Source organism: Methylobacterium aquaticum, assembly GCF_016804325.1.
In the GTDB taxonomy this organism is placed as follows: Bacteria; Pseudomonadota; Alphaproteobacteria; order Rhizobiales; family Beijerinckiaceae; genus Methylobacterium; species Methylobacterium aquaticum_C.
In genome coordinates this window covers 4855001-4912671 of record NZ_CP043627.1, presented here as the reverse complement: position 1 = coordinate 4912671, position 57671 = coordinate 4855001, and the positions used below count along the sequence as shown (strand labels likewise).

Annotated in this window: 46 protein-coding genes and 2 pseudogenes (2 of these 48 running past the window's edge); 22 read left to right on the top strand and 26 right to left on the bottom strand. The window is 71.4% G+C overall.

Annotated features, from left to right (window positions below):
* Together ilvD and F1D61_RS22365 are read right to left on the bottom strand one after the other, a co-directional pair.
* Positions 1–991: the 5' portion of a dihydroxy-acid dehydratase gene (gene ilvD / locus F1D61_RS22370; protein WP_203154309.1), read on the bottom strand. Its footprint begins 743 nt before the window's first position; the window shows 991 of its 1734 coding nt (coding positions 1–991); its start codon is at positions 989–991; its stop codon lies beyond the left edge, outside the window.
* Positions 992–1674: 683 nt separating this feature from the next.
* Entirely contained in the window at positions 1675–2835 is a 1161-nt protein-coding gene (locus F1D61_RS22365) for a zinc-binding metallopeptidase family protein (protein WP_203154308.1), read from the bottom strand.
* A 310-nt stretch (positions 2836–3145) separates the two neighbouring features.
* Between F1D61_RS22365 and F1D61_RS22360 the strand changes: the two genes are divergently transcribed.
* The 4 genes and pseudogenes from F1D61_RS22360 (at position 3146) to F1D61_RS22345 (ending at position 10475) form a co-directional block, all read left to right on the top strand.
* On the top strand, positions 3146–6391 hold the full coding sequence (locus tag F1D61_RS22360; RefSeq protein WP_203154307.1) for a DUF2126 domain-containing protein: 3246 nt from the start codon (positions 3146–3148) through the stop codon (positions 6389–6391).
* Positions 6388–8958 carry a circularly permuted type 2 ATP-grasp protein gene (locus F1D61_RS22355; RefSeq protein ID WP_203154306.1) on the top strand — a complete coding sequence of 857 codons (2571 nt, stop codon included), beginning with the start codon at positions 6388–6390 and terminating at the stop codon, positions 8956–8958. Before F1D61_RS22360 ends, F1D61_RS22355 begins: the two co-directional genes overlap by 4 nt.
* Before the next feature lie 27 nt (positions 8959–8985).
* Positions 8986–9878, top strand: a pseudogene (locus F1D61_RS22350) (transglutaminase family protein).
* A 336-nt stretch (positions 9879–10214) separates the two neighbouring features.
* Positions 10215–10475, top strand: coding sequence for a hypothetical protein (locus tag F1D61_RS22345; protein WP_203154305.1), 261 nt, complete (start codon positions 10215–10217; stop codon positions 10473–10475).
* On the opposite strand, the gene F1D61_RS22340 is transcribed toward F1D61_RS22345, so the two are convergent.
* Positions 10453–10710 carry a DUF6894 family protein gene (locus F1D61_RS22340; protein ID WP_203154304.1) on the bottom strand — a complete coding sequence of 86 codons (258 nt, stop codon included), beginning with the start codon at positions 10708–10710 and terminating at the stop codon, positions 10453–10455. The two genes, F1D61_RS22345 and F1D61_RS22340, sit on opposite strands and share 23 nt — an antisense overlap.
* Positions 10710–11423, bottom strand: coding sequence for a Crp/Fnr family transcriptional regulator (locus tag F1D61_RS22335; RefSeq protein WP_203154303.1), 714 nt, complete (start codon positions 11421–11423; stop codon positions 10710–10712). Before F1D61_RS22335 ends, F1D61_RS22340 begins: the two co-directional genes overlap by 1 nt.
* A gap of 311 nt (positions 11424–11734) precedes the next feature.
* Here F1D61_RS22335 and F1D61_RS22330 point away from each other — a divergent pair, with 311 nt between their 5' ends.
* Positions 11735–12127 (top strand): response regulator, encoded by a 393-nt coding sequence (locus F1D61_RS22330; protein WP_203154302.1) that lies wholly within the window; start codon positions 11735–11737, stop codon positions 12125–12127.
* Positions 12124–12915, top strand: a complete 792-nt coding sequence (locus tag F1D61_RS22325; RefSeq protein WP_246775473.1) for a Crp/Fnr family transcriptional regulator — start codon at positions 12124–12126, stop codon at positions 12913–12915. The genes F1D61_RS22330 and F1D61_RS22325 overlap by 4 nt, the downstream gene beginning before the upstream one ends.
* Here F1D61_RS22325 and xth read toward each other — a convergent pair whose 3' ends face one another.
* Positions 12916–13707, bottom strand: coding sequence for an exodeoxyribonuclease III (xth, locus tag F1D61_RS22320; protein ID WP_203154301.1), 792 nt, complete (start codon positions 13705–13707; stop codon positions 12916–12918). It lies immediately after the preceding gene.
* Between the two features lie 103 nt (positions 13708–13810).
* On the opposite strand from xth, the gene F1D61_RS22315 reads away from it, so the two are divergent.
* From F1D61_RS22315 to F1D61_RS22295, 5 genes are all read left to right on the top strand, one after another.
* Positions 13811–14476: a hypothetical protein gene (locus tag F1D61_RS22315; RefSeq protein WP_203154300.1), complete on the top strand. Its 666-nt coding sequence runs from the start codon at positions 13811–13813 to the stop codon at positions 14474–14476.
* A 124-nt stretch (positions 14477–14600) separates the two neighbouring features.
* Positions 14601–15923, top strand: a complete 1323-nt coding sequence (locus F1D61_RS22310; protein WP_203154299.1) for a homoserine dehydrogenase — start codon at positions 14601–14603, stop codon at positions 15921–15923.
* A 192-nt stretch (positions 15924–16115) separates the two neighbouring features.
* Complete coding sequence (glpX, locus tag F1D61_RS22305) at positions 16116–17114, top strand: class II fructose-bisphosphatase (protein WP_203154298.1); 999 nt, start codon at positions 16116–16118, stop codon at positions 17112–17114.
* Positions 17115–17219: 105 nt separating this feature from the next.
* Entirely contained in the window at positions 17220–17669 is a 450-nt protein-coding gene (locus tag F1D61_RS22300) for a GNAT family N-acetyltransferase (RefSeq protein ID WP_203154297.1), read from the top strand.
* A gap of 334 nt (positions 17670–18003) precedes the next feature.
* Positions 18004–19065 carry a threonine aldolase family protein gene (locus tag F1D61_RS22295; RefSeq protein WP_203154296.1) on the top strand — a complete coding sequence of 354 codons (1062 nt, stop codon included), beginning with the start codon at positions 18004–18006 and terminating at the stop codon, positions 19063–19065.
* Positions 19066–19195: 130 nt separating this feature from the next.
* On the opposite strand, the gene F1D61_RS22290 is transcribed toward F1D61_RS22295, so the two are convergent.
* Complete coding sequence (locus F1D61_RS22290; RefSeq protein WP_246775472.1) at positions 19196–20563, bottom strand: SGNH/GDSL hydrolase family protein; 1368 nt, start codon at positions 20561–20563, stop codon at positions 19196–19198.
* A gap of 282 nt (positions 20564–20845) precedes the next feature.
* Between F1D61_RS22290 and F1D61_RS22285 the strand changes: the two genes are divergently transcribed.
* Positions 20846–21127, top strand: a complete 282-nt coding sequence (locus tag F1D61_RS22285) for a hypothetical protein (protein WP_203154294.1) — start codon at positions 20846–20848, stop codon at positions 21125–21127.
* Here F1D61_RS22285 and F1D61_RS22280 read toward each other — a convergent pair.
* Both F1D61_RS22280 and F1D61_RS22275 read right to left on the bottom strand, forming a co-directional pair.
* Positions 21111–21755 carry a transglutaminase-like cysteine peptidase gene (locus tag F1D61_RS22280; protein WP_203154293.1) on the bottom strand — a complete coding sequence of 215 codons (645 nt, stop codon included), beginning with the start codon at positions 21753–21755 and terminating at the stop codon, positions 21111–21113. The genes F1D61_RS22285 and F1D61_RS22280 overlap by 17 nt on opposite strands.
* A 167-nt stretch (positions 21756–21922) precedes the next feature.
* On the bottom strand, positions 21923–23134 hold the full coding sequence (locus F1D61_RS22275) for a multidrug effflux MFS transporter (RefSeq protein WP_203159215.1): 1212 nt from the start codon (positions 23132–23134) through the stop codon (positions 21923–21925).
* A 277-nt stretch (positions 23135–23411) separates the two neighbouring features.
* Here F1D61_RS22275 and F1D61_RS22270 point away from each other — a divergent pair, with 277 nt between their 5' ends.
* Together F1D61_RS22270 and F1D61_RS22265 are read left to right on the top strand one after the other, a co-directional pair.
* Positions 23412–23687, top strand: a complete 276-nt coding sequence (locus F1D61_RS22270) for a hypothetical protein (RefSeq protein ID WP_203154292.1) — start codon at positions 23412–23414, stop codon at positions 23685–23687.
* Positions 23688–23891: 204 nt separating this feature from the next.
* Positions 23892–24239 carry a hypothetical protein gene (locus F1D61_RS22265; RefSeq protein WP_203154291.1) on the top strand — a complete coding sequence of 116 codons (348 nt, stop codon included), beginning with the start codon at positions 23892–23894 and terminating at the stop codon, positions 24237–24239.
* Between the two features lie 39 nt (positions 24240–24278).
* On the opposite strand, the gene F1D61_RS22260 is transcribed toward F1D61_RS22265, so the two are convergent.
* The 3 genes from F1D61_RS22260 to F1D61_RS22250 form a co-directional block, all read right to left on the bottom strand.
* Complete coding sequence (locus F1D61_RS22260) at positions 24279–25307, bottom strand: helix-turn-helix domain-containing protein (protein WP_203154290.1); 1029 nt, start codon at positions 25305–25307, stop codon at positions 24279–24281.
* Positions 25308–25896: 589 nt separating this feature from the next.
* Positions 25897–26403, bottom strand: coding sequence for a CC0125/CC1285 family lipoprotein (locus F1D61_RS22255; protein ID WP_203154289.1), 507 nt, complete (start codon positions 26401–26403; stop codon positions 25897–25899).
* 14 nt (positions 26404–26417) lie between these two features.
* Positions 26418–26840: a translation initiation factor 2 gene (locus F1D61_RS22250; protein WP_203159214.1), complete on the bottom strand. Its 423-nt coding sequence runs from the start codon at positions 26838–26840 to the stop codon at positions 26418–26420.
* Positions 26841–27253: 413 nt separating this feature from the next.
* Here F1D61_RS22250 and F1D61_RS22245 point away from each other — a divergent pair, with 413 nt between their 5' ends.
* Positions 27254–27394 (top strand): hypothetical protein, encoded by a 141-nt coding sequence (locus F1D61_RS22245; protein WP_203154288.1) that lies wholly within the window; start codon positions 27254–27256, stop codon positions 27392–27394.
* Between the two features lie 36 nt (positions 27395–27430).
* Here the strand turns inward: F1D61_RS22245 and F1D61_RS22240 are convergent, their stop codons facing one another.
* From F1D61_RS22240 to F1D61_RS22215, 6 genes are all read right to left on the bottom strand, one after another.
* A complete protein-coding gene (locus tag F1D61_RS22240) occupies positions 27431–29827 on the bottom strand; it encodes a DUF3772 domain-containing protein (RefSeq protein WP_203154287.1) in 2397 nt (798 codons plus the stop codon).
* Positions 29828–30020: 193 nt separating this feature from the next.
* Positions 30021–30704, bottom strand: a complete 684-nt coding sequence (locus tag F1D61_RS22235) for a spermidine synthase (RefSeq protein ID WP_432443319.1) — start codon at positions 30702–30704, stop codon at positions 30021–30023.
* A 152-nt stretch (positions 30705–30856) separates the two neighbouring features.
* Positions 30857–31858, bottom strand: a complete 1002-nt coding sequence (locus F1D61_RS22230; protein ID WP_203159213.1) for a chemotaxis protein CheB — start codon at positions 31856–31858, stop codon at positions 30857–30859.
* Between the two features lie 474 nt (positions 31859–32332).
* A complete protein-coding gene (locus F1D61_RS22225; RefSeq protein WP_203154285.1) occupies positions 32333–33955 on the bottom strand; it encodes a flavin-containing monooxygenase in 1623 nt (540 codons plus the stop codon).
* A 317-nt stretch (positions 33956–34272) separates the two neighbouring features.
* On the bottom strand, positions 34273–35193 hold the full coding sequence (locus F1D61_RS22220; protein ID WP_203154284.1) for a hydroxymethylglutaryl-CoA lyase: 921 nt from the start codon (positions 35191–35193) through the stop codon (positions 34273–34275).
* Complete coding sequence (locus tag F1D61_RS22215) at positions 35190–36383, bottom strand: CaiB/BaiF CoA transferase family protein (protein ID WP_203154283.1); 1194 nt, start codon at positions 36381–36383, stop codon at positions 35190–35192. The genes F1D61_RS22220 and F1D61_RS22215 overlap by 4 nt, the downstream gene beginning before the upstream one ends.
* 549 nt (positions 36384–36932) lie before the next feature.
* On the opposite strand from F1D61_RS22215, the pseudogene F1D61_RS35430 reads away from it, so the two are divergent.
* The 6 genes and pseudogenes from F1D61_RS35430 to F1D61_RS22185 all read left to right on the top strand — a co-directional run bounded on the left by F1D61_RS35430 (position 36933) and on the right by F1D61_RS22185 (position 47040).
* A pseudogene (locus F1D61_RS35430) lies at positions 36933–39187 on the top strand (ATP-binding protein).
* A 9-nt stretch (positions 39188–39196) separates the two neighbouring features.
* Complete coding sequence (locus F1D61_RS22205) at positions 39197–39658, top strand: response regulator (RefSeq protein ID WP_203154282.1); 462 nt, start codon at positions 39197–39199, stop codon at positions 39656–39658.
* Positions 39651–41414, top strand: a complete 1764-nt coding sequence (locus tag F1D61_RS22200; RefSeq protein WP_246775470.1) for a response regulator — start codon at positions 39651–39653, stop codon at positions 41412–41414. Before F1D61_RS22205 ends, F1D61_RS22200 begins: the two co-directional genes overlap by 8 nt.
* A 313-nt stretch (positions 41415–41727) precedes the next feature.
* Positions 41728–44043: a xanthine dehydrogenase family protein molybdopterin-binding subunit gene (locus F1D61_RS22195; protein WP_203154281.1), complete on the top strand. Its 2316-nt coding sequence runs from the start codon at positions 41728–41730 to the stop codon at positions 44041–44043.
* Between the two features lie 575 nt (positions 44044–44618).
* Positions 44619–46055 carry a diguanylate cyclase domain-containing protein gene (locus F1D61_RS22190; RefSeq protein ID WP_203154280.1) on the top strand — a complete coding sequence of 479 codons (1437 nt, stop codon included), beginning with the start codon at positions 44619–44621 and terminating at the stop codon, positions 46053–46055.
* 91 nt (positions 46056–46146) lie between these two features.
* Positions 46147–47040 carry an amino acid ABC transporter substrate-binding protein gene (locus F1D61_RS22185; protein WP_203154279.1) on the top strand — a complete coding sequence of 298 codons (894 nt, stop codon included), beginning with the start codon at positions 46147–46149 and terminating at the stop codon, positions 47038–47040.
* A 767-nt stretch (positions 47041–47807) separates the two neighbouring features.
* On the opposite strand, the gene F1D61_RS22180 is transcribed toward F1D61_RS22185, so the two are convergent.
* The 9 genes from F1D61_RS22180 to F1D61_RS22140 all read right to left on the bottom strand — a co-directional run bounded on the left by F1D61_RS22180 (position 47808) and on the right by F1D61_RS22140 (position 56748).
* The gene (locus F1D61_RS22180) at positions 47808–48791 is read right to left on the bottom strand and encodes an ABC transporter ATP-binding protein (RefSeq protein WP_203154278.1); all 984 of its coding nucleotides are present in this window, start codon (positions 48789–48791) and stop codon (positions 47808–47810) included.
* A gap of 10 nt (positions 48792–48801) precedes the next feature.
* Positions 48802–49776 (bottom strand): ABC transporter ATP-binding protein, encoded by a 975-nt coding sequence (locus F1D61_RS22175; protein ID WP_203154277.1) that lies wholly within the window; start codon positions 49774–49776, stop codon positions 48802–48804.
* An 11-nt stretch (positions 49777–49787) separates the two neighbouring features.
* Positions 49788–50642, bottom strand: coding sequence for an ABC transporter permease (locus tag F1D61_RS22170; RefSeq protein WP_203154276.1), 855 nt, complete (start codon positions 50640–50642; stop codon positions 49788–49790).
* On the bottom strand, positions 50639–51580 hold the full coding sequence (locus F1D61_RS22165) for an ABC transporter permease (RefSeq protein ID WP_203154275.1): 942 nt from the start codon (positions 51578–51580) through the stop codon (positions 50639–50641). The genes F1D61_RS22170 and F1D61_RS22165 overlap by 4 nt, the downstream gene beginning before the upstream one ends.
* 145 nt (positions 51581–51725) lie before the next feature.
* Complete coding sequence (locus tag F1D61_RS22160) at positions 51726–53273, bottom strand: ABC transporter substrate-binding protein (protein ID WP_203154273.1); 1548 nt, start codon at positions 53271–53273, stop codon at positions 51726–51728.
* A 29-nt stretch (positions 53274–53302) separates the two neighbouring features.
* The gene (locus tag F1D61_RS22155) at positions 53303–54451 is read right to left on the bottom strand and encodes an NAD(P)/FAD-dependent oxidoreductase (RefSeq protein WP_246775469.1); all 1149 of its coding nucleotides are present in this window, start codon (positions 54449–54451) and stop codon (positions 53303–53305) included.
* Positions 54451–55827: an NAD(P)/FAD-dependent oxidoreductase gene (locus tag F1D61_RS22150; protein ID WP_246775468.1), complete on the bottom strand. Its 1377-nt coding sequence runs from the start codon at positions 55825–55827 to the stop codon at positions 54451–54453. Before F1D61_RS22150 ends, F1D61_RS22155 begins: the two co-directional genes overlap by 1 nt.
* A 7-nt stretch (positions 55828–55834) precedes the next feature.
* Entirely contained in the window at positions 55835–56125 is a 291-nt protein-coding gene (locus tag F1D61_RS22145) for a (2Fe-2S)-binding protein (protein WP_246775467.1), read from the bottom strand.
* Positions 56122–56748, bottom strand: a complete 627-nt coding sequence (locus F1D61_RS22140; protein ID WP_246775466.1) for an SDR family NAD(P)-dependent oxidoreductase — start codon at positions 56746–56748, stop codon at positions 56122–56124. The genes F1D61_RS22145 and F1D61_RS22140 overlap by 4 nt, the downstream gene beginning before the upstream one ends.
* A gap of 218 nt (positions 56749–56966) precedes the next feature.
* Between F1D61_RS22140 and F1D61_RS22135 the strand changes: the two genes are divergently transcribed.
* Positions 56967–57671 carry the 5' portion of an IclR family transcriptional regulator gene (locus F1D61_RS22135; protein WP_203154269.1) on the top strand. Its footprint extends 123 nt past the window's final position, so 705 of the gene's 828 nt are visible here — the first part of the coding sequence; its start codon is at positions 56967–56969; its stop codon lies beyond the right edge, outside the window.

The following is a 57671-nucleotide window of genomic DNA, read 5'->3' as shown; positions in this document are numbered from 1 at the left end:
TGCCGCCGACCTCGAACAGGTCCTTGGCGACGTAGCGCCCGCCGGGCTTCAGGTCGGCGATGTAGGGGGTGCGCTTGAAGATCTCGGCGACGTCGAAGAGATCGAACTCGATGCCGCATTCATGGGCGATCGCCGGGAGATGCAAAGCCGCATTGGTCGAGCCGCCGGAGGCCGCCACCACGGTCGCGGCGTTCTCGAGCGCCTTGCGGGTGACGATGTCGCGCGGGCGGATGTTCTTGGCGAGGAGCTCCATCACCATCTCGCCGGCGGTGGCGCAGAACCGGTCGCGGATCTCGTAGGGCGCGGGGGCGCCGGCCGAGTAGGGGAGCGCCAGGCCGATTGCCTCGGACACGGTCGCCATGGTGTTGGCGGTGAACTGCGCGCCGCAGGCGCCGGCCGACGGGCAGGCGACCTGCTCCAGCTCCTCGAGGTCGTCGTCGCTCATCGCGCCGACCGAGTGCTTGCCGACCGCCTCGAACAGGTCCTGGATGGTGACCGGCTGGCCGCGGAAGGTGCCGGGCAGGATCGAGCCGCCATAGATGAAGACGGAAGGCACGTTGAGGCGCACCATCGCCATCATCATGCCGGGCAGGGACTTGTCGCAGCCGGCAAGGCCCACCAGCGCGTCGTAGGCGTGGCCGCGCATGGTGAGTTCCACCGAATCGGCGATCACCTCGCGGGACGGCAGCGAGGCGCGCATGCCGCGATGCCCCATGGCGATGCCGTCGGTGACCGTGATGGTGCAGAATTCCCGCGGCGTGCCGCCGGCCGCCGCCACGCCCTTCTTCACGGCCTGGGCCTGGCGCATCAGCGAGATGTTGCAGGGCGCCGCCTCGTTCCAGCACGAGGCCACGCCGATCAGCGGCTGGTGGATCTGCTCGCGGGTCAGGCCCATGGCGTAGAGGTACGACCGGTGCGGCGCGCGCTCGGGACCCTCGGTCACGTAGCGGCTGGGCAGCTTCGATTTGTCGGTGGTGTGACGCGCGTCCATGGCCCTGTCCCGTACCCGTAGTTTCTTGAAAGGCCGGTGTTTCCCCGGTCCCGCTCCCTGCACCGCCCTGGGACGGCTCACGCGAAACGAACCCGTTGCCGGTTCAATCCGCCAGCGCCGCCCGCGATCCCCGGGAACCCGGGACGACCACGATAAATCACTGTAGGGACAGTCGTTTAACGTGACGGTTGAGGTGCCGCCGGTTTATGGCGGGAACGCGGCGGTGCGGGGGGCGGTCTGGGGCAAAGCTGGGATGCTTTCGCGGTGTGGCGGCCTCGCCACAGCTAAGCTTGCGGGGAGGCTCTGACAGGCGAGGCGGTCGGTCGTCGGCATGGGTGGAGAGTGCCGGTTGTTTGTGCCCGGCGTGAGGCGCGACCCGTTCGGGAATGTGGCTTGTGGAGGGACTGCGTGAGGCGATCGGCCGACGACGGGCGCGACGCGCCACATCGGTCCGGAGAGCCTGATTTTCAGCAACAGTCCCGACCCACAGGGTCATCCCGGGGCCGCGCAGCGGAACCCGGGATCCATAACCGCTGACGAAGTAGGACGAAGCGGGCCGCGTTCCGCTTCATTCTGAACGATCAGCGGTTATGGATCCCGGGTTCTCGTCTTCGACGAGCCCCGGGATGACATCGAGGATGTCGGAAACGTCCTTTCGGAACCTGCGGGCCGTACCTTCACCCTCACACCGACCGCGGCGCCGCCACCCGTTGGCGCAACCCCGCGATCACCGCCCGGAGCGTTCCGGCCTCGGCCTCCGCCGCATCGGTTCGGGCGTAGATGCGGTCATGCACGAAGGACAGCTTGCCGATCGTCGCCGGCGTCATCCGGAACGGGTACAGGTCGGGCTGGCCCATGCTGCGGTTGAGCGAGTTCATCGCGAAGGTCAGCGGCAGCCAGGCCTCGATCAGCCGGCCGAAATCCGGGCTGCGATAGGGGTCGAAATCGACCTTCGCGGCGAGCGTGATCGGTGTGTGGAGCGCCGGGCCGGCCTGGAGCTTGGGCTGGACCCTGACGCCGAACTGGCTCGCGGTCTCCAGCGTGTCGACGATGTGCATGTAATGGGCCCAGGTCTCGGCGAAATCCTCCCAGGGGTGGGAGGTGGCGTAGGCCGACACGAAGGTCTCCTGCCAGCCTTCGGCCGGGCCGTGGGCGTAGTGGCGCTGGAGCGCGGCGCCGTAATCGGCCCGCTCGTCGCCGAACGCCGTCCGGAACGCGTCGAGGCAGGGATCGGCCCGCACCAGCACGTTCCAGAAATAATGCCCGATCTCGTGGCGGAAGTGCCCGAGCAATGTGCGGTAGTGCTCGCCGAACTGGGTGCGCCGCCGCTCTCTCTCGACGTCGTCGGCCTCCGCGATGTTGAGGGTGATGAGGCCGTTATCGTGCCCGGTCAGCACCGGCGGGCCGGTGAGGTAGGCTTCCGCCGGATCGACCAGGAAGTCGAAGGCGAGGCCGGTCGGGTCCTCGCGACGGGAGGCGAGCGGCAGGCGCAGGCGCAGCATGGCGTAGAACAGCCGGCGCTTGGCCGCCTCGACCTCGCGCCAGCGGGTCTGGTTCCAGGGAATCGACAGGTCCGGCACCACCCGGTTGTGCCGGCAGGCGAGGCAGTAGGTCTCGCCCGAGCCCGCGGGAACGAGCCAGTTGCAGCCGCCCGACGCCCGGTTGGCGCAAGGACGGTACTTCCGGCGCGGATCGGCGAGGCCGCGCCAGCGCGAGCCGGCCCGCAGCATCGCCGTCATGTCGGTCAGTTCGGGATCGTAGCCGAGCCGGCATTCGCAGCTCTCGCAGGCATCGGCCTCGAAATGGGCCGGCTGCGCGCAGGCCTGGCACTGGAAGATCTTCATCGCGGCGTCCGGACGGGCCCCGCGGGACGAAGGGGGGAAACCCGACGGGGCCAATCGTCAAGGGCTTTCCCGCCCGGAGGTTCCGTGCAGGACGGCACGGGACTTGCCTCAATTTTTCGCCATGCCGCCCGGGGCCGGTGCCGCGATGACGCAGAGAGACGTGAGGATGGTGCAAGGAAGCCGACCATCTCGCGATCCGGCGGCTGACGCGGGCCCGGCCACGGTGTAGAAGCCCAAGCTTGGAAGCCGCGGAACGCGCGAACAGGCCGGCGGGCTCATCCCTCACGAGAGCAGAAGGTTCGGAGTCGTCGTGTCGATCAAGGCCGCCTTGCACCACGTCACGTCCTACACCTACGATCGGCCGATCTCCCTCGGCCCGCAGGTGATCCGCCTGCGGCCGGCGCCGCATACGCGCTCGCGGATCGAGAGCTACGCCCTCAAGGTCACGCCGGCCAACCACTTCGTGAACTGGCAGCAGGACCCGAGCGGCAACTGGCTCGCCCGCCTCGTCTTCCCCGAGAAGACGACGCAGTTCCGGATCGAGGTCGACCTCGTCGCCGACATGTCGGTGATCAATCCGTTCGACTTCTTCGTCGAGGATTACGCCCAGACCCGGCCCTTCGCCTATCCGGACGAGCTGAAGGCCGAGCTCGGCCCCTATCTCGCCGTCGAGGCGGGAGGCCCCGAGATCGACGCCCTGATGGCGCGGCTGCCCGCCGAGCCCAACACCGTGCTGTTCCTGGTGGCGCTGAACGCGCTCGTGCGCGATTCGGTCAAGTACGTCGTGCGGATGGAGCCGGGGGTGCAGACCCCGGCCGAGACCTTGCAGAAGGGCAGCGGCTCGTGCCGCGATTCGGCCTGGCTGCTGGTGCAGGTGCTGCGCCGCCTCGGGATGGCCGCCCGCTTCGTCTCCGGCTACCTGCTCCAGCTCGTGCCCGACACCACCGCGGTCGACGGGCCGGCCGGCACGACCACCGACTTCACCGATCTCCACGCCTGGGCCGAGGTTTACGTGCCGGGCGCCGGCTGGATCGGGCTCGACGCGACCTCGGGGCTTCTCTGCGGCGAGGGCCACATCCCGCTCGCGGCGACCCCGCATTACCGCTCGGCGGCGCCGATCGCCGGCCTTGCCGACCACGCCGAGGTCACGTTCGACTTCGAGATGACGGTGACCCGGGTCGCCGAGGCGCCCCGCGTCACCAAGCCGTTCTCGGACGAGGCCTGGAGCGCGCTCGACGCGCTCGGCGAGCGGATCGACCGCGACCTCGCCGACCAGGACGTGCGCCTGACCATGGGCGGCGAGCCGACCTTCGTGTCGGTCGACGATTTCGAGGCGCCCGAATGGAACGCCGCGGCCGTCGGGCCGACGAAGAGGGGGCTGGCCGACCAGCTGATCCGGCGCCTGCGCGACCGCTTCGGCCCCGGCGGCTTCCTGCATTACGGCCAGGGCAAGTGGTATCCGGGCGAGAGCCTGCCGCGCTGGGCCTTCGGCCTGTACTGGCGCAAGGACGGCGAGCCGGTCTGGCGCGACGACAGCCTCATCGCCTCCGAGACCGGCAAGCGGGATGCCGGGATCAAGGAGGCCGAGGCGCTGATCCACGGGCTTGCCCGGCGGCTCGGCCTCGATCCCTACATCCAGCCGGTCTTCGAGGATCCGGAATACTGGGACCGCAAGGTCGCCGACCTGCCGGTCAACGTCACGCCCCTCGACCCGAAGGTCGGCGACGAGGAAGCGCAGCGCCGGATGGTCCGGGTCTATACCCGCGGGATCGAGAACGCGGTCGGCTTCGTGCTGCCGATCGCCAACGTCGCGGTCGGGCCCGAGCGGATGTGGGTCTCGGAGGCCTGGCAGCTCAAACGCGGCGCGATCTACCTGGTGCCGGGCGATTCCCCGGCGGGGTTCCGCCTGCCGCTCGCCTCGCTGCCCTACGTGCCGCCGGGGGAATACCCGTACTACGTGCCGCAGGATCCCCTGGAACAGCGCGGCCCGCTCGCCACCGGCACCGCGCCCCGGCGCCATCCCGCCCCGGTCGGCGTCGCGGTTCGCACCGCGCTCGCGGTCGAGCCGCGGGACGGCATCCTGTGCGTGTTCATGCCGCCGGTCGAGCGGGTGGACGAGTACCTCAACCTGATCGCCGTCCTGGAGGAGGCCGCCGCCGAGATCGGCCAGCCGCTCCACGTCGAGGGCTACGAGCCGCCCTACGATCCGCGCCTGTCGGTGGTGAAGGTCACGCCCGATCCCGGCGTGATCGAGGTCAACGTCCAGCCGGCCAAGACCTGGCGCGAGGCGGTGGAGATCACCACCGGCCTCTACCAGGATGCCCGCCAGACCCGGCTCGGCGCGCAGAAGTTCATGACCGACGGGCGCCATACCGGGACGGGGGGCGGCAACCACGTCGTGCTCGGCGGCGCGACCCCGGCCGATTCGCCGTTCCTGCGCCGGCCCGACCTCCTGAAGAGCCTGGTGCTGTACTGGCAGCGCCACCCGTCGCTGTCCTACCTGTTCTCGGGCCTCTATGTCGGCCCGACCAGCCAGGCGCCGCGGATGGACGAGGCGCGCCATGACGGGCTCTACGAACTCGAGATCGCGCTCGCCCAGGTGCCGCCCCCGGGCGGGCCCGACCTGCCGCTTTGGCTCGTCGACCGCTTGTTCCGTAACATCCTCACCGACGTGACCGGCAACACCCACCGGTCCGAGATCTGCATCGACAAGCTCTACTCGCCCGACGGCCCGACCGGGCGGCTCGGCCTCCTGGAGTTCCGCTCCTTCGAGATGCCGCCCGAGGCGCGGATGAGCCTCGCCCAGCAGGTGCTCCTGCGCGCCCTCGTCGCCTGGCTGTGGCGCGAGCCGCAGGAGGGGAGCTTCGTGCGCTGGGGCACGACGCTCCACGACCGCTTCATGCTGCCCCACTTCCTGTGGGAGGATTTTTCCTCGGTGCTGGGCGACCTCAACCGCGCCGGCTACGCCTTCGATCCGGCCTGGTACGAGGCGCAGGCCGAGTTCCGCTTCCCCCGCTACGGCGAGGTCGAGCGCGGCGGGGTCAAGCTCGAGCTGCGCCAGGCGCTCGAGCCCTGGCACGTGCTCGGCGAGGAGGGCGCGATCGGCGGGACCGTGCGCTACGTCGATTCGTCGGTGGAGCGGCTGCAGGTCAAGGTGTCGGGCTACGTGCCGAGCCGGCACGTCGTCACCTGCAACGGACGGCGCCTGCCGATGACCGATACCGGCCGCTCCGGCGAGGCGGTGGCGGGCCTGCGCTTCAAGGCCTGGCAGCCGGCCTCGTCCCTGCACCCGACGATCCCCGTCCACGCGCCGCTCACCTTCGACGTGCTCGACACCTGGAGCGGGCGGTCGCTGGGCGGCTGCGTCTACCACGTCGCCCATCCGGGCGGGCGCAACTACGAGACCTTCCCGATCAACACCTACGAGGCGGAAGGGCGCCGTCTCGCCCGCTTCCAGGAGAACGGCCACACCCCGGGCCGGGTGAGCGTGCCGCCGGAGGAATCCCGGCGGGAATTCCCCCTGACCCTCGACCTGCGCACGCCAGCGACCCGATGAGCGAGGCGCTGGCGAAGGTGGAGATTCCGGCGCCGGCCCCTCCCACGGATGGGCCGCGCGGGGAGGGCGCTCGCGAGGAGAGGCCGCGCGAGGACGGGCCCGAGGAACGGCTGGCCCGCTGGATTGCGGGCTACGCCGCCCTGCCGGGCCTGCCCGACGAGCTTGTCTCGGAGGACGGCACCTTGCGCCCGGCCTGGGACAGGTTCCTGCGCCACCTCGCCGACCTGCCCGAATGCGAGATCGCCGCCCGCCTCGCTGCGGCCGGGCGGCACATCCACGATACCGGCATCGCCTACCGGGCCTACGGTGAGGCGACCGAGCGCGACTGGCCGATCGGTGCCCTGCCGCTCCTGATCGAGGGGGCGGAGTGGCAGGCGATCGCCGCCGGGGTGGCGCAGCGCGCCGAGTTGCTGGAAGCGGTGCTGACCGACCTCTACGGCGACGGGGCGCTGGCCCGGGCCGGCCTGCTGCCGGCCGCCGCCGCCGCGGGCGATCCGGAATTCCTCCGCCCCCTCGTCGGCGTCGCCCCGCCCGGCGGACGCCACCTGCATTTCTACGCCGCCGACCTCGCCCGCGGGCCCGACGGCGCCTGGCGGGTTCTCGCCGACCGCACCCAGGCCCCGTCCGGCGCCGGCTACGCCCTCGAGAACCGCCTCGTCATGGCCCGGGCCCTGCCGGAGGTCTACGGCGCGCTCGAGGTCGAGCGCGTCGCCTCGTTCTTCCAGGCCTTTCGCGACGGCCTCGCGGCGGCGGCGACCCGGGCCGAGCCGCGCATCGGCCTGATGACCTCGGGCCCCTACAGCGATACTTACGTCGAGCAGGCGGTGCTCGCCCGCTATCTCGGCTTCTCCCTCGTCGAGGGCGACGACCTGCTGGTGCGCGACGGGATGGTGTCGATCCGCACGGTCGCCGGCCTGAAGCGGGTCGACGTGCTGTGGCGGCGCATCGACGGCGACTTCGTCGATCCCCTCGAACTCAACCCGGCCTCCCGCCTCGGCGCGCCTGGCCTGGTCGAGGCCCTGCGCGCCGGCGCCGTGGCGATGGGCAACATGCCGGGCACCGGCCTCGTCGAGAGCGCCTGGCTCGCCGCCTCCCTGCCGGCCCTGTGCGAGCGGCTGCTCGGCGAGACGTTGCGCCTGCCCGGCCTGCCGACCTGGTGGTGCGGCGACCCCGGGCAGCGCGACGCCGTGCTGGCGCGGTTCGACGACCTCGCCTTCCGGCCGGCGGCCGCGGCGGCGCAGGGCGCGTTCACCAGCCGGGCCTTCGGCGAGGGGCGCGACGCGGCCGAGACCGCGCGCCTGCGCGCCGTCCTGCGCGACCGGCCCGGCGACCTCGTCGCCCACGAGCCTGTGCGGCTCTCCACCGCCCCGGTCTGGGACGGGACCCGGCTCGTGCCCCGGCCCTTCGTGCTCCGGGTCTTCGCCGCCGCGACCCCCGAGGGCTGGCGGGTGATGCCCGGCGGCTTCTGCCGCATCTCCGAGACGCCGGACGTGCGCCCGGTGGCGATGGGCGTCGGCGTCCGCGCCGCCGACGTCTGGGTGCTGTCCTCCGATTCCACCGCCACCCAGGCGAGCCTGCTGCCGCCGACCGACAGGGTCGCGGTGCGCCGGGTGCCCGGCCTCCTGCCGAGCCGCGCCGCCGACAATCTGTTCTGGCTCGGCCGCCACCTGGAGCGGACCGAGGCGGTGATCCGCCTCACCGCCTGCCTGCTCGACGGGGCCGGCAGCATCTCGACGGATGCCGAGGACCGCGCGACCTCGGCCCGCATCCGCGCCCTGCTGCATGCCTGGGGCGCCGTGCCCTCGGCCGAGGGGCCGGCGATGCTGCTCGCCCACCACGCCCTCTCCGACGGGAAGCAATGGGGCTCGGGGCTGTCCCACGCCCTCTCGGCAAGGCGCAACGCCGCCTCCCTGCGCGAGCGGCTGTCCGGCGAGACCTGGCGCGCGCTCTCGGCCCTGCGCGCCGCCCTGGAGGCGCCGGCCGAGACCCCGGATTCGGAAGCCGCCCTCCTCGACCGGTCCGAGCGCGCGCTCTCCCTCACCGCCTCGCTCGCCGGCCTCGCCCAGGAGAACATGAACCGGGCCGGGGGCTTCGCCTTCGTCGACATGGGCCGGCGGGTCGAGCGGGCGGTCAATGCCTGCCGCTTCGCCCTCGAATTCGGCGCGGCGGGGGCCAGCACCGACGATCTCGGCGTGCTGCTCGAACTGGTCGATTCGCGCATCTCGTACGGCGCCCGCTACATCCTCGGGGTGGCGCTGGAGCCGGTGCGCGACATGGTGCTGCTCGATCCCTACAACCCGCGCTCGCTGGCCTTCCAGGTCGCGTGCCTGGCCGAGCGCCTGGCCGGCTTGCCGTCCTTGCGCCAGGACGGGGTGGCGGAACTGCCGGTGCGGCTCGTGGCCGGGCTGTCGGGCGAGATCGCCGCGGCGGAAGCCGCCACCCTGCCGCTCGACACCGTGGCGGCCTGGGAGAGACGGCTGTGGGAGATCGCCGAGGCGATCGGCGCGCGCTACTTCCCCGGCGGGTCGGATGCCGCCCGGCCCGAACCCCTCACCACCCTGGCGTGAGCCGACGGCACCGATCTTCACGGGACAATGCTCTACCGCCTCCGCCATCTCACGGCCTATGCCTACCGCAACCCGGTGGGCTTCGCCCGCTGCACCCTGCGCCTCGCCCCGGCGACGGGGGACGGTCAGGTGCCGCTCTCGCACGAGGTGGTGGTCGAGCCCGCCCCCCAGACCGCGACCGAGCGCGCCGACTTCTTCGGCAACCGCACGGTCTCGCTCACCGTGGAGACGCCGCATCGGGACTTCCGGATCGATGCGCGCTCGCGCATCCAGGTCGAGCGGCCGCCGCTGCCCGACCCCGAGACCGGTCCGGCCTGGGAGGAGGTGCGGGAGCGGGTGCTGACCTGGCCCGGCCTCGGCCCCGAGGCCGCGCTGCATTTCGCGGCGCCGAGCCGCCGGGTGCCGCTCCTGCCCGAGATCACCGATTACGCCCGGGCGAGCTTCCCCCCGGCGGGGGTGCCTATGCCGGCGCCTTCGACCTGATGCGCCGCATCCGGGCCGATTTCGCCTTCGATTCCGACGCGACCGAGGTCGGCACGCCGCTCGCCGAGTCCTTCGCCGGCCGCCGCGGCGTGTGCCAGGATTTCTCCCACATCATGATCGCGGCCCTGCGCGGCCTCGGCCTGCCGGCGGCCTATGTCAGCGGCTACCTGCGCACCCTGCCGCCGCCGGGCCAGCCCCGCCTCGAAGGGGCGGATGCGAGCCATGCCTGGGTCTCGGTCTGGTGCGGGGAGGGCTGGATCGGCCTCGATCCCACCAACGGCATCGGCGTGCAGGACGACCACATCGTGGTGGCCCGCGGCCGCGACTACGCCGACGTCGCGCCGGTCGCCGGCATCATCGCCGGATCGGGGGCGCAGAGCCTGCAGGTCGCGGTGGACGTGGTGCCGGAGGACGAGGAAGCGGGCGGGCCGGGCTGATGCGCTGAACTCGGGGAGACGAGAGGCCCGGCCCGCGAATGCGACACCAGCCGAGTGCCGTCGTTCGGACGGGACAGGGCCGGCGTGGCGAGGGCAACACTGGGCCGGTTTCCGTCACCCGTCCTCAACCTGGATCAATCTTCGGCGATTTCGCAGGGCTCCGGCAAAGAGTGTGGAAGCGCTGGGGAAGGCGGCGTCGCCAGGACCTCACCGACGCCCCGTGCCGCCATCCTGCCGGCGGCTCCGGCGCCTCGGGCTGCCCGAGCGCCCTGTTCCAGAACGTCGTCTCCCCTGGGGCGCACCAGAACCAAGCTAGCCGCGCCCCGTTGCACCCGCATGGATCTCACGCTCCAACCCGTGCGCGTCAGGATCGGGGGCGAGGCCGAGCAGGGATTGCTCGTCTTCGTCGAGGGTCATCTCGCGGCGGTGCTGGTCTGCCTCTCCGAAGAGTACGGCGACGAGGCGGGCCTGTGGTTTCTGGAGGCGGGCTTCGGCCACCTCGCCTCGCCGCACCCGGTGACCTTCGCCGACCTCGACGCGGTGGAGGAGTGGATCGCGCGGCGGCTGGCCGGCTCTAATCCCCGTTCTCCTCCGTGACGGTCTCGGAGAACGGCACGGTCGTCACCGTATGGCCGTCCTCGTCCGCCACCTCGAAGGAGCAGGTAAACCAGTCCCCCACCGCATGGAGGCGCACCCGGGCAATCAGGTCGCGGGCGACCATGAGCGCGTGGGCGCGCGCTTCCTCCGGCCCGGCCAGTTCGTCCCCCTCGGGGTCCTGGGCGAGATCGTCGGGCCCTGCGCCGTGGCGGAGATGGAAGAAATAGCGCGGCATCAGGCGCCCTCGATGAGGCGGGCATACTCGGCCTCCGGCGTGCCGTAGCTGCCGTTCGTCAGCGCCAGGAGCTTGGCGCGGTCGAGCACCTCGATCCGCCGGCGCTTGGCCCGGATCCGGCCCGCGCCTTCCAGGTTCTGGATCGCCAGCGTCACCCCCGCCCGCTGCACGCCCAGCATCATCGACAGGAAGTCGTGCGTGAGCACGAGTTCGTCGCCCTCCGTCCGGTCGTGGCACATCAGCACCCAGCGCGCGAGGCGGCTTTCGAGGCTCAAGGACGCGTGGGCGTAGGCGGTCTGGGTGATCTGGACGATCAGGCTGTGGACGTAGCGCAGCAGCAGCCGGCGCAGGGTCGGGCTCTCGGCAAGCGCCGCGCAGAGCGCGTCCCGGCCGATGCTCAACGCCTCGCCGGCGAGCTGCACGAAGTGGACGTGCGGCGTGGTGGTGCAGTCGAGCGCGACCGGGACGGCACCAACCAGGCCCTCGCTCCCGACCAGGCTGACCTCGATCCGGCGCTCGTCATGGGCGGTCGAGATCGAGACCATGCCGGTCTCGATGAAGAACAGCTCGTCGACGGCCGCGTCCGCGGCGATCACCACCTCGCGCAGCTGCAGCGCGATCGGCTCGAGATGCGGCTCCAGCCGCGCGAAATCCTCGGGCGCCATCGCCCGCAGGAGGCGGTTGCGCAGGGTCGATGGCCGATGGTGCGGCACAGCTTCCTCCTCGCGATGGTCGCCGAGGCGTGCTGTCCCGACTGGATTCCATATCGTCGGCTCTCAATACGTTCCGATCGTTCGAGGAATTACGGCAAGCGAATTTCGATTGTAGCAAATTTTATTAAGGGCATCATTTGATGCTTGCTGGTGTGGCTTCCGATATTCGGGGACGTATCGGGAACCGCCACAGAACGATGCGATTGTACGATACAATACCAACTTTCGCGATCTCTTCCGGGTGCGACAGACTGCGCCTATCATTCTTCGCAACGGCGCGCATCTGCGGGCCTGAGACGGGAGAATCGAGCGTGCGACAGGGTATCGGCCATCCGACGGTGCTGCTGATCGAGGAGGAGCCCCTGGTGGGTCTCGTGCTCGGCGACACGCTGGCGGAGGCCGGTTACGAGGTCGCAGGGCCGGTGACGAGCCAGGCGGAGGCCCTGGCCTGGCTGGCAAGGACGGGGCCCGGCCTCACGGCGCCCGATCTCGCGGTGCTCGACCTCCCGCTGCGGGACGGCGACGGCCGCCGTCTCGCTCGGGTCCTGCGGGCCAGCGGCGTGCCGTTCCTGGTCCATGCCGACGATGCGCGCGACGCCACGGCCTGCGCCGAACTGAGCGCCGCGCCCCGATTGATCAAGCCGGCCTGGCACCGCGACCTCGTCCTGGTGCTCGGCCAGCTCGCCCGCGAGGCGTGCCCATGATGACAACTCTCGGGATGCCGACGAGGCATCCCTCCGCCCCGCCGAGCCCGGACGGGCACCTGCTCCACCCGATCGTCCGCAAGCTCTCGACCTACGCCCACCTCGACGCGGGGGAACGGGCGGCGCTTGCCGGTTTGAGCGCCGGCGGGCAGCGGGTCGAGGGCCGCTCCGATCTCCTGGTCGAGGGGGCCGCACCGGACTGCGCCGTCCTGGTCGTGGAGGGCATCGCCTGCCGCTACCGCCACCGCCCGAACGGGGCGCGCCAGATCACCGCCTATCTCCTGCCCGGGGATCTCTGCGACCCCGATGTCGTCCATCTGAGCCGGATGACCCACAGCGTCGGCACGATCGGGCCGTGCCGGATCGTCCGCATCCCCCGCGAGGCGCTGGCGGACCTCACCGAGCGGCATCCCGGCATCGCCCGGGCCCTGCGCCACGCCAAGCTCGCCGAGGAGGAGACGACCCGCGAATGGGTGATGAATGTCGGCTGCCGCTCGGCGATCGAGCGGGTGTCGCATCTCCTGTGCGAACTGCACGAGCGGCTGCGGATCGTCGGCTGGGCGACGAAGGCGGGCTACGATCTCCCCCTGACGCAGCAGGACGTCGCCGACACGACCGGCCTGTCGAACGTGCACGTCAACCGGGTGCTGCGGCAGCTGCGCCTGATGCGGCTGGTCGAGGTCGGCGGCAAGCGGGTCGACATCCTCGACCTGCCCGGTCTCCGGGCGGTCGCCGAGTTCCAGCCCGACTACCTGCGGCCGACCTCGGCGGAGTCGATCCCGGGCTGATCAGCCGAGATCCAGCTCCACCGTCACCGGCACGTGGTCGGAGGGCTTTTCGAGGCCGCGCAGGTGCTTCTGCACCGAGGCCGAGACCAGGCGGTCGAGCGCTTGCGGCGACAGCAGCAGGTGGTCGATCCGGATGCCCTGGTTGCGCGGCCAGCAGCCGGCCTGGTAATCCCAGAAGCTGTAGACGCCCGGCCGCCCGTCGCAGGCGCGCAAGGCATCGGTGAAGCCCTCGTTGACGAGGCTGCGGAACGCCGCCCGGGTCTGGGGCAGGAACAGCGCGTCGCTCACCCATTCGGCCGGGTTGGCCGCGTCCTCGGGCTCGGGAATCACGTTGTAGTCGCCGGCGAGCACCAGCACCTCTTCACGCTGGCGCAAGGCCACGGCATGGGCCTGGAGGCGGCGCATGAAGGCGAGCTTGTAGTCGTATTTCGGCGTGCCGACGGGATTGCCGTTCGGCAGGTAGATCGAGGCCACCCGCACCGGCAAAGTCGCGGTCGGGATCAGCGCCTCGATGTAGCGCGCCTGCTCGTCGTCGGCGTCGCCCGGCAGGCCGCGGCGGATGTCCTGCAGCGGCAGCGGCCGGCGGGCCAGCAGCGCGACGCCGTTGAACGCCTTCTGGCCGTGGGTCGCCACCACGTAGCCGGCTTCCTCGATCTCGGTGCGGGGAAACGCGTCGTCGACGCATTTCAGCTCCTGGAGGCAGACCACGTCGGGCTGCGCCTCGGCCAGGAAGGCCAGGAGATGCGGCAGACGCTGCTTGACCGAGTTGACGTTCCAGGTGGTGATCCGCATCGCGTCCCGCGCCGCTCGCAACCAGGCTTTCGCCTGAAGGCCCCGTCATCGGGGTTTCGCGCCGTGCTGGCAAGCCGCGGGGAGCGGCGAGGTGGGGACAGGCATGGCATCGGGTTGGTGGGAACCGGTTCGCGATTATTGCGAGCGGACCGGGCCGGGGCTGTGGGCCGAGCCGCTGAACGCGGTCTCGAACGCCGCCTTCGTGGTCGCGGCGATCCTGCTCCTGCGGCGCGGCCGGGCGCCCGACCCGGTCGCCGACGGCTTTGCCGGGCTGATCGGGCTGATCGGCCTCGGCAGCGCGCTGTTCCACACGCTGGCCGTGCAATGGTCCATGCTCGCCGACGTGATCCCGATCGCGCTGTTCATCCACGCCTACTTCTTCCTGGCGCTCCGGCGCTTCCTCGGGCTCTCCGCCATCGCCGCGCTCGGCGGCACCCTCGCCTTCGCGGTCGCCGCCGCGTTCTTCGAGCCGGCCCTGTCGCGCCTCGCCGGGCGGCCGCTCGGCCCCCTCAGCAACGGTTCGATCGCCTACGCGCCGGCGGCTCTGGCGCTGTTCGGCGTCGGGGCGGCATCGTGGGTATGGGGCCACCGGGCGGGCGCGGCGCTCATCGGGATCGGGGCGCTGTTCCTGGCATCGCTCACGGCACGCACCTTCGACGCCGCCCTCTGCCCGGTCATACCCGTCGGCACCCACTGGCTGTGGCACCTGCTGAACGCCTGCGTGCTCGCCGCGCTGGTTCGGGCCGCCCGTCGCGCGGGACCGGCCTGACGCGGCGGGAGTCGCCTTCCCCTGTGCCGCTTCCTTGCACGGGTCCGGAAACCGTTGCAGAAGGACCCGGCTTGCGGGGCTGCGACATGTCGGCCCCGGCGCCTGACTGCCCGGATTGTTCGCCATGACTCAAGCCCTCCGCCTCGGCATCGCCGGTCTCGGCACCGTCGGAGCCTCCGTCGTCCGCATGGTCGCGCGCCGCGCCGAGGCGATCGGCGCCACCGCCGGGCGGCCGGTCCGGGTCACCGCCGTCGCGGCCCGCGACCGCAGCCGCGACCGCGGCCTCGACCTGCAGGGCGTGACCTGGTTCGACGATCCCGTGGCGCTGGCCCGCTCCCCGGACGTCGATTGCGTCGTCGAGCTGATCGGCGGTGCGGACGGCAAGGCGCGCGAGACCGTCGAGGCGGCGCTCGCCGCGGGCAAGTCCGTGGTGACCGCCAACAAGGCGCTGCTGGCGCGTCATGGCCCGGCGCTCGCCCGTGCCGCGGAAGCCGCCGGCGCGGCGCTCGCCTTCGAGGCCTCGGCGGCGGGCGGCATCCCGGTGGTCAAGGCCCTGCGCGAGGCGCTGACCGGCAACCGGATCTCCCGCGTCTATGGAATCCTCAACGGCACCTGCAACTACATCCTCAGCCGGATGGAGCTGGAGGGCCTGACCTTCGAGGCCTGCCTGAAGGACGCCCAGGCGCTCGGCTATGCCGAGGCCGACCCGACCTTCGACGTCGAGGGCTTCGACACCGCCCACAAGCTGGCGATCCTGACCAGCCTCGCCTTCGGCACCGAGCTCGACGCCGAGGGCGTCTCGGTCGAGGGCATCTCGGCCATCACCCCGCTGGACCTGCGCATGGCCGACGAGCTCGGCTACCGCATCAAGCTGCTCGGCGTCGCCGAAGCCACGGCGGCCGGCATCGAGCAGCGGGTCCACCCGACCATGGTGCCGAAATCGTCGGCTATCGCCCAGGTGATGGGCGTGACCAACGCCGTCACCATCGACACCGATGCCCTGCGCGAACTGACCCTGATCGGCCCCGGTGCCGGCGGCGAGGCCACGGCCTCGGCGGTGGTCGCCGACATCGCCGACGTGGCGGCCGGCCGGGTGCCGCCGGCCTTCGGCCGGCCGGTCGCCGGCCTCACCCCCCCGGTGCGGGCCGAGATGCAGCGCCACGAGGGCGGCTACTACATCCGGCTCACCGTCCACGACCGTCCCGGCGTCGCCGCCGGCGTCGCGACCAAGATGGCCGAGCGCGAGATCTCGCTCGAGAGCATCCTCCAGCACCGCTCCGAGAGCGCCGCGGCGCGCGACCGCCACGGCCGCTCCGGCCTGCCGGTCCCGCTGGTGCTGATCACCTACGCGGCGACCGAGGCCGCGATCCGCGCCAGCCTCGACGCCATGGCGGCGGACGGCCTCCTGTCCGAGCCGCCCCAGGTCATCCGCATCGAGCGCAAGTGACCTCATCGAGCGCAAGTGGCCTCGGCGGGGTGGGGCGACCAGGTCGCCCCCTCGCTCCGGCCACGGATTGACCGGAAAACAATCCCGCGCAATCGACTGTTGACCGCCCGGCCGATTGACAAAATTCAGTTCAGCGGCGCCGGATTCTCCTCTAAGACCCGGCGCGAAGATCAGAACGAGGATCACGAACGCATGTCGGACGCCAAGAAGCCGGGGCCGAGCCAGGTCATCGAGCGCATCCTGACCCTCGAACTGGTGCGCGTCACCGAGCGGGCCGCCGTGGCGGCGGCGCGCCTGCGCGGCCAGGGCAACGAGAAGGCCGCCGACCAGGCCGCCGTCGACGCGATGCGCCGCGAGCTGAACCGCCTGCCGATCGACGGCACGGTCGTCATCGGCGAGGGCGAGCGCGACGAGGCGCCGATGCTGTTCATCGGTGAGACCCTCGGCAACGGCTCCGGCCCGAAGGTCGACATCGCGGTCGATCCGCTCGAGGGCACGACCCTCTGCGCCAAGGACATGCCGGGCTCCGTCGCCGTGATGGCGATGGCCGAGGGCGGCACGCTGCTGGCCGCCCCCGACGTCTACATGCACAAGATCGCCATCGGCCCGGGCTACCCGGCCGGCACCGTGCATCTCGACGCCTCGCCCGAGGAGAACATCCACGCGCTGGCCAAGGCCAAGGGCGTGCCGCCGGCCGAGATCACCGCGCTCGTGCTCGACCGTCCGCGCCACACCGACCTGATCGCGGCGATCCGCCGGACCGGGGCCGCCGTGCGCCTGATCTCGGACGGCGACGTGGCCGGCGTGATCTTCACCACCATGCCGGAGGAGACCGGCATCGACATCTATCTCGGCATCGGTGCCGCGCCCGAGGGCGTGCTGGCGGCGGGCGCCCTGCGCTGCATCGGCGGCCAGATGCAGGGCCGGCTGATCCTCGACACCCAGGAGAAGCGCGACCGCGCCGCCCAGATGGGCGTGTCCGACCCGAACCGCCTCTACGCGCTGGACGACCTCGCCCGCGGCGACGTGGTGGTGGCGCTGACCGGCGTGACCGACGGGGCGCTGGTCAAGGGCGTGCGCTTCGGCCGCAACACCATCCGCACCGAGACGGTGGTCTACCGCTCGCATACCGGCACCGTGCGCCGGATCGAGGCCGAGCACCGCGACTTCGACAAGTTCCACCTGAAGTAGGATCTTTTCGGAGTGGGGCCGCGCCGGGAGCCGGCGCGGCCCTTGATCCGGATGCGTTTCCTCGCGACCCTGGCGGCGATTCCCTCGTCACAGGATCGCCGCCGGATGCCGACCCCCACGATTCGCCCGCTGCGCCCAGACGAGCGCGCCGCCTGGGATCCGCTCTGGCAGGGCTACCTCGCCTTCTACGGCGCCACGGTCGCGCCCGAGGTCAGCGACCTCACCTGGACCCGCCTGCACGACGCGTCGGAGCCGATGCACGCCCTCGTGGCCGAGCGGGACGACGGCACGGTGATCGGCCTCGTCCATTACATCTTCCACCGCTCGACCTGGACCGCCGGTCCCTATTGCTACCTCCAGGACCTGTTCACCGCACAGGCCGCGCGCGGGCAGGGGGCCGGGCGGGCGCTGATCGAGGCGGTCTACGCGGCGGCGCGCGAGGCCGGGGCGAGCCGGGTCTACTGGCTGACGCAGGAAGCCAACGTGACCGCGCGGGCCCTGTACGACACGGTGGCGGACCGGCCGGGGTTCATCCAGTACCGAAAGACGCTGTGAAGTCTCGCCGAGCGAGCCGAACCTGTTCCCGGCGGGACCGTCCGGGGAAACTCCGGTTCGGCATCGACCCGGAGGCCCGTTCCGGGCAAGCCCGGACGTCCGGTGACCTACGCGGCGAACGCCTTTCGGACGGCAGCCGCGTGCGAACCGGGGCATGTGACTGCGCAGGCCCCCGTGGAGAGGGCGAGACACGCGCCGGGTCTTCCCCCGAACGGCCTCGTCGGCCGGGTGGGCGGCGCGACCGGGAAGACATGACCGGCATGAGCCGCAGCACCTCGTCCCGGCCGGTCGTGCCCGGCATGATGGCGGTCGGATCGAGGGAGCCCAGGAACCCATGAACTTCGCGAGCGACAACGTGGTGGGGGCGAGCGCTCCGGTCCTCGAGGCGATCGTGCGCCACAATGGCGGCGCGCTGCCGTCCTACGGCGCCGACCCGCTGACGCTCAGGCTGACCCCGCGCTTCCGGGCCGTGTTCGAGCATCCCGACCTCGCGGTCGTCCCGGTCGCCACCGGCACCGCGGCGAATGCCCTGGCGCTCTCGGTGATGGTTCCGCCCTTCGGCCTGTGCGTCTGCCACGAGGAGGCGCACGTGATGGTGGACGAGTGCGGCGCGCCGGAATTCTATACCCACGGCGCCAAGCTGCACGGCCTGCCGGGCCCCGGCGGCAAGATCGCCCCCGAGAGCCTCGACGGGTATCTCGCCGGCCTGGCCCGGCACGTCCATCAGATGCCGCCCCGCGCGCTGACGCTGTCCCAGCTCACCGAGTCGGGGCAGGTCTATACGGTCGAGGAGATCACGACGCTCTCGCGCATCGCCCATTCGCACGGCCTCGCCGTCCACATGGACGGGGCGCGCTTCGCCAACGCGCTCCAGGGCCTGGGCTGCTCCCCGGCCGCGATGACCTGGCGGGCCGGCATCGACATCCTGTCGTTCGGGGCGAGCAAGAACGGGGCGCTCGCCGCGGAGGCCATCCTGGTCTTCCGGCCGGACCTCGCCGAGACGCTCGATCATCGCCGCAAGCGCGCCGGCCACATCCTGTCGAAGGGCCGCTTCCTCGCCGCCCAGCTCGACGCCTACCTCGATGGCGACCATTGGCTCGCCAATGCCGCCCACGCCAACCGGATGGCGGCGCGCCTCGCCGCGGGTCTCGCCGGGATCCCCGGCGTGCGGCTGGCCTGGCCGGTCCGGGGCAACGAGCTGTTCCCGATCCTGCCGGCCGGGCTCGATGCGGCCCTGCGCCGGGGCGGGGCGGTCTATTTCGGCTGGGCGAGCCGCAGCCTGCCACCGGGCGAGACGGTCGGGGAGGGCGAGCGGATGGTCCGCCTGATCACCGCCTTCTCGACCACCGAAGCCGAGGTGGAGGAGTTCCTGGCGCTCGCCCGGCGGGCCGGCTGACGGGTCTCATACGCTTCCCGATTGATCGCTTCGCGATACGGAAAGCGGCTTCGCTCAAGCGTGTGAAGCCTACGGCTTCACCGCGCGGGCTGGTGATACGAAATCCGGACGTGATCGTCCGGATTTCGTATCACCCCCGCGGCCAGCGGAAGTCGTCGGCCCGGCCCGGCTGGGGCGTCGGCGCCGCGCCGCGGATCAGGCTGCGCTCCAGGGTGTAGCCGGTGTCGCGATCGATCCGCGGCCGGCCGGTGACGAGCTGGCCGCCGGGCGCGACGTCGTTGCGGGTGAGCGGCAGGACCGGGCCGGCGGCGGGCTTGACCGGCAGGGCCGGGATGCCCGGCGGCTCCGGCAGGCTCGGCAGCATCGCGGTGATGAGCCGGTCGATCGCCGCATCGTCGTCGAGCTTGGCCTCGCCGGCGGCGGCCGGCGGCGCCTCGGGGGCGAGCGGCGTGACGGCGTCCGGCAGGGACGGGGTGCCGGTCGTCGCCTCGATCAGCCGCTTGATCTCGACATCGGCGAAATGCGCCGCCTTGCGGGCACCGGCCTGGGTGAAGTGGACGCCGTCGGAGGTGCGCAGGCGCGCCTGCTGCCCCTCGAGGTCGGGCCCGGTGGCGGCGTAGCGGTTGTCCTCGCCGACGAAGGCCGGCCAGATGTCGACGTAGACGCCGCCGGCCCGCTGCACCCGATCGCGGAAGATCTCGTTGAGCGAGGTGATGTCGGCCGACAGCGTCTCGCTCTTCATCGGCGGCTCGCCGACCCAGACCACCGGCACCTTGCGGTCGGAAAAGACCTTCAGCAGGGCATCGACCCGGTCGCGGTAGAGGGCGCGCCAGCGCTCGCTCAGGGGCTCCACCGTCTGGTCGCCGTCGCGCAGGGGCTGGCGGTCGTTGGCGCCGACCATGACGACGGCGTAGCTCACCTTGGGGTTGGACTTGAGATAGTCCTCCGCCGCCTTCGGCCAGTCGACCACGTCCTTGCGCACGAGGCCGCTATCGCCCTTGGCGCGGCGGATCACCACCACGTCCGGGTTAGCCTCGTAGACGGCGTCGAGGCCGGAGCCCAAGAGTTCGGCCAGCGAATCGCCGAACACCGCGATCTGCGTGCGCGGGTCGGTCTTCGGCTTCGGGGCGGCGGGCTTCGCGACGACCGGGGCCGGGCGGGGCTTGGGCCGCTGCACCGAGCGGCCCTCGCGGCTCGGCGTCACCTCGCGCTCCCGTTCCCGTTCCCGCCGCGGGCGGGGGGTGCGGTAGGCGCCGCGCGGGGCGGCCCGTCCGGGATCCTGCATCTGGGGCTGCGCCGAGGGGCGGTCCTCCCAGGGCCAGAAGAATTGCCGCTGCGAATCGGGGGGCGGGGCCGGCCGGTAGGCGGGGGCGCGGCGGTAGCCGTAGCCCTCGTCATAATATTGCGCGCGGGCCGCCTCGGGTGCGGCCAGGCCCGCCACCAGGCTCCAGAGGACGAGGCGCGACAGCTTCCGTCCCGTCGGCCACCCCATCGGCATCGTTTCCGGCTCCGCCCGCATCCTCATGACGTGAGTATAGCGCGGCAACCGCGCCCGGCCCACCCCGGCCGGCACGGGGGCTGCCGCATCCGCATTCCGTCAAGGTTAGGCGATGATGAAGGCCAGTGTAAAACCTCCGTTCAGCATCCCCGAACATCGCCTGTGCGTGACGAGGCGACGATGCGCGGCGACGACCGGCCGTTAAGCGGCACCGGCCGATGGTCTGCCCGACACGAGCGACGGACCCACAACACGTCGCCGCATGACAGGCGGGTGATCTCCATGTTTCGGACCGTACGGCGGCTGGGGGCCCAGGCCGCGCTCATCCTGGCGATCGGGTCGGCGGTGCTGCTGAGCCGGGGTGGACGGGAGGCGGTGGCCGTCCCGTTGCGCCCGGCGCTCGATCCGGCGCCGATCACCGCGCCGCTGGCGCGGCCCTCGCTCCCGGCACCGGCTCCCGGCGTGCGGGTGGTTCTGGCCCTGCCCTGGACCAACGGCAGCGCCGAACTGGCGAGCGAGGTGCTGGCCGCCCGGTACGGCGCCGACCTCAGCGATTCGCGGTGACGACCGGCGACACGGCCCGGCCGAGGGAGACCCAGCGGGTGCTCTCGTCGCCCTCGCGCTTGATAAAGGTGTAGCCGGTCTTGTGCCAGGGCAGCACGGCGCTGGTCTTGTTGTCGAGGACCAGATCGCCGCGGTCGGTGCGCAGCATCAGCACGGCGTGGCCCTCGCCCTTCTCGTCGATCACCACGGTCATCCGCATCGCCCGGCGCGGCAGGCCGGCCTGGGCCAGCAGCTTGCGCTTGAGGAGCTGGAAATCCTCGCAATCGCCCGAGCCGTCCTCGGCGAGGTCCCAGCGGTCCGGCACGCCCCAATGCTCCTGGTCGGTGACCGCGCGGAGCGAGGTGTTCACCTGGCGGTTGATGCCGCTGACCGTCTGCCACAGCCGCGGGGTCAGGGTGACCTGGGCCGGCTCGCTGGCATCGACCGCGCATTCCGAGGCGTAGCGGGCGCAGAACTCGGTCCAGGCCGGGACCGGCCGCGCCTCGCCGACCGTGGCGGCCGGGATGGTGACCGCGGGAAGCGCCGCCAGGGTCTGGCTGCCCGCCCCGCTCGCCGATGCCAGAAGCCCGGCGATCACCGCCGCGGCCCGCGCGATTCCGAACCCGTCCTTGCGACCCGCGATACGCATCCGACCCGCACCCGCAACCGTTAAGCTCTCGTTAACGAGTTGGTCGCACGTCGGGTCCGTCGGGGCAACGGCCGAGTTAAGAAAAGGTTAACGTGTGTTCACAGGGACGCCGAGGGGCATGGCCAGGGGCATGGCGAGGGACGCGCGACGCCCGCCGGTGGGCCGGCTCACGCCCGCCGCAGCGAGAGCGCGGCGATGATGGCGGCGCCGACCAGGGTCGCCGCCACCGGGGTCGCCGAGCCGTCGTGCCAGGTGGCGACCACGAGGGTGAACAGGGCGCCCAGCGCCATCTGGGTGAAGCCGTAGAGGCTCGAGGCCGCCCCGGCGGCGTGCGGATCGACGTTCATCAGCCCCGCCACCGCATTCGGGCCGAGGAGCCCGATGCCGACCGCGTAGAGGACCAGGGGGGCGAGCAGCGTCACGACGGTGAGATGCCCGGACAGGTCGACCGCCAGCAGGGCCAGGGCCGAGGCGAGGCAGATGCCGTTGCCGATCTTCGCCGCCCGCAGGATCGGCATCCGGCCGGCGAGGCGCCCGGCGACGGCCGAGCCGACCACCATCCCGGCCACCACGATCAGGCAATCGAGCCCCACCTCCTGCGCCGAGCGGCCGAGCCGGTCGACGAGGAGGAACGGCGCCACCGCCAGGAAGGCGTAGAGGCTGGTGCCGGCGCAGGCCCCGGCGAGCAGGTAGGCCCGGTAGCCGGGATGGCGCAGGAGGCGGAGGTAGGCGCCCGCGACGGCGCCGATGCCCGGCAGCGCGACCGGCCGCCGGTTGGTCTCCGGCAGCGTCAGGACCACGAGCGCCCCCAGGGTCGCCACCAGGGCGGCCAGCACCACGAACACCGCCCGCCAGCCGAAGGCCCCGGCGACGAGGCCGCCGATCGCCGGGGCGAGGGCCGGGGTCAGCGTCATCGCCATGGTGAGGATCGCGATCTTGCGGGCGGCGTCGGTCGCGGTCGAGACGTCGCGCACCATCGCCCGGCCGAGCACCAGCGAGCCGCAGGCCCCGAGCGACTGCAGGATCCGGGCGACGATCAGCACCTCGATCGATCGGGCGGGAATCGCGAGGAGCAACCCGGCGAGGTAGAGCGACAGTCCGGCGATCAGCACCGGGCGGCGGCCGAACCGGTCCGAGAGCGGTCCGTAGACCAGTTGTCCGCAGGCGAGGCCGACGAGGTAGAGGGTGATGGTGAGCTGTGCCGCCACCGGCGTGGTGCCGAGATCGGCGGCGGCGGCAGCCAAAGCCGGCACGAAGATGTGCAGGGCCACCGTGCCTGTCATGGTGACGGCGACGAGGAGCGGCAGCGAGGCTTGGCGGGGCGTCTCTCGGCTGGATGCGTCTCGGCCGGCCGGCCGGTCGGGACGCCTCGGTGACATCTTCATCGCGCGGTCGACTCACGGTTTCGTCGCGGGGTTCCTGCCTGTGTAGGGCGAGGCCGGCCGCGGGAGGCATGCCGGTCGCGAATGGCTGGGCCTTGCCGCCGCTGCCGGCCCCCTCCTGGCCGGCGACGGCGCGCCCATCACATCCCTGTGAACGCAGTCCTGTCGTTTGTCTGCGAATGATTGGGTCGGTAACCTGTTTTGCAATGGTGCGGGGACCGGATCGGGTGCAGCATCGGCGGTGCCGGGGCCGGCTCGGTTGCAGGAGGTGGCGATGTCCGATGGCGTGTTCCGTACCGGCAGATGGTCGAGGACCGCTCGCGGGGACGATGCCGTGCCGACCGGCAACCTGTCGGTGCAGCGCCTGCGCGAGATAGAGGCGGTGCTCGGGGGCCCGATCGATCCGGTCGACGTGGGCACCCCACCGGGGCGAGAGTTCGAGAGCGAGGCGATCGAGCTCCTGCGCGCCTTCGGCCGGATCACCGACCCGCGGGTCCGCCGCGACGTGCTGCATCTGGTCCAGGCCGCCTCGGCCGAGAGGCGGAGCTGAGCGGGTTTCGCAGAGGCGGCCGCCGGTCCCGCGGAGAAAACCCGCGGAACGACCAGGAGTCCGGCGGAGCAAGCGTCGGCTTGCCAGTGCGGGTCCGCTGAGGACGGGATCGTGCGACACCGGCGGCGCGAACCGCCGGCGGGGTCATCCGTTGCCCGGGGCTGCCGCCCGGAGAGAGGCGGCTTTCGCCAGGAGGGCACCGCGATGCGCGCGACGCTGCAAGGACTACTGATCTCGGCAACCGTTCTGGCTCCGGTCGCCGCCGCGGCGACGCCCTGCGCCGAGCAGATCGCCACGATCGAGCGCCGGCTCGAGAGCCCGGGGGCCAAGGCGGTGACCGGCGGGACGCCGGTGACCACGGGCTCGCCCAAGGCGCTGGCGGCGCCTCCTCCGGGCAAGCCGAGCGACCCCGCGACGGCTCCGACGCCCGACCACATCGCCGAGGCGCGCGGCCTGATCGCCACGGCGCGCGACCAGGACCGGGCCGGGAACGCCCAAGCCTGCAACGACACCATGACCCGCGCCAAGGAGCTGATCGGCGCGCTGCCCTGACGGCCCGGGAGCGCGGCGCCCCTTCGACGCTCCGGCGGTTCAGAAGGTCTCGCGGATGCGCCGCATCGCCTGCAGCCAGTCGCGCGGGCCGAGGCCGGGGGCCGCCCCGGCCGGGTGCAGGCCCTCGCGGGCGCGGCGGCGGGCGTCCCGCGGGCTCATCGCGAACCGGGTCCGGAACGACCGGCTGAAATGCGTCTCGCTGGTGAAGCCGCTGCGGAAGGCCACCTGCGCGATGCTGCTGCGCCCGTCGTCGGGCCGGCACAGGGCCATGAAGGCCCGGTCGAGCCGGCGCCCGGCGACGTAGGCCATCACGCCGCCGTCGAAGCCGAACAGCCGGTACAGGGTCGCCCGCGACACCCGGCAGGCCGCCGCGATCCCGGCCGGGCTCAAGGCCGGGTCGTCGAGGTGGCGGTCGATATAGGTGCAGATCCGCTCGTGCACGCTGGCGCAGGCCGCCGCGCGCACCATCGGGTCGGCCTCCCGCAGGTCGCTGCCCGCGAGCAGCAGGCACAGGGCCTCGATGGCGGTGCTCGCCTCCCGGGGCGAGAGGGAGCCGGCATGCTCGGCCAGGCTGCGCATGTGGCTGCCGATCACCGCCGCCAGCGCGCTGTCGCCGCCGATCGCCCGGCCGTGCAGGTCGTGCGACCCGGCGATCGGCAGGCGGTCCCGCGGCAGGATCAGGGTGAGGTTCGAAAAGTCCGTCGCCCGCGTGTGCAGGGTGCGGTTGAGGTCGAGGACGTTGATGTCCCCGGCCCGCACCGACACGTCCCGGTCGCCGCACCGGCCCTCGAAGCCGCCGGACACGTAATGCTGGATCACGACGTGGTCCCAGCCGGAACTGCGGACGTCGCTCATGCTGCGCTCGAAGGACTGCGCCCGCGACGTGCAGGCCGTCAGCAGGGCGTCGGAGATCGGGGCGCCGCGCACCTCGGCCCGGAACGTCGCCATCGCCTCGTCCTCGACGCCGACCCGGAACAGGGGCTGGACCAGGTCGTGCCAGAGGGTGAATTGCTGCTCGGCCGCGAGCCGCTCGAGCCTCAGGTCGGTTGCCGCGTCTTCGTCCGCCATCGCGTCAGCGTCCGCCGCCGGTATCCGCGCCGCGTTCGTGCCTTGCGGGGATGAACGCGGCTCCTCCTGGGGTCGAGGCGCGTCCACCCGGGAGGGGCGCCCGTCGCCTGGCATCGAAAGGTCCAGGCCAAGACGATCGTGAGCAAGATCGTCGTGCCGCGGCGATGCACCGGCAGGATTGGGCGCTTGTCAGCGCAAGGTCAATCCTGAAACGACGCGGGCCGCCGTCGGCATCGGTCACGGCCGTGGGGATCCGATACCGGCGGTCGCCGAAGACGATCGCCGGTTCCGTCTCGCGTCGCCGCCGGGTCTCCGGCGCGCCATCGAGGTTCGTCGCGATGCGGAAATCCCGCGCGGCGAAGCCGCAAACGTCCCATGCCCGAGCGGGTCCGGCCGTCGCATCAGGACGCCGACGGCGCGTCGATCTCGGGCTTGCCCGAGATCGACGGGTTGGCATCTCATACCAACGGTCGTTGGAAACGACCTTTGGTTCCGTTCTCGAATTTTCGTCAAGCCTCTGGCTTGGCATAGACAATTCGAGATGGCTCAATGGCCCGATGCGTCAGCATCTTGGGCCATTGATATCAGATCAGTCGTCCTGCGCCACGCGCGGACCGACCACCCGGATCACGTCCGCGGCGTCGAGCGCGTCGGGCGGCAGCGGCCCGGCGGATTTCGAGAGCAGGCGCACGTAGGAATCCTCCCCCGGCCGCACCACCGTGTTGACGAAGCCCGGCGTGGTGGTGGTGACGCGGGAATCGCCCCGCCACACCGTCTCCGACCGGGACGCCCCGCGGTAGTGGCTGCGCTCGGTGGTGTCGCGGGAATCCGTGACGAGGAAGTGCGTGCGGCCGTTGGCGAGGGTGATCTCGGCCGCCTTCAGCATCACGAAATCCTGCACCCGGCCCTTGCTGGTGAAGCCGTTGCCCCGGGCCTCGATGCGGTAGAGGTCCGGCGTCACCGCCTCGGCGCGCACGCCGCCGGTGAGGCCGATGCCGGTGTTGTTGCTCTTGTACGAGGTCTGGCAGGCGCCGGTCGCGAGGGCCGCCAGGAGAGTGGCGCCCGCCGCCAGGCGGCGCGGGGTCGTCGGGGACATCGGGGCGGGCTCCGTCAGCTCTGCGGCGCGGCGCGGCGGCGGCGGGCCGGCAACGGCGAGGAGAACGGGACCATCCGCCCGATGACCGGGTTCGGGGTATGGTCGTAGGCGGTGCCGTTATAGGCGTCGACCCCGGCCCCGATGACGCCGCCCGCGACGAGGTTCCCCGCCATGCTGGCGCCGCCCGTCCCGCTCACCTTCGTGACGACCGGCACGTCCACGTCGGCATGGCCGGGCAGCGAGAAGGTCGAGACGAATTCCTGCTTGCGCGGGATGTCGAGGGTGCAGGGCGTGACCGGGCAGGTCGGACCGAACGAGGTGCGCATCGCGGCGCCCGGCGGTTCCGACAGGAAGGTGATCTGCTCGGTCGTCCCGCGGGTCACGGTCCCGCAGGCGGTCAGGGCGAGGAAGCTTAAGGAAGCGGCGATGATGCGCATCACGTCGGGCTCGCGCGGAGGGCCGCCCGGCGGCCGCGTCCACTGTCAGGAGGGCGGTGAAGGATGAAGGGGATCCCGGGCCGGTCGCGACAAGCTTTGCCGTGAGACCCACCCGCTTGTTTCGCAGCGATATCCGCCTGTCCAGGGCGGTTGCCGCGATTGAGACGGCACGTTCCGACAAATGAGACGGCCGGTCCGGTCGCCACGGCGGGTCTCATCGAGTCGACGATCCCGGTCTCGCCGGTGCACGAACCGGCCGGGCGTCCCCCGTCGTCGCGGACACGGCACGGCACGAAACGTTTTGAGACGTGGGACAAGATCTTCGAGACGCGGAGCGTGGGTTGCGGCCTGTCTCGTCTTGCGGAGCGTGCTATCCTGGTGGCGGATTTCAAGCGTCGACAATCGGCTTCGTGATGACCCTGCTCCCTGTCGAACGGCCGCGGACGGCCGAGGAGCGACCGTCGGCCGGGCCCGTGATCGCCCTCGGCCTCTCGGTCGCGCTCGCGGTGGCCATCGCCCTCGTGGTGGCCGTGCCGCTCGTCGCGGCGCTCTGAGCCGCTTGCCGACCCACTTGCCGGGCCATTTGCCGGTCAGGCCCGGGGCGGTCCGCCGAGGGTGATGCCGGCGCGGCGGAACAGCGTCAGCCAGATCGTGTTCAGCTCGCTGCGGGTCGTGTCGCCCGCCGCGAGGTCGACGAGGAAGCAGCGCACCTCGTATTCGAGGCCGTTCTCGCCGATCCGCATCAGCAGGGCGCTCGGGGCGGGCGTCGGCGCGACGTTGGGATGGCGCTCCATCACCTTGACCAGGATCTCGTTCAGCACCTCGATGTCGGTGTCCCTGTCGAGGAGCAGCGGCACGCGCAGGCGCTGGGTGTCGTCCGTGAGCGTCTTGTTGCGGACGATCGAGGTGATGAGGTCGGTGTTCGGGACCACGAGGTCGGTGCGGTCGCCGGTGGCGATCAGGGTCGAGCGCACGCTGATCTTCTTCACCCGGCCCTCCTCGCCCTTGACGGTGACGAGGTCGCCGACCCGGACCGGCCGCTCGGCGAGCACGATCAGCCCCGAGACGAAGTTCGACACGATGCTCTGCAGGCCGAAGCCGATGCCGACCGAGAGGGCACCGGCGATCACCGTGAGGCTCTGCGGATTCACCCCGAGCTGGCCGAGCGCCGCCACCAGGGTGACGGCGAGCCCGCCATAGCCCACCACGGTGATGACCGAGTAGCGCGCCCCCGCGTCGAGCCGCGTCTGGGGCAGGAAGCGCCGGTCGAGCCAGCCGGTGGCGAGCCGGGTCGCGAGCAGGCCGAGCCCGAAGACGAAGAGCGCGAGGCCCGCCGCACCGATCCAGCCGCGCAGATCCGCCACCGTCGTGCCGAGGAAGGCGTCCTGGAAAGGGTTCAGGTCGCCATGGGCGAGGCTCCACGGGCCGACGACCACGAACACCATCGCGCCGACGACGAGGGCGTGCAGCAGGCCCGAGACCACGATCGAGGCGAGAGCCAGCAGTTCCGGACGGAGCGAGAACGTCCGGCACAGCCGCGACAGCCGGGGCGAGCGGGCGACGTCCTCCGCCCCGACCGAGAGCGTGTCGACGCCGATCAGCACGATCCAGCCGAAGGCCACCAGCACCCCGGTGACGAGGAGGCGCCCGATCAGGAACGAGCCGAGCGCCGTGAGGCCGAGAAGCGTGCAGGCGAAGGCCGCGGCGGTGACCACCCAGGCCAGGGGCGCCAGCGCGCCGAGGAAGCCGACCGGGGAGGCCGCCGGCATCGCCGCCGCCTCGTCCGCATCCGGGGGCTCGGCATGGGCGAGCCGCGCCAGGGCGAGGCTGAGGAGGACGCAGCAGGCGAGGACCGCGAGGCTCGTCACGGCCTCGCCGATCGCCGCGCGCAGCTGCGCCATGACGGTGAACTCGACGACGACGAGGCTCGCGGCATAGATCAGCAGCATCGCCGCGCCGGTGCGCTGGACCGTCCGCGCCGCAGAATCGCCGACCGCGAGCAGCCTAACGGACGGGTCGCGCGGCGCCACCAGCGCCTGAAGGATACCGGTGCCGAGGAGCACGCCGGCGATCGCCGCCACGAGGCGCACCAGCACGGAATCGATGCTGCCGGAGCTGAGGTCCAGCTCGTCGTCGAGCAGGATCACCAGGGCCACCGCCACCGGGACCGGCGCCACCATGATGCCGAGCGCGATCAGGGTATGGACCGCCGCCGCCCGCCGCGGCCCGATCCCGGCCCGCCCGGCGAAACGGCGCCAGCGCCGCGTCAGGCGGCGGCCGATCGCCCGGCAGGCCCAGTAGATCAGGGCGCTCGCGACCAGGAAGACGATGAGGCCGAGAAGGTCCTCGTCCCAGTCGTTCGCCGCGCCCTTCGCGCCGAGCGCCGCCATCCTCTCGCCGATCTGCGGCACCGCCCGATCGAGGAGCTCGCTCCAGAAGGCCGGACCGAGGGGGCTCGGGCTCGGGGCGAGGAGGCGCTGGGCGAACAGCGACCGGCGCGCCTCGGTCACCCGGTTCAGCACGTCCTCGGCGGCGCGCAGGGCCTGCCCGTCCTGGCGCAGCCGGGCCTCGACCTGGGCCAGATCGGCCTCGGCCGCTCGTTTCTCGGCGCCTGCGGCCTCCGGCACAGCGGCGCGGCCGATCTCCGCGAGTTGCGCCTGGAGCCGGGTCCGGGCCGCCTCCGCCTCCCGCCGCAGCGCCTTGGCCTCGGTGATCAGGGTCTCGACCCGCTCGCGCACGCCGAGCAGGCCCTTGAAGTCGCCCTGCAGGCGATCCGCCTCGGCCCGGGCCGTGGCGATGCCGGTGCTCAGCGCGGCCCGGCGCGCATCGTCGGCCCGGGCCGAGGCGGGGAGCGCCAGGGCGAGCAGGAGGACGGTCGCGAGCAGAACCGGCAGCCCTGAGCAGATGTCGCCGAAGCGGCGACCGGTTCGGCGCGAAAAATCTGCGACGAACCAAGAAAATAAGCGGGCGAAGCGTCGGCCTGCCAACGCAGGTCGGCTCGGCAGGAGAACCGGAAGGCGGCGGACGGGATCGAGGAGGGGCATGAGGAGCGCAGACCGGTACGCCACGCCGTGCGAAGCTTGGCCGCAGGCTGCGTAACATGCCCGCGCCGATCGGCAAGGTCGACGACCCCGGTTCGCGCGGTCGATCGTCCGGCCACCCCGGCGTCCCGCCGCGTCCTCACCCGCCCTCGGCCGGGCGCGTGGCGATCCAGACCACGTGCGGGGTCCGCCCGGGGCGCTCGGAGCGGATGCGGTGCTCCACGACGGCAAAGCCGATGCGCTGCAGGCGGGCCTTGAAGTGACGGTCCGGGCAGCCCGACCAGACGGCGAGCACGCCGCCCGGCCGCAGGGCCCAGAACGCCCGCTTCAGCCCCCAGGCATCGTAGAGCCGGTCGTTCGCCCGGCTGACCAGGCCGCGCGGGCCGTTGTCGACGTCGAGCAGGATCGCGTCCCAGGCCTGCGGCCCGGACTGGATCACCCGGTTGACGTCGGCCTCGCGGATCTCGACCCGCGGATCGTCGAGGCAGCCGCCGAAGACGTGGGCCAGCGGGCCGCGGGCCCAGGCCAGGACCGCCGGCACCAGCTCGGCGACGACGATCCGTGCGTCGGAACCGAGCTCGGAAAGGGCCGCCCGCAGGGTGAAACCCATGCCGAGCCCGCCGATCAGCATCCGCGGGCCGGCCCGGTCGCGCAGGGCCGCGCAGGCGAGGGACGCGAGGTCCCGCTCCGAGCCGCTGCGATGGCTGCCCATCAGCTCCATGCCGGCGACGACGATCAGGTACTCGTCGTCACGCCGCACCAGCCGCAGGGACCCGCCCCCGCCGGGGATCGGGCCGGTCTCGAGTTCGGTCCAGCCCGCCAAAGCCGCGCCGGGCGCGAGGGAACGCCTCATCGGTCTCGTCTCTCGTCTCTTTTCCGCCGCCGGACGGGGGCAGGCGCCGCGTGTCGTTCGGTCCGCTCGCAAGGGGGCGCCGGCTGACGCGTCGCCGTCCCGCGACCGGGCCGGACGAACCCTCACGCCTCCTCGTCGCCCGGCGGCAGCCGGAGGAGCACGGCCTTGCGGATCGTGTCGGCGTAGCGGCTGTACTCGGCGGCGCGCTCCTCGTACAGCGCGCCGACGGCCGAGCGGCCGGCCTCGCGTCCGTCCCGCGCCATGCGGCGGACGAGCTCCGCCCGCTCCTCGACGATCCGCAGGGCGACCCGCAGCGCCTCGTCGACGGCGCCCTCCTGCTTCTTGGCGACCGTCTCGGCCGACAGGGCGTGGCCGACCTGGCAGCGGAACCGCAACGGCTTGGCGTCGCGCACCTGCGAGAGCACGCCGCCGCATTGCGGGCAGGTGAGGGCGGCGGGATCGGCGATGCGGCGCAGCACCTCGGCGTCGATCCGCTCGCCCGCCGCGATGTCGACCTCGAGGCGCAGCTCCGGCGAGGCCGGCCGGCCCGGCCCGGGCGCGCCACGCACCAGGTCCGCCAGCACGTCGCCGATCCGCACCGCGGGAAGCGTGAGGTCGACCTCCAGGGCGGCGAGCGCGCTGCGCGGCATCTCGTCGGCCAGCGCCTCGGCGGGGTCCTGCACCAGGGTGATCCCGCCGCAGGCCTTGATCGCCTCCAGGCCCGAGGCGCCGTCGTTCAGGAAGCCGCTGAGAAGAATGCCGATCACCCGGGGGCCGTAGGCGGCGGCGGCCGAGCGGAACAGCGGATCGATCGAGGGCCGGGCCATGTTCTCGCGCGGGCCGCGCCCGAGCCGGATCACGCCCTCCGCCAGGATCAGGTGGTGATCCGGCACGCCGAGGGTGACGGTGCCGGGCCGGATCGCCATGCCGTCGACCGCCGCCTGGACCGGCAGGTGGGTCGCCGCCGCGGTCACGGTCGCCAGCACGCCGAGGCTGCGGGCGGGCACGTGCAGCACGACGAACACCGCCGCCGGCAGGTCCGGCGCCAGGGCGCCGAGGATCGTCTTCAGCGGAGCCGTCGCCCCGGAGGAGCCGCCGATGACGACGATGTCGCGATTGGTCATCGCCGGGTTCTTCATCGTCGAGTTGCTCATGGCCGGGGGCTCCACCGTCGCGGTGTCGGCCAACGTGTGGAATCTTGGGAGGGACGAGGGGCGCGGCGCGGATTTTCGACGGGCTGGATGACAGCGCGCAACCCGCCCGATGACAGCGAGCAGCCGGGCCTGCTGCAAGATTTTCAACGAATGTCGGCTCGACCGCGACGAGCGCGACGGTCCTTGGCCGAAGGCATGTCCCTCACCTGCCTGCGCGCGTCCATGGCGAAGCAGGGCGCGCCCGGCCTCGGGGTGGAGGCACGGCAGGGCGGTAGCGGATTATCTTTACGGCAGCCGGTGGCGCCCCGTTCGAGGGGTGGTCGAGGCGGAGAGCGGCAAGCGGTCCGACCGGCCGACGATGGCCGAGGCTTTACGCCGCCTCTGCCGCTCCACCCTCTTCGTCACGGAGAGACCCCGCCGGGCGATCCGGCGGGGGAGGGTACTTCACCGCAGGGCGAAGCCGTCATAGCCCCGGGCGGCAACCTGCTCGCAGATGCCGCGATAATGCGCCATGCCACCGGCATAGGGCATGAAGACCCGCGGCTTGCCCGGTACGTTGGCGCCCAGGTACCACGAACTGCTCGCCATCGGCAGCAGCGTCGCCGACGCGGCCCGGTCGACCTCCGCGCCCCACATGTCCGCCGCCTCCGGCGTCGCCTCGACCCGATCGAGGCCGCGCTCGCGGAGATGCGAGAGGCAGTCGGCGATCCATTCGGCGTGCTGCTCGATCGCCACCGGCATGTTGGTGAGCACGGAGGGGCTGCCCGGGCCGGTCATCGTGAACAGGTTCGGGAAGCCCGGGACCTGCAGGCCGAGATAGCTCTTCGGACCGTCCGCCCACACGTCCCTGAGCGCCAGCCCGTCGCGACCGCGGATGTCGAGGGAGAGAAGGGGGCCGGTCAGCGCATCGAATCCGGTGGCGAAGACGATGACGTCGAGGGGGTAGGTCGCGTCCGCAATCCGCACGCCCTCCGGCACGATCGCGGCGATCGGCGCCTTCTTGAGATCGACCAGCGTGACATTGGGGCGGTTGAAGGTCTCGAAGTAATGGGTGTCGATCGGAGGGCGCTTGGTCGCGAAGAGGTGGTCGCGCGGCGTGAGCGCTTCCGCCGTCTCCGGATCCGCGACGATGCTGCGGATCTTGTCCCGGATGAAGGCCGAGGCGGTTTCGTTGGCCTTCGCATCGAGCATGATGTCGCGGAAGGAGGCGCGGAAGCGCAGGCCGCCGCGCTCCCAGGCCGCCTCGTAGATCGCCTGCCGCTCCGCGGGCGAGACGTCGAACACCGAGCGGTCGGAGAAATCGAAGGGATGGCCGTTCGGCGCCGCGCGGGCCTTCTCGCGCAACGCGGATGCGTTCTGGCGCACCCAGGCCTTGAAGGCGTCGTCCATCGGGCCGTTGCGGGCCGGCACGCTGTAATTGGCGGTGCGCTGGAACACCGTGAGGTGGGCGGCCTCCGCCGCGATGACCGGCGCCGCCTGGATGCCGGTCGAGCCGGTGCCGATCAGCCCGACCCGCTTGCCCGAGAAGTCGACGCCCTCGTGCGGCCAGCGACCCGTATGGTACCAGGCCCCGGCAAAGCTTTCGAGGCCCGGGATCGCCGGCACGTTGGCGCTCGACAGGCAGCCGACGGCGGTGATCAGGAACTGGGCCTCGAACCGCTCGCCGGCCTCCGTGGTGACGATCCAGCGTTTCGCGGCCTCGTCATAGGCGGCGCCCGACACCCGGGTGCCGAGCTGGATGTCACGCCGCAAGGAGAAGCGGTCGGCGACGTGGTCGAGGTAGCGGCGGATCTCGCCGTGCTCGGGATAGCGCTCGGTCCAGTCCCACTCGTCCTCCAGGTCCCGCGAGAACGAGTAGGAATAGTAGTAGCTCTCGGAGTCGCAGCGCGCGCCCGGATAGCGGTTCCAGTACCAGGTGCCGCCGATGCCCTCGGCCGCCTCCAGCACCCGCACCGACAGGCCGACCCGGTCGCGCAGCAGGTGCAACTGGTACAGGCCGGAGAACCCGGCACCGACGATGATCGCGTCGTAGCGGCGAACCGGGCCGGCCTCGTTTGGCGTTTCCATGGCGTCGGCGTCTCCCTGACCGGAAGGCCGTGGCGTCCGCGGGCGCCCGGCTCCCTGATGTCGGCTCCCGCGATCATGGCGTGACCGCGGTGCCTTTCCGGCAGGCTAAGCAGATTTCGCAAAAGTGGCTGCCGGTTTTGCGATAAAAATCTGCGACAAAACAACAACCCAAGCGGACGAAGCGTTGGCCTGCCAACGCAAGTCTGCGTGGCAAGTCTCGGGGGCCTCGACCAAGCGCCGTGAGCGCGCGCCACCCATGATGGAGGATCGGGGGGGGAGACGGAGCCGGCATCCGATGGGCGGCGCGCGCGCCGGTGTCAGGCCGTCTTGAGCGGCGGGGCGGGGTGCAGGTCGAGGGGCCGGCCGGCCTTGGCGACCTGGCCCGGCCCGTCGTGGCCGACGAGGCGGGGCAGGTCGCGGGACAGGGCGATGAGCGCGTCGAGGTCGAGGCCGGTCGACAGGCCCATCTCCTCGGCCATGCTCGCCAGATCCTCGGTGCAGATGTTGCCGGTGGCGCCGGGGGCGAAGGGGCAGCCGCCGAGGCCCCCGAGCGCGGCGTCGAACCGGCGCGCCCCGGCGTCAAAGGCGGCGAGCACGTTGGCGAGGCCGCAGCCGCGGGTGTTGTGGAAGTGCAAGGTCAAGCGGTCGGACCCCACCAGGGGCAGAGCCCGGGCGACGAGGCGGGCGACCTGGCGCGGATTGGCCATGCCGGTGGTGTCGGCGAGCGTCACCCCGTCGACGCCGAGGTCCAGATAGTGCTCGACCTGGGCCAGCACCTTGTCCTCGGGCTGGAGCCCCTCGAACGGGCAGCCGAAGGCGGTCGCCACCGTGGCGTTGACGCCGACCCGCCCGCGCACCGTGTCCATGATCGCGGCGAATCCGCGGATCGAGGCCTCCGGCGTCATGCCCATGTTGGCGCGGTTATGGGTCTCGCTCACCGAGGCGACGAGGTTGATCTCGTCGACCCGCGCGGCCAGCGCCCGCTCGGCGCCCTTCGGGTTCGGCACGAGGGCGACGTAGCGGGTGCCGGGCCGGCGCGCGATGCCGGCGAAGACCTCGGCCGCATCGGCGAGGGCCGGCACCGCCTTCGGCGAGACGAAGGACGAGACTTCGATGCGGGTGAAGCCGGCTTGCGCCAGGGCGTCGATCAGCCGGATTTTGTCCGCGGTCGGCACGAAGACCGGCTCGATCTGGAACCCGTCGCGGGTCGCGACCTCCTGGATGACGATCCCGCTCACGCGACGGCTCCCTTCTCGCGCAGGGCGGCGATGCCGGCCTCGTCGAAGCCGAGCTCGGCGAGGACCGAATCGGTGTGGGCGCCGAGCGCCGGGCCCTGCCAGCGCACGCTGCCAGGCGTCTCGGAAAGCTTCGGCACGATGCCGGGCATCTTCACCTTCGTGTCGCCGGGCAGGTCCGCCTCCAGGATCATGTCGCGGGCGTTGTAATGCGGGTCGGCGACGATGTCGGCCACCGAGTAGATCCGGCCGGCCGGCACCTCGGCGGCGTCGAGCACCGCGAGGGCTTCCGCGACGGTGCGGCCCTTCGTCCAGTCGGCGATGACGCCGTCCAGCATCGCGGCCTGTTTCGAGCGGCCCTCGTTGTTGCGGAAGGCCGGATCCTCGGCGAGGTCGGGCCGGCCGATCGCGGTCATCAGGCGGCGGAAGATCGGGTCGCTGTTGCCGGCGACGACGACGAAGCCGCCATCCCGGCTCGGATAGGTGTTCGAGGGCGTGATGCCCGGCAGAGCGCCGCCGGTGCGGGTGCGGACCTCGCCCAAAAGGTCGTATTCCGGCACCAGGCTCTCCATGACGTTGAACACGCTCTCGACGAGCGAGACGTCGATCACCTGGCCGGCGCCCTGGCCGGTCTTGACCCGCAGGAGCGCCATCAGGGCGCCGATGACGCCGTGGAGCGAGGCGAGGGTGTCGCCGATGCTGACGCCGACGCGGGCCGGCGGCGTGCTCGGGTCGCCGGTGGTGAAGCGCAGGCCCCCCATCGACTCGCCGATCGCCCCGAAGCCGGGCCGGTCGCGGTAGGGCCCGGTCTGGCCGTAGCCGGAGATGCGGACCATCACGAGGTTCGGGTTGAGGCCCGAGAGCACGTCCCAGCCCAAGCCGAGTTTCTCGAGCCCGCCGGGCCGGAAGTTCTCGACCACCACGTCGGCGCTCCCGGCGAGCTGCTTGACGATCGCCAGCCCTTCCGGCGACTTCAGGTTGACGGCGATCGACTTCTTGTTGCGCGACTGCAGGTACCACCAGAGCGAGGTGCCCTCGTGCATCTTGCGCCACTTGCGCAAGGGGTCGCCCTCGCCGGGCGGCTCGACCTTGATCACCTCGGCGCCGAACTCCGCCATCAGGCGGGTGGCGAAGGGCGCGGCGATCAGCTGCCCGAGTTCCAGGACGCGAATGCCCGCGAGCGGCCCGCTCATGACGTCTCCTCCGATGCGATAGGCCTTTGCGCCTTCCATAGTTGAAGAATGCCGGGCGGATCCAACCGTATCTCGCGAGGGACCATCCGCGCCAGGAGAGCGCCGGCGGCAGGCGAGAGCGTGGCGGGGCGCTCCATCGGCCATCCGTCGCGGGCCCGATCGCGAGCCATCCGCCCGCGTGAGGGTGCGGCCGCCCGTCGCATTGGGCCACGCCTGGGACCGCCACTCCGACCCGGGCGGGAACTGACGCCGTTACGATGCCACCCGGCTCGCGCCCATGATGGGCATGGTCGCGCCGGCTGCGACAATATAGTATATTTATCCCATAAGATCGATCCTCATGAGTATTTCCTGGAAAACCCGGCAAGACGATGCCGCCGGTATCGGCATCGGGTGCCGGCCGACGACGGACGGGAGAAGGCTGTGAACCTGAATTGTCCGTCGCGTCGGATGGGTCGCCCGCACTGGTGGGAATCCTTGCCTTCCCGTAAGGTGCGGGCGCCGGGATCGCTTCGGGTTCGCAGGGCACGCGGGTGGGGTAGGACGACGATGCGGTCTGTGCAACCGGCGGAACTCACGGCCTGCGACAAGGAGCCGATCCACATTCTCGGCACGCTGCAGCCGCACGGCTTCCTGCTGGCGCTCGAAGGACCGGAACTGCGCGTCGTCCAGGCCAGCGCCAACCTGCCCGACCTGCCGGGATGCCCGACCGGCCGGGCCCATGGCCGTCCCCTGCACGCGGTCGTGCCCGAGGCCGGGGACGCGATCACCGGGTTCCTGTCGGCCGAGCTCGGCCATGACGGCGCGGCCTATCTCGGCACGCTGACCCTGGAGACCGGGACGGGCACCCGCGCCTACGACCTCGCGGCCCACCGGACCGGCGCGCTCACCGTGCTCGAATTCGAGGAGAGCGCGGGGGTCGGGGCGGCCGCCGCGAGCCTCGATTCGCTCTATCCGCGCCTGCGTGCCTTCATCGAGGCGCTGCACGCGGCCGCGACGGTCGAGGATCTGTGCGGCCTGCTCGCCGCCGACATCCGTCTGCTCACCGGCTTCGACCGCGCCCTGGTCTACCGGTTCGACCGCGACTGGAACGGCACCGTGGTGGCGGAGGACGGCAACGGCGTGCTGCCCTCCTACCTCGACCTGCGCTGGCCGGCCTCCGACATCCCGGCCCAGGCCCGCGAGCTCTACCGCCGCAACCGCCTGCGCATCATCCCGGACGCGGCCTACGAGCCGGTGCCGATCGTGCCGCTCATGACGCCGTCGACCGGGGCCCCCTCGACCTGAGCCAGTCCGTCCTGCGCAGCGTCTCGCCGGTCCATGTCGAGTACATGCGCAACATGGGCACCATGGCGTCGATGTCGATCTCGATCCTGGTCGAGGGCGTCCTGTGGGGCCTGATCTCCTGCCACAACAAGACGCCGCGGCGGGTGCCGCTGCAGACCCGCAACGCCTGCGACATCCTCACCCAGACCTTCGCCCTGCAACTCGCCGCCAAGGAGCGCGGCGCGCTGTCCGAGCAGCGCCTGAAGCTCGGCGCGATCCAGGCCCGCCTCCTCGCCTTCATGGCGGAGGAGGAGAACTTCGTCGAAGGCTTCCTGAAGCACCCGGAGGACGTGCTGGCCCTCACCGATGCCGGCGGCGCGGCGATCGTCACCGGCCAGCGCTGCCACCTGATGGGCCGGACGCCGACCGAGCGGCAGGTGCGGGGCGTCTACGAGTGGCTCTCGGCCGAGCATGCCGGCGAGGCGGTCCACGCCACCGATGCGCTCGGCGAGGAATACCCGCCGGCCCGCACCATCGCCGACACCGCGAGCGGCCTTCTCGCCATCTCGATCTCGGAGAAATACGCCAGCTACGTGCTGTGGTTCCGGCCCGAGGTGGTCCAGACCGTGCGCTGGGGCGGCGACCCGACGAAATCCACCTCCAAGGATCCGGCCGGCGGGCCGGACCGGCTGCATCCGCGCCAGTCCTTCGAGACCTGGAAGGAGACCGTGCAGGGCCGCTCCCTGCCCTGGTCGGTGCCGGAGGTCGACACCGCCAAGGACCTGCGCGCCGCGGTGCTCGGCATCGTGCTGCGCCGGGCCGAGGAGCTGGCGGCCCTGACCGAGGAGCTGCAGCGCTCGAACAAGGAGCTGGAGGCGTTCTCCTACTCGGTGAGCCACGACCTGCGGGCGCCGTTCCGCCACATCGTCGGCTATGCCGAGCTCCTGCGCTCGCGCGAGGGCGACAAGTTCTCGGACCGCGGCCGGCGCTACGTCGACACGATCATCGAGGCGGCGTTCTCGGCCGGCACTCTCGTCGACAACCTGCTGACCTTCTCGCAGATGGGGCGAAACTCCCTCAACCGCATCTCCTGCGACATGAACCAGCTGGTCGAGGACGTGCGGCGGAAGATGATCCGCGACATCCCGCTCGAACGGGCGATCCGCTGGCAGGTCGGCCCGCTCGGCCGGGCCCAGGCCGATCCGGTGATGATGCGGCTCGTGATCGAGAACCTGCTCTCGAACGCCATCAAGTACACCCGCGGCCAGCCCGAGGCGGTGATCGAGGTGGTCCGCGAGGCCGACCGCGACGGCGAGGCGGTTTTCTGCGTCCGCGACAATGGCGTGGGCTTCGACATGTCCTATGTTAACAAGCTGTTCGGCGTGTTCCAGCGCCTTCACCGGGTCGAGGAGTTCGAGGGGACCGGGATCGGGCTCGCGAATGTCCGCCGCATCGTCGAGCGTCACGGGGGGCAGGTCTGGGCCGAGGGCGTCCTCGGGCAGGGTGCGACCTTCCACTTCACGCTCCCCCTCCGTTAGAGACGCGCCATGGCCGACCTCAAGCCGATCCTCCTGGTCGAGGACAACCCCAACGACATCGAGCTGACTCTCGCGGCCCTCGAGAAGAGCCAGCTGGCGAACAAGATCGTCATCTGCCGCGACGGAGCCGAGGCCCTGGAATACCTGCGCCGGCAGGGACCGCATGCCGACCGGCCGATCCAGGATCCCGCCGTGGTGCTGCTCGACCTCAAGCTGCCGAAGGTCGACGGGCTGGAGGTGCTGGCGGCGGTCAAGGGCGATCCCCGGATGCGGGCGATCCCGATCGTGATGCTGACCTCGTCGCGGGAGGAGAGCGACCTCGTCCGCTCCTACGAGCTCGGCGTCAACGCCTTCGTGGTCAAGCCGGTCGGGTTCAAGGAGTTCTTCGAGGCGATCCAGGATCTCGGCGTGTTCTGGGCCGTGCTCAACGAGCCGCCGCCCCATCGGAACGATTGGGCGTCGGGTGAGTGAGCCGTCCGCGCCGGTGAACGGCGAAGATCCCGTGCGCATCCTGCTCCTCGAGGATAGCGACCTCGACAGCGAGCTGCTCACCGCGGTTCTGGAGGATGCGGCCCTCGCGGTCGTGATCGAGCGGGTGATCACCCGCGACGCCTTCACGGCGGCGACGGGACGACGCTGCCACGACATCATCCTGGCCGATTACGTGCTGCCCGCCTTCGACGGCATGAGCGCGCTCGCCGCGGCCCGCAAGGCCTGCCCCGAAACTCCGTTCGTGTTCGTCTCCGGCACGCTCGGGGAGGACGTGGCGGTCGAGGCGCTGAAGCACGGCGCCACCGACTACGTGACCAAGCAGCGCCTCGACCGGCTGCCGCGGGTCATCCTGCGCGCCATCGCGGAGGCGCGCGCCCACGTTCTGCGCCGGGAGGCCGAGCAGGCCCTGCGCGACCTCAACGAATCCCTCGAGCAGCGCGTCGCCGAACGGACGCGGGAGCTCGCCGAGACGAACGCCGCGTTGCAGCACCAGATCGGCGAGCGCGAGCGGGTCGAGGGCGCGCTTCGCCAGGCCCAGCGCCTCGAGGCGGTGGGCCAGCTCACCAGCGGCGTCGCCCACGACTTCAACAACCTGCTGACGGTGATCGCCGGCAACATCGAGTTCCTGGAGCGCGCGGTGTCGGACGAGCGCTCGAAGCGCCGCCTCGACATGATGCGCGGCGCCGCCGAACGCGGTGCCCGGCTCACCGCCCAGCTCCTCGCCTTCTCGCGGCGCCAGAAGCTCGCGCCGGTGCCGGTGCAGCTCAACCAGACCGTCGCGTCGATGCGCGACCTGCTGCAGAGCTCGATGGGCGGTTCGGTCCGCATCGAGATGACGCTGCAGCCCGATCTGTGGCCGGCCCTCGTCGACGCGACCCAGATCGAGCTCATCATCCTCAACCTCGCGATCAACGCCCGGGACGCGATGGCGGTCGGCGGCTGCCTGACCATCGAGACCGCCAACGTGCCGCTCGCGGCCGAGCCGGCCCGGCCCGAGGAGCCCAATCCGGGCGACTACGCCATGGTGGCGGTGAGCGACACCGGCACCGGCATCGCGCCCGAGGTGCTCGCCCGGGTGTTCGAGCCGTTCTTCACCACCAAGGAGGTCGGCAAGGGCTCCGGGCTCGGCCTCGCCCAGGTCTACGGCTTCGCCAAGCAGTCCGGCGGCGGCGTGCGCATCGTGACCGTGCCGGGCGAGGGCACCTCGGTGCGGGTCTACCTGCCGCGCGTGGCGGGGGACGCCACCCTGCACGAGGTGCGCCCGGCCGAGATCGATTGCGCCCGCAGCCGCGACGCGGACGACAAGCGGGTGGTGCTGGTCGTCGACGACGACGGCGACGTGCGCGACATCACCACGACGCGCCTCGGCGAGGCCGGCTACGCGATCCGCGAGGCGAGTTCGGGCCTCGCGGCGATCCAGGCGCTGGAGGCGGATCCGTGCGTCGACCTCGCCGTGCTCGACTTCGCGATGCCGGGGATGAACGGGGCAGAGGTCGCGACGGTGATCCGCAGCCGCTGGCCGGCGATCCAGATCCTGTTCGTGACCGGTTATGCCGACCACACCGCGCTTGCCCGGATCGACGGCGGCACCGAGGGCCGGGTGGTGCAGAAGCCGTTCCGCGGCGAGGACCTGGAGCGCAAGGTCGCGTCGATCCTCGAGCCGCGCCCGCGGCTCACCCTGATCTCCGGCGGGGGCGAGGCGCCCGCGCGCGCCGCCGGCACCGCCCGGGGGTAATGCGAAGCCGCGTCAGCAGGGCCGCAGACGCCTCCGATCCGGCGTGCTAGAGTTTCTCCGATAAGGACCGGGCCGCACGCCCGGCCGGTCCACGGGAGGATGAACGCCGCATGGCAAGCTCCATGGTGACATCCATGGCCGGAGCGCGACCGCTCCTTATCCGGATCCGCGCCCAGGCAGGACCGGACGCGGTCCGCCATCGCATCCCCTCGATCACGCGAGTCCGCGCGCCCCGATTCCGGGCCGCTCCCGCCGGGCGCCGCGCCGCGCGTCCGCTCGCGCATCCCGTTCCGCATCGCATCGCGAGGTTTTCATGACAGTGACCAAGTTCGGTCTCGGCCAGCCTTTGCGCCGGGTCGAGGATCGTCGGCTGATCACCGGCGAGGGCCATTACGGCGACGACCACGCCCCCGAGGGCTGCCTGCACGCGGCCCTGCTGCGCAGCCCGCACGCCCATGCGGGATTCACGATCACCGATCTCGAGGCCGCCCGGGCGATGCCCGGCGTGCATCTCGTGCTCACCGCCGAGGACGTGGCCGATCTCAAGGAGATCAAGTGCCAGGCGCCGCTGCCGAACGGCGACGGCAGCCAGAACCACGTCGCCCACATCCCGCTGCTGGCCAAGGGCAAGGTCAAGCATATCGGCGACGCCGTCGCCTTCGTGGTCGCCGACACGGTCGCCCAGGCCCGTGACGCCGTCGAGGCGATCGGCATCGACTACGACGTGCTGCCGGCAGTCGTCGGCATCCGCGGCGCCGTCGCGGGCGGCGCCGCCGCGGTGTGGGACGAGCAGCCGGACAACGTCTCGTTCGACTCGACCATGGGCGACAAGGCCCCGGTCGACGCCGCCTTCGCCAAGGCCGCCAAGGTGGTGCGTGTCGAGGTTGAGAACCAGCGCCTCGTCACCAACTACATGGAGACCCGCAGCGTCGTCGCCGAGTACGATGCGGGCGCCAAGCGCTTCACCCTCACCATCCCGAGCCAGGGCGTCCACGGCCTGCGCAAGACCCTGATGGGCGTTCTCGGCGTCGAGAAGGACCAGATCCGCGTCGTCACCGGCGATGTCGGCGGCGGCTTCGGCACCAAGACCTTCACCTATCGCGAATATCCGCTGGCGGCGGAAGCCGCGCGCCGGCTGAACAGGCCGGTGAAGTGGGTGTCCGAGCGGGGCGAGCACTTCGTCGCCTGCGCGCAGGGGCGCGACAACCTCTCGGTCGGCGAGGTCGCGCTCGATGCGGACGGCACCTTCCTCGCCATGCGCTTCGACGTGATCGGCGATCTCGGCGCCTACCTGTCGCAATACGGGCCCTACATCCCGTATCTCGGCGCCACGATGCTCACCGGCGTCTACAAGACCCCGGCGGTGCATGTGCGGGTGCGCGGCGTCTACACCAACACCGTGCCGGTCGACGCCTATCGCGGCGCCGGGCGGCCGGAGGCGGCCTACCTGATCGAGCGCCTGGTCGACCGGGCGGCGCGGGAGACCGGGATCTCGCCGGCCGACATCCGCCGGCGCAACTTCATCCCGCCGAGCGCGATGCCCTACACCACGCCGATCGGCGACCGCACCTACGATACCGGCGACTTCGCCGCCCATATGGGCCGCGCCGTCGAGGCGGCCGACTGGACCGGCTTCGAGGCCCGCGCCGCGGAGTCGCGTGCCAAGGGTCTGGTGCGCGGCATCGGGCTCGCCACCTACATCGAATGCACCGCCTGGGGCGAGGGTGAGGACGTCAAGATCACCCTCGACCAGGATGGCGGCGCGACCGTCTATGTCGGCACGCAGTCGAACGGGCAGGGCCATGCCACGGCCTACGCCCAGTTCGCCTCCGAGCATCTCGACCTGCCGCTGGAGCGCATCCGGGTGGTGCAGGGCGATACCGACAAGGTCGCGACGGGCGCCGGTACCGGCGGCTCGCGCTCGATTCCCGTCGGCGGCATCTCGGTCGGCGCCGCCTCCAAGAACCTCGCCGGCAAGCTGAAGGAACTCGCCTCCGAGGAGCTGGAAGCCGGCATCCAGGATCTCGAGATCGCCGAGGGCGCGGTGCGGGTCGCCGGCACCGACCGGTCGATCGACTTCGCGGCGTTGGCGGCGCTGCCGAAGGCCACCGAGGCGATGCGGACCGGGCAGGGCGACTTCGTGCCGCCGAGCGCGACCTACCCGAACGGCACCCATGTCGCCGAGGTCGAGATCGACCCGGATACCGGCATCACCACGATCGTGCGCTACACCGTCTGCGACGATTTCGGCATCGTGGTGAACCCGCTGCTCCTCGCCGGCCAGGTCCATGGCGGCGTGGCGCAGGGCATCGGCCAGGCGCTCCACGAGCGCACGGTCTACGACGAGGCCGGCCAGCTCCTGACCGCGAGCTTCATGGACTACGCCATGCCGCGGGCCGGCGACGTGCCGTTCTTCCACTTCGAGACGAAGAACGTGCCCTCGACCACCAACCCGATGGGTATCAAGGGCGCGGGCGAGGCGGGCAGCATCGGCTCCTGCCCGGCGGTGATGAACGCGGTGGTCGACGCCCTCGACCGCAGCGTGGGCCTGCGCGACATGGACATGCCGGCGACCCCGGCCCGGATGTTCGCGGCCCTGGCGCCGTTGCGCAAGGCGGCGGCCGCCTGACGCGGCCCGATCCGCGAGCGTGATGCGGCGCCCGGCCTCGCGGCCGGGCGCCGTTTTTCCAGGACCATCCCGTATCGACGCAGGACCTCGCATCAGGTCCATGCGAAACGGGGGCCGGTGGTCGCAGCCCCGATCCAGCCGGCCGGATCGGGTGAGAGACCCATCCGGAGCCCGGCAAGCGAGCCGCGCCGCCGAGTACGGGGCGAGAGAACAGGTCGTCGATCGCGGCATCGCCGTCTCCCTGCATGACGGTGCCGTACGGGCATGCGGACTTCTCGGCGTTCCTCACCCCTTGGGTCCCGTCTCGGGTCTCGCGCGAATGCGGGAGCGTGACGCGCAGGGGTCTTTCTGCCGGCAGGCTTCGATCGGCGGCTCCCCTTGCGACCAGCGCGCATCCGCCGGCCCCGCCGCGCCGCATCCCCGGCTGAAAAAACGCTCGCCGGTGCAACGAGTTGAAGCAATGACAATTCTCGGTGTCGGAAAAATCGGCGAGCCCGGCGGAGCGGCCTCATTTTAAATAAGGGTCAATCCCTGTCGTCTAACCGTTAGATCGGAGGGAGCTCGACTTGCTGCCAATGATCCGTCATCTCATCGCGCGAGAGTTGCCCTGGACGCGATCGCTGCTCGGCAGGATCACCGTCTTCGTCCTGGCCTCCGTCATGCTGGCTTACGCGCTGGGTGCGGGCGCGGCTCTGCTCATCATGGTACGGGGCCAGTCCCGGCAATGGGACCACGATGCCCGCCTCTACGTGCAGGTGGCCAGTACCGCCCTTCGCGGCGTCTACACGTTCGTGTCGGTCCACATCGATCGAGACGGGCGGGTGAGCTGGATCGAGACCGGCCGCCCCGTGGGAGACGACCAGTCGATCGTGACCACCGGTTTCATGCCGGCCGACGTGCTGGCGCTCGCTTCGGCGCAGACGGGGCAGGACGTGTGGCTGGTGACGGCGGACGACGCCGGCAGGATCACCAGCCTCAGCGACAGCCAGGGCCAGGGCGCCGGCCTGCGTGTCTCCTTTCCCGACAGCGAGGGCCGGACACCCCGGCGCCTGTTCACCGGTTGGACCGAGATCGGGTCGACGACGCATTTCGCGGGGTTCATGCCGATCCTGTCCAAGGACGGGCGGCTCATGGGCGGGCTCGTGGCCAGCGTCGGATCGGCGGAAACGCTGCTGGCGGCGCGCAACCAGGCGCTCCTGACGCTCACGCTGCTGATGATGGTGATCCTGGCCGCGTCGGCCCTGGTCGTCGCGCTCGGCCTGCGCCGCGCCTTCCGGCCGATCCCGGCCCTGACCCGTGTTCTCACGGCCCTGGCCGACAACGACACGGGCGTGAGAATCCCGTTCCAGGAGCGGACCGATGAATTGGGGCGGCTCGCCCTCGCCATCGAAAAGCTGCGCTGTGCCGTGGTGGAACGGGGTCAGCTGCGCCGGATCGGCGAGCATGCGGCCGTCATGGAGCATCGCGCCCACCATGACAGCCTGACCGGGCTTCCCAACCGGGCGCACTTCACCGCATTGCTGGAGACGGCCCTGGAGCGCGTGGCGGCCGGCGCCCAGGCCTGCAACGTGATGCTGCTGGACCTGGATCGCTTCAAGGAGGTCAACGACACCCTGGGGCATGCGGCCGGCGATGCCGTGCTGGTCGACGTGAGCCGGCGCATCGAGCCGCTGCTGTCGCCCGACGACGTCGTCGCCCGGCTTGGAGGCGACGAATTCGCCGTGCTGCAGCCCGTCGACGGGACTGACGGTGTCGAGCGGGCCGAGCGCCTTGCCCGCGCCATCGTGGCATCCATGGCGCGCCCTTTCGCGTATGGCGGCACGCCGGTGAGCATCGGCGCCAGCATCGGCATCGCCAGTGCGCCGGAGGACGGCACGGAGCGCAGCGTCGTCCTCAACCGGGCCGATCTCGCCCTCTATGTCGCCAAGAACGACGGGCGCGGCCGCTTCGCTCTGCATCGGCCGGGCATGACGATGCCGGTCGACGGCGATGGAGCGGCGAAGGCCGCCTGAGATAGGCCGGGCGGGACACAGGACGGGCGCAGCGAGGGAGAACGGGGCGATGCGACACCGGCGAGGACGTTTCCCGCGCGGGCTGCGATCCATGACGGCGACGATCTTGGCGGTGGCGATCTTGGCGGGGGCGGCCGCGACCTGCTGGGCCGGAGAATCCACCGCCGACGATCGGCCTTCCGTGCTGCGCAAGATCGCGGCCGCCAAGCGGATCACGATCGGTTATCGCGCCGGCTACCCACCGTACTCGGACCTGGTGGACGGCAAGCCCGCGGGCTACGTGATCGACCTCTGCCAGCAGGTGGTCGACACCCTCCGCCAGACGCTCGGCATCGATCGGCTCGAGATCGATTTCGTCTCCATTCCCATGGCGGCCCGTTTCGTGATGATGCGCGAGGGGCACATGGACATGGAATGCGCCGCAACCACCATCACCGCCGAACGGCAGCAGCAGGTGGGTTTCAGCGCACCGATCTTCTTCACCGCGACGCGTTTCGTGTCGCTGCGGCGGAACGGCTACAAGACCTTCGCCGATCTCGCCGGACGGACGGTGGCGTCCCTCGCCGGCACGACCGAAACCGTGAAGTTGAACGCGGCCAACAGGCAGCGCAACCTGCACATCGCCATCCTGCTCTGCCGGGAAGATCGGGAAGCCTTCGCCGCCGTGACAACCGAGCGCGCCGCCGCCTACGTCATGGACGACGTGCTGCTGGCCGGCGTGATGGCGGGGTGGGGCAGATCAGACGACCTCGCGATGTCCGAGGAGACGCTCGGCCCGACGGAGGCATACGGCATCATGCTTCCGTTGGGCGACGACGCTTTCGCCCGGGCCGTGAATGCGGGGTTGCAGGCCAGCGCCGCGAGTGGCCGGTGGAACCAGATCTACGACAGGTGGTTCCTGACCCCCGACCCTTCCACGGGCCGCAGCCCGAACCTTCCCCTCTCGCCCGATCTCAAGGCCAGCCTCGCCCGCCTGCGCGGTTGATCGCGGCTGACGAGGAGGGGCGTGCCGGGCTCGAGATGCCCTGCCGACCTCCGCGCGACGATCGTTTCCTTCGCGATCGAGGGAGACGGCGCGTTCGACGTCTCTCCGGACGGGCGTAGTCCGGCGCAGGTCGGACGGAATCGTGGAGAAGCGTCGGCGGCGATGGGCCCGCACCGTCGGAATGCGGGCGGCCTCGCGCCACCGGGGCGGCTTGCCCCGGTGGCGCTCCCCGGCTCAGCAGCTGAGCTTGCGGCCTTCGCGGAAGCCGTGAACCTGAAAGTGCTTGTAGCCCGATTCCATCTTGCCGGCGAGCACGGCACGGGCGACGTCCGGGTTGCAGCGCAGGTATTCGCGCTCGTTGAACGCCGCGGCGCCGCGGGGCGCGCCGCGATCCGGTCGCCGTAATCCCGGTCGCGGTCGCGGGAGCCGTAATCCCGGTCGCGGCGGTAATCGTCCCGCCGGCCGTAATCGTCGCTGCGATCCCGGTAGCCGCGGTCGCGATAGTCCCGGTCGCGGTAATCGCTGTCGCGGCTGCGATACTCGCGGTCGCGGTAGCCGTAATCGGGCCCCCAGGACTGGGCCGAGGCGGTTCCCACCGCGCCGATCAATCCCAGTCCGAGAACCGCCACCACCCCAATCGTCCTCATCTTCCGTCATCCCCCTTCTGGAAGGCGCTTCGTCGCCGCTGCGGAAGCTAGAGCAATCGGGGCCGAAAGGGATAGCGCCACCATGTCTCGGGACGGTGGCCGTCTGCGGAGGGACCGCGTTCACTCGCCGCCGTAGAGGTGGCAGGCCACGGTGCGGCCCGGCGCCGCCTCGCGCAAGGCCGGCGCCTCGGTGCGGCAGCGGTCGAAGGCGCGCGGGCAGCGGGGATGGAAGTGGCAGCCCGGCGGGGGCCGGAGCGGCGAGGGCGGCTCGCCCTCCTGGAAGCTCATCGCCACCGGTTGCTCCGGGTCCGGCACCGGCGAGGAGGCCTTGAGGAGCTGGGTATAGGGGTGCAGCGGCTCGCCGAAGAGCGGGCCGACGGGACCGCTCTCCACCACCCGGCCGAGATACATCACGGTCACCCGCTGGCAGAAATGCCGGACCACGCCGAGATCGTGCGAGATGAACACGAAGGCGAGGTTGCGGGATTGCCGGAGCGATTCGAGCAGCCGCAGGATCTGCGCCTGGACCGAGACGTCGAGGGCCGAGACCGGCTCGTCGGCGAAGATCAGGTCGGGCCCGAGCGCGAGAGCCCGGGCGATGCCGATGCGCTGGCGCTGGCCGCCGGAGAATTCGTGGGGGAAGCGGGCGCCCGCATTCGCCGGCAGCCCGACCTCGGCAAGCAGCGCGGCGACCCGCTCCTTCAGCTCCGCCCCGCTTCCGAGGCCGTGGACCCGCAGGGGCTCGGCCAACGCCTCGCCGATGCGCTGGCGCGGATCGAGGGAGGAGGCGGGGTCCTGGAACACGATCTGCATCCGCCGGCGCAGGCGCCGCATCGCGCTTCCCGAGGCGGCGAGCACGTCCTGCCCGTCGAAGCGCACGGAGCCGCCATCGGACTCGGTGAGCCGCAGGGCCACCCGCGCCGTGGTGGACTTGCCGCAGCCGGATTCGCCGACGATGCCGAGCGCTTCGCCGCGCCCTACCGTGAACGACACCCGGTCGAGCGCCCGCACCAGGCTGGTCTTCGCGACCGGGAAGCCGCGGCGGATGGTGAAGGTCTTCGAGAGGTCGCGGACCTCGAGAAGCGGCGCCGATGTCGTGCTCATGATGTCGTGCTCATGCGGCCCTCACCCAGCAACGCACCGCGTGGTCCGGCGCCCCGTTGAGCGGCACCAGCGGCGGCCGCTCGCGGCAGCGCGCCTCCACCAGGGGGCAGCGACCCTGGAAGCGGCAGCCCTCCGGCATCTCGGGCAGCGTCGGCACCGTGCCGGGGATCGCCGCCAGCTCCTGCACCCGGTCGACCCGCGGCATCGCCTTGAGCAACCCCTCCGCATAGGGGTGGGTCGGCCGGGCGAAGAAGGCGCGGACCGGCGCGCTCTCGACCACGTCGCCGCCATACATCACCATCACCCGGTCGGCGACCGAGGCGACGACGCCGAGATTGTGGGTGATGAGGAGTACCGCCAGCCCCTCGCGGCGCTGGATCTCGGCGAGCAGTGCCAGGACCTGGGCCTGGATGGTGACGTCGAGGGCCGTCGTCGGCTCGTCGGCGATCAGGACGCGGGGGCTGCAGGCGAGCGCCATCGCGATCATCACCCGCTGGCGCATGCCGCCGGAGAAGTGATGCGGATAGGCGTCGATCCGCTCGGCGGCCGAGGGCACCCGGACCCGTTCGAGGAGCGCGATCGCCTTCTCGCGCGCTGCCGCCTTCGACAGGCCGCGATGGCGCCGCAACGCCTCGGCGATCTGGAAGCCGATCGTCAGGACCGGGTTCAGCGAGGTCATCGGTTCCTGGAAGATCATCGCCAGGCGGTCGCCGCGCATCGCCTCGCGCTGGCTTTCGCTCGCCGCCCGCATGTCGGTGCCGTCGACCGTGATCGAGCCTGACGCCACGCGGCCGACCTTGGGGGCGAGCAGCCCCATCACCGAGAGGGCGGTGAGGCTCTTGCCGCAGCCCGATTCGCCGACGAGCGCCAGGGTCTCGCCGCCGGAGACCGAGAACGACACCTCGCGCACCGCGTCGTACCAGGTCCTTCCGACGCGGATCTGGGTCGTCAGACCGTCCACCCGCAACAGATCAGTCGGCGTCATCGAAGGGGTTTTCATGGCGCCCCCCGCGGGTCGGTGGCGTCGCGCAAGCCGTCGCCGATCAGGTTGAGGCCGATCATCACCGCCAGGATGGCGAGGCTCGGGAAGATCGACAGCCAGGGCGCGTCGAGCAGGTTGTCGAAGCCCTCGCGCACGATGCTGCCCCAGGTGGCCGTGGGCGGCGGCACGCCGAGCCCGATGAAGGCGAGGGTCGATTCGGTGCGGATCGCCGTGGCGAGCCAGAGCGAGGCCAGCACCACCACCTCGTCCATGATGTTCGGCAGGATGTGCCCGAACATGATGCGGATGTCGGAATAGCCCAAAGCCCGGCAGGCATCGACGAAGTCGCGCTGGCGCATGGCGAGCGTGGAGCCCCGCGCGATGCGGATGAAGGCCGGCACCGCCGTGACCGCGATGGCGAGGATCAGGTTGCCGATGCTCGGCCCCAGCACCGCCACCAGCATCAGCCCCATGATGAGCTGCGGGAAGCTGAGCAGCACGTCGGTGGCCGCGGTGATCAGCCGGTCGATCCAGCCGCCGAAATACCCGGCCACCACCCCGATCACCGTGCCGGCCACGACGCCGATGATGGTGGCGACGAAGCCGACCGAAAGCGAGATCCGGGCGCCCCAGATCACCCGCGAGAGCACGTCGCGGCCGAAGAAGTCGGTGCCGAACCAGTGCTCGGCCGACGGCCCCATCAGGGCCGCGACCGGGTCCTGCTCGTTGGGATCGTAGGGCGCGATCCAGGGCGCGAGGATGGCGAGGACGATGACGGCGACCACCGTCACGGCGCCGATCATCAGGCCCGGCGAACGGGTGGCCCGGCGCCAGGCGCTCGGGGCGGCGGAGGCGGCGGCCGCGCTCATTGGGCCGAGACCCGCGGATCGACGAGGCCGTAGGCGATGTCGGTGAGCACGTTGGCGACCACGATGGCGAAGGCGGAGACGACCATCAGGCCCTGCAGCAGGCTGTAGTCGCGCTGGGTCAGCGCGGTCACGATCAGCTTGCCGAGGCCGGGGCGGTTGAACACGATCTCGGTCAGCACCGCGTTGCCGATCAGCACCCCGAGATAGAGCCCGACCACGGTGACCACCGGCACCAGCACGTTGCGGAGCGCATGGCGCCAGACCACGATCCGCGCCGGCATCCCCTTGGCCCGCGCCGTGCGGACGTAATCCTCGCCGAGCGCCTTCAGCATGCCGGAGCGGGTCACCCGCGTCACGTAGGCGACCATCAGGAGCCCGAGATTGAGCGCCGGCAGCACGAGCGCACCGAGCCGGTCGAGGATGCCGCCGGTGCGCGGGGTCGAGATGACCGGGAACCAGCGCAGCTGCACCGCGAACGCGATCAGCAGCAGGATGCCGGAGACGAAGGCCGGGAACGACACGCCGGCGAGCGAGACGATGCGGGCGAGCCAGTCGGCGAGCCCGTCGCGCCTGCGCGCCGCCATGACGCCGAGCGGTACGCCCACCCCGACGCCGATGGCGACCGCCGCGAGCGTCAGCTCGATCGTGTAGGGCAGGACGTGGGCGACATCCTCCAGCACCGGCCGGTTGGTGGTGAGCGAGCGGCCGATATCGCCGGTGGCGACCTGTCCCATGAAGGTGAGGTACTGGACTACGATCGGCCGATCGAGCCCGAGTTTCGCCCGCAGGTCGGCCCGGGCGGAGGCGCTCGCCTGGTCGCCCAGGATCACGATGGTCGGATCGCCCGGGACCACCCGCACGAGCACGAACACCACGGTCAGCACCGCCACCAGCGTCGGGATCGCCAGGAGGAAGCGCTTGAGGATGAACTGGAGCATGGCGGGGCCGGGGGTTGAGTGGCGCGTTCCCCTCCCCCTTGTGGGGAGGGGTTAGGGGTGGGGGTGGTGCAGGAGGCACCGCTGAGGTTCTTTCGGCACCACCCCCACCCCCGGCCCCTCCCCACAAGGGGGAGGGGAGATTGGCCTACTTCTTGTCCGTAGCTTCCGTAATCACCGGCCCGAGATGGATCGCACCCTTGAAGTCGTAGCCGTAATCGACCGACTTCTTGTGCGCCCAGACCTGCAAGCCTTCCGAGAGCGGCACCGCGCAGACCTGCTCGATGATCTTCTCCTGCGCCGTCTTCCACAACGCCTTCTGCTTCTCCGGATCCGGCTCGGTGCGGGCCTTGCGGATCTCGGCATCGGCCGCGTTGCAATGCGAGAAGTTGGTCACCGCCGTCGGCGTGCCGACCGTCGAAGCCGAATCGAAGAACTGCGTCAGGTAGGTGTCGGCGACGGGAAAGCGCGCCGCGGCATAGTAGACCGCATCCGACAGGTCCTTGCGGATCTGCGCGTGGAAGGTCTGGTGGTCGACCACGTCGAGCTTCAGCTCGATCCCGGCCTTCTTGAGCTGGCCCTGCACGATCTGCATTGCGGTCAGCATGGTCGGCAGGCTGGTCTGGATCGCCGTGATGGTGATGCCGTTCGGATGTCCGGCCTCGGCCAGCAGCGCCTTGGCCTTGGCGAGGTCGTAAGGAGGCAGCGGCGCCTTGTCGTCGGTGCCGAGATAGCCCTTCGGGATGATCGACACCGCCGGCTCGGTGACGCTGGCGCCCTTGAACTGGACGATCTGCGCCTGGCTGATCGCGTGGGCGACGGCGCGGCGCACCCGCACGTCGTCGAGGGGCTTGTGGGTGGTGTTGAGGTGCAGGAGCGCCAGTTCCGCCGGCCGCACGATGTCGACCGAGACGTCCGCCTCGCGGCCGAACCGCTCGGCCCAGCGCTGGTCCTGGCGGCCATAGACGATGTCGAGCTCGCCCGAGGTGAAGGCGAGGTCGCGGGCGGCATCGGCCGGGATCAGCCGGTAGAGGATGCCGCCGAGCTTCGGCTTGCCGCGGAAATAATCCGGGTTGGCGACGAGCCGCACGCTCTCGTTCGGCTTGTACTCGGCGAAGGCGAAGGGCCCGGTGCCGATGGGCTTCAGGCGAAAGTCGTTGCCCAACGCCTCGACGGCCTTGCGGCTGAGCACGTTGCCGCCGTGGTAGTTGGCGACGAGCCCGAGCAGCGACGGCACCGGGTGCTTGAGGGTGATCTTGACCGTGTAGGGATCGACCGCCTCGACCGTGTCGAAGGCGGCGTAATCGGTCGAGAACGACGAGGTCTTGGGATCGGCGGCGCGCTTCAACGAAAAGACCACGTCGTCGGCGGTCAACTCGCCGTAGCCGCCGTGGAACTTGACGCCCTTGCGTAAGGAGAAGGTCCAGGTGCGGCCGTCGTCGGAGCGGGTCCAGGATTCGGCGAGGTCCGGCTCCAGGGTCTCGAGGCTGGTCGAGCCCGGCTTGAACCGCACCAGGCCGTTGAAGATCCAGGACACGACCGGCTTGTCCTGGGTGCTGGTGGCCCGGAATGGATCGAGCTGACTGACATCGGCCGCCGCCATGCCGATGCTCAGGGTCTTGCCCGGCGCCTGGGCCAGCGCCGGCGCGGGGCCAAGCAGGGCGAGGGTGGCCGCGGCGAAGAGGAAGCGTCTCATCGTGGTGATCCCCCTGGATGCTTTCGTCGTCAGTGCTCGATCTCGCCTTCCGACCGGTACGGCCCGCGCCAGGCGGCGAAGCGCTCGATCCGGAACGGATGGAGAGGAGAGGCGGAGCGGCCCTGCGTCACGAGTTCCGCCAGGATCTCGCCGACGACCGGGCCGAGCTGGAAACCGTGGCCGGAGAAGCCGAAAGCATGAACCAGGCCGGGCGTGGTGCCGGACGGCCCGATGACCGGGATGTGGTCCGGCATCTCGCCGTCGAGGCCGCTCCAGCTGCGGATGACTTGCGCGTGGGCGAGGTCCGGGATCAGCGTCAGGGTTTTTTCCATCGCGCCAAGCGAGGTCGCCGCCACCGGCCGGGCGAGGCCATCGACGCTGTCCGCCGTGCCGCGCCCGCCGCCCAGGACCACGTTGCCGCGCCGGGTCTGGCGCACGTAGACGTCGCCGCCCACGACCCCGATCGACCGGCTGACCAGGGGGGCCAGGGGCTCGGTCACCACCATGTTGGGGCTGAGCGGGGCCACGGGAGCCGCCTCGCCGAACCACCCGGCCACCACGCCGCCATAGGCGCCGGCGGCGTTGACGAGGTGGCGGCTTCTCACGCTCACCCCCTCGGCCTCGACCGTGAAACCCGCCCCGTCATGGGCTGCGTGGTGCACCGGGCAATGCTCGCGCAGCTTCGCCCCGAGGCGGCGGGCGAGCCGCGCGAAGGCGGGCCCGACCACCCGTGGATTGGCCTGCCCGTCGGTCGGCGAGAGCGAGGCGCCGACGACAGCCAGGCCGAGCCACGGCATCTCGGCCCGGAGCGCGTTCGCTCCCAGGAGCTGGAGGTCGAGCCCGTATTCGGCGGCGTCGCGGGCATAAGTCTCCAGCACCGCCATGTCCGCCTCGGAGCGGGCGAGCTTGATGTGGCCGGTGGCCTCGAACCCGACATCCTCACCGAGCTTGGCGTTCAGGCCATCCCACAGCGCGCGCGCGCGGCGCGACAACGGCAATTCCGAAAAGTCCCGGCCCTGCTGGCGCACGCCGCCGAAATTCACCCCGCTGGCGCCCGCGCCGCAGAGGCGCTTCTCCAGCAGCGCCACAGTCAGTCCGGCCTCGCGCAAGGCCACGGCGGCGGCGCAGGCCGCGGTGCCGCCGCCGATGATCGCAACGTCGACGGTGAGGCGCTCCATCAGACCGGCTCCCGCAGCGGGATCGGCTTGATCGGCGCTTGCCCGCGCAGGCGGCCGACCGCCTCGACCGGCACGCTCAGCGTCCGGGCCAGGATCTCCGCAGCGGCATGACCGCAGACACGGCCCTGGCAGCGGCCCATGCCGGCCCGGGTCAGGGCCTTGAGCCGGTTCATCTCGCGGGCATCCCGCCCGGTCGCGGCCCGCCGCAGGGCGCCCGCGGTGATGCCTTCGCAGCGGCAGACGATCTCGTCGTCGCCGATTCTGTCGACGAGGTGGTGCGGGTAGGGGTAGGCCGCTTCGAGCGCGGCACGAAAGCCCGCCTGCCGGGCGAGATGCCGGTCGAGCCGGGCTTCGCGAGCGGCATCGCGGGGCCGGCCGAGATCGGCCAGCACGGCCAAAGCCGTCCGCTCGCCCTGCAACTCGGCCACGTCGGCACCACCGATCCCGCTGCCGTCGCCGGCGAGATAGACGTGCGGATGCGACGACCGGCCCTCGGGCGACCGCTCCGGCTGCCATTGCCGTGTCACCGGCTCGAACACGAAGCGGCACCCGGCGAGGTCGGCGGCTTGCGCCTCGCTGCGCAGGCCGAACGAGGCCCCGACCGCGTCGCAAGCGACGCGATGTCGGCGCCCCCGCGAATCCTCCCAGGACAACGCCTCGACATGACCGTCGCCCTCGACCGCGACCGACCGCACGCCGGAGCGCACCGGCACGCCGCGCATGGCGCCCGCTACAGTGTACCAGACCCCCTTGGCCAAGGTCGCCGGCAGGGCCGCGAGGCGAGGGGCCGCCTTCACCTTCGCCCCGAGCGGCGTGGCATCGAGCACGGCCACGACCGTCGCCCCCGCCTTGGCGTATTGATGCGCGACGAGCGGCAGCAGCGGGCCGGCTCCGACGAGAGCAACGCGCCGGCCGATCGCCATGCCCTGCGCCTTGAGGGCGATCTGCGCCGCCCCGAGGGTGAACACCCCTGGCAGCGTCCAGCCCGGGAAGGGCAGGGTGCGGTCCATGGCGCCGGTGGCGAGCACCAGCCGGTCGACCGCGATCCGCTCGTGCCCCCGAGGCCCGAGGCAGTCGAGATCGAACCCGGTCGGCTCCCTTGCCGCAATCCCCCACACCATCGTACCCGGGCGATACTCGATCCGCGGCGCCAGCGCATCGGCGAGGGCGTGCAGGGTCTGCGCCCGCCCGGCCTCGAAGCCGTAGAGGGCGGCGGCCGGCCGCTCGGCGCCGGGCGGCGGCCGGCGATAGATCTGGCCGCCGGCGCGGTGTCCCTCGTCGAGGAGGAGCGGACGCAACCCCGCCTCGGCGAGACCCTGCGCCACCCGCAAGCCCGCCGGGCCGGCCCCGACGATCGCCACGACGGGCTCAGTCAAGACCGGCTCAGGCACCGACACCTCCCGTGACCACCGCCATGCCGGGCTCGACGAGCGTGGTGCAGGCCCGCACCCGCCGTCCATCCGCCAAGGTCACCCAGCAATCCTGGCAGGCACCCATCAGGCAGTAGCCGGCCCGCTCGCCGGACCCGAACTCGAATCGGCGCAGGGCGCGCCGATGCAGCAGCATCGCGCCGATCAACAGGTCGCCGGCGCGCGCCTCGGCCGGTACGCCGTCGATCGTGAAGGGAATTGTCGGGCCCGGCCGTTGGACGAGACGCTGGAACAACCCGCTCACAGCATGTCCTCGTGCCGGCAATTGAGCAGCAATTCGGCGACGCTCGCGGTGTTGGGCAGCCGCACCAGCGTCTCGATCACCGCCGCGACATCCTCGGGCCGGGACATCAAGTCCCGCGGCTGCTTGGTGACGTGGGCGGTCATGTCGGTCTCGACGAAGCCCGGGCAGAAGGCGGTCGCCCGGATGCCGTGCTCCCAGCCCTCGCGCCGGACCGCCTGGGTCAGGCTGACCAGAGCCGCCTTCGCCATGGCGTAGCCGGCATTGTCGTTGCGCACCCGCTTGCCCGAGAGCGAGGCGAGATTGACGATCCGTCCGCTGCCCGATGCGACGAGGTGCGGCCAGGCCGCCCGGATCACCCGCATCGGCGCCTTGACGTTGACGGCGATGAGCGCATCGAAGGCCGTCTCGTCGGAATCGAGAAAGCGGGCCATCGGGTTGATGCCGGCGGCGTTCACCAGCACATCGATCCGGCCGAACTCCGCCGCCGTCGCGGCGGCCCAGGCCTCGGCACGGCCGGACTCCACGGCATCGTAGCGGCAAGCGAACCACTCAGCCGGCGCATGGCGCGGATCGCGCAGACCGGCGCTGATCCGGTAGCCGGCGCGGGCCAGCCGCTCGGCCACCGCCCGCCCGATCCCCGCGACGCGCCCGACACCATCGCGACCCGTCCCGCCGGCTCAAGCATTGCTGCCCCGCTCCCCGGTTGATCGCCGCATCGAAAACCTCGCCGATTTCGACCCGGAGGATTGAACGTCGGAGCGGCTTGGGCAACAGCTATTTCGCTGGGCGGACAATTTTGCCGGCGTTATTTCGATGAATGAAATTTACGAGCTTAATCGAGATGATCGACGACGCCAAAACGAAATCATCCGATCGCTCCGGCCCGGCGCGGATCGCCAGCCTGCTCCGTCATCTCGGTGAGGCGGGGACGGGCGGGACGCGGCTGAGCGCGCTCGCCGAAGCAACCGGCCTGCCGGTACCGACCGCATTGCGCCTGCTGCGAGCGCTCGTGACGGAAGACCTGGTCGATCTCGACCCGGCGACGAAGACCTATCGGCTCGGTCTCGGCCTGTTCCGCCTCGCCGCCAAGGCCGGCAACCCGCTGGGCCTGCGCGACCTCGCCCGGCCGACCCTGCTGCGCCTCACCGGCGCCCTCGGCGAGACGGTCTTCCTCCTGGTGCGCAGCGGCTACGACGCCGTCTGTATCGACCGAACGGCCGGCCCGCTGCCGATCCGGTCGTTCACCGGTGATATCGGCGGACGGGTGATGCTCGGCCTCGGCCAGGGATCGATGGCGATTTTGGCTCACCTGCCGGCAGACGAGCAGGAGGCGGTGATCCGCTTCAACCTGCCCCGCATCCGCGAGGTGACGAGCCTGGACGAGGCCTTCCTGCTCACCGAGATCGCCCGCACCCGGGACCTCGGCTACTGCGCCGCGGCGTCCGGGCTGATCCCCGGCATGGCCGGTCTCGGCGTGCCGATCCTCGACGCGGAGGGACGCGCGGTGGCAGCCCTGAGCGTCGGCAGCACGGTCGACCGCCTCGCC

Bases quoted from the DNA above. Each gene is read 5' to 3' on its own strand.
- F1D61_RS22345 (WP_203154305.1), top strand. From the start codon at position 10,215: ATGGATCTCACGCTCCAACCCGTGCGCGTCAGGATCGGGGGCGAGGCC.
- F1D61_RS22315 (WP_203154300.1), top strand. From the start codon at position 13,811: ATGGCATCGGGTTGGTGGGAACCGGTTCGCGATTATTGCGAGCGGACC.
- F1D61_RS22295 (WP_203154296.1), top strand. From the start codon at position 18,004: ATGAACTTCGCGAGCGACAACGTGGTGGGGGCGAGCGCTCCGGTCCTC.
- F1D61_RS22245 (WP_203154288.1), top strand. From the start codon at position 27,254: ATGACCCTGCTCCCTGTCGAACGGCCGCGGACGGCCGAGGAGCGACCG.
- F1D61_RS22340 (WP_203154304.1), bottom strand. From the start codon at position 10,710: ATGCCGCGCTATTTCTTCCATCTCCGCCACGGCGCAGGGCCCGACGAT.
- F1D61_RS22365 (WP_203154308.1), bottom strand. From the start codon at position 2,835: ATGAAGATCTTCCAGTGCCAGGCCTGCGCGCAGCCGGCCCATTTCGAG.
- F1D61_RS22215 (WP_203154283.1), bottom strand. From the start codon at position 36,383: ATGAGCGGGCCGCTCGCGGGCATTCGCGTCCTGGAACTCGGGCAGCTG.
- xth (WP_203154301.1), bottom strand. From the start codon at position 13,707: ATGCGGATCACCACCTGGAACGTCAACTCGGTCAAGCAGCGTCTGCCG.
- F1D61_RS22180 (WP_203154278.1), bottom strand. From the start codon at position 48,791: ATGAGCACGACATCGGCGCCGCTTCTCGAGGTCCGCGACCTCTCGAAG.
- F1D61_RS22195 (WP_203154281.1), top strand. From the start codon at position 41,728: ATGACAGTGACCAAGTTCGGTCTCGGCCAGCCTTTGCGCCGGGTCGAG.
- F1D61_RS22300 (WP_203154297.1), top strand. From the start codon at position 17,220: ATGCCGACCCCCACGATTCGCCCGCTGCGCCCAGACGAGCGCGCCGCC.
- F1D61_RS22155 (WP_246775469.1), bottom strand. From the start codon at position 54,451: ATGGAGCGCCTCACCGTCGACGTTGCGATCATCGGCGGCGGCACCGCG.
- F1D61_RS22230 (WP_203159213.1), bottom strand. From the start codon at position 31,858: ATGACCAATCGCGACATCGTCGTCATCGGCGGCTCCTCCGGGGCGACG.
- F1D61_RS22165 (WP_203154275.1), bottom strand. From the start codon at position 51,580: ATGCTCCAGTTCATCCTCAAGCGCTTCCTCCTGGCGATCCCGACGCTG.
- F1D61_RS22175 (WP_203154277.1), bottom strand. From the start codon at position 49,776: ATGACGCCGACTGATCTGTTGCGGGTGGACGGTCTGACGACCCAGATC.
- F1D61_RS22355 (WP_203154306.1), top strand. From the start codon at position 6,388: ATGAGCGAGGCGCTGGCGAAGGTGGAGATTCCGGCGCCGGCCCCTCCC.
- F1D61_RS22260 (WP_203154290.1), bottom strand. From the start codon at position 25,307: ATGGCGGACGAAGACGCGGCAACCGACCTGAGGCTCGAGCGGCTCGCG.
- F1D61_RS22160 (WP_203154273.1), bottom strand. From the start codon at position 53,273: ATGAGACGCTTCCTCTTCGCCGCGGCCACCCTCGCCCTGCTTGGCCCC.
- glpX (WP_203154298.1), top strand. From the start codon at position 16,116: ATGTCGGACGCCAAGAAGCCGGGGCCGAGCCAGGTCATCGAGCGCATC.
- F1D61_RS22170 (WP_203154276.1), bottom strand. From the start codon at position 50,642: ATGAGCGCGGCCGCCGCCTCCGCCGCCCCGAGCGCCTGGCGCCGGGCC.
- F1D61_RS22265 (WP_203154291.1), top strand. From the start codon at position 23,892: ATGCGCGCGACGCTGCAAGGACTACTGATCTCGGCAACCGTTCTGGCT.
- F1D61_RS22255 (WP_203154289.1), bottom strand. From the start codon at position 26,403: ATGTCCCCGACGACCCCGCGCCGCCTGGCGGCGGGCGCCACTCTCCTG.
- F1D61_RS22290 (WP_246775472.1), bottom strand. From the start codon at position 20,563: ATGCCGATGGGGTGGCCGACGGGACGGAAGCTGTCGCGCCTCGTCCTC.
- F1D61_RS22275 (WP_203159215.1), bottom strand. From the start codon at position 23,134: ATGTCACCGAGGCGTCCCGACCGGCCGGCCGGCCGAGACGCATCCAGC.
- F1D61_RS22250 (WP_203159214.1), bottom strand. From the start codon at position 26,840: ATGCGCATCATCGCCGCTTCCTTAAGCTTCCTCGCCCTGACCGCCTGC.
- F1D61_RS22225 (WP_203154285.1), bottom strand. From the start codon at position 33,955: ATGGAAACGCCAAACGAGGCCGGCCCGGTTCGCCGCTACGACGCGATC.
- F1D61_RS22310 (WP_203154299.1), top strand. From the start codon at position 14,601: ATGACTCAAGCCCTCCGCCTCGGCATCGCCGGTCTCGGCACCGTCGGA.
- F1D61_RS22185 (WP_203154279.1), top strand. From the start codon at position 46,147: ATGACGGCGACGATCTTGGCGGTGGCGATCTTGGCGGGGGCGGCCGCG.
- F1D61_RS22280 (WP_203154293.1), bottom strand. From the start codon at position 21,755: ATGCGTATCGCGGGTCGCAAGGACGGGTTCGGAATCGCGCGGGCCGCG.
- F1D61_RS22190 (WP_203154280.1), top strand. From the start codon at position 44,619: ATGATCCGTCATCTCATCGCGCGAGAGTTGCCCTGGACGCGATCGCTG.
- F1D61_RS22285 (WP_203154294.1), top strand. From the start codon at position 20,846: ATGTTTCGGACCGTACGGCGGCTGGGGGCCCAGGCCGCGCTCATCCTG.
- F1D61_RS22270 (WP_203154292.1), top strand. From the start codon at position 23,412: ATGTCCGATGGCGTGTTCCGTACCGGCAGATGGTCGAGGACCGCTCGC.
- F1D61_RS22325 (WP_246775473.1), top strand. From the start codon at position 12,124: ATGATGACAACTCTCGGGATGCCGACGAGGCATCCCTCCGCCCCGCCG.
- F1D61_RS22205 (WP_203154282.1), top strand. From the start codon at position 39,197: ATGGCCGACCTCAAGCCGATCCTCCTGGTCGAGGACAACCCCAACGAC.